This is a genomic window from Chengkuizengella sediminis, from assembly GCF_010078385.1.
GTDB lineage: Bacteria > Bacillota > Bacilli > Paenibacillales > KCTC-33759 > Chengkuizengella > Chengkuizengella sediminis.
This window is the reverse complement of the sequence record NZ_SIJC01000006.1, coordinates 230,685-288,355: the sequence shown is the minus strand read 5'-3', so window position 1 is coordinate 288,355 and position 57,671 is coordinate 230,685. Positions and strand designations below refer to the sequence as shown.

42 protein-coding genes (2 of these 42 cut by a window edge) are annotated in these 57,671 nt (G+C 34.6%); 11 read left to right on the top strand and 31 right to left on the bottom strand.

What is annotated here, in order from left to right:
- The 5 genes from sufB to sufC all read right to left on the bottom strand — a co-directional run.
- Nucleotides 1-138: the 5' portion of a Fe-S cluster assembly protein SufB gene (sufB, locus tag EPK97_RS14220; protein WP_162037275.1), read on the bottom strand. Its footprint begins 1,260 nt before the window's first position; 138 of the gene's 1,398 nt are visible here — the first part of the coding sequence; its start codon is at nt 136-138; its stop codon lies beyond the left edge, outside the window.
- A gap of 136 nt (nt 139-274) precedes the next feature.
- On the bottom strand, nt 275-697 hold the full coding sequence (gene sufU, locus EPK97_RS14215) for a Fe-S cluster assembly sulfur transfer protein SufU (RefSeq protein ID WP_162037274.1): 423 nt from the start codon (nt 695-697) through the stop codon (nt 275-277).
- A complete protein-coding gene (locus EPK97_RS14210) occupies nt 684-1,910 on the bottom strand; it encodes a cysteine desulfurase (RefSeq protein ID WP_162037273.1) in 1,227 nt (408 codons plus the stop codon). Before EPK97_RS14210 ends, sufU begins: the two co-directional genes overlap by 14 nt.
- Nucleotides 1,907-3,208, bottom strand: coding sequence for a Fe-S cluster assembly protein SufD (sufD, locus tag EPK97_RS14205; protein ID WP_162037272.1), 1,302 nt, complete (start codon nt 3,206-3,208; stop codon nt 1,907-1,909). Before sufD ends, EPK97_RS14210 begins: the two co-directional genes overlap by 4 nt.
- 16 nt (nt 3,209-3,224) lie before the next feature.
- The gene (gene sufC, locus EPK97_RS14200; RefSeq protein ID WP_162037271.1) at nt 3,225-4,058 is read right to left on the bottom strand and encodes a Fe-S cluster assembly ATPase SufC; all 834 of its coding nucleotides are present in this window, start codon (nt 4,056-4,058) and stop codon (nt 3,225-3,227) included.
- Between the two features lie 251 nt (nt 4,059-4,309).
- On the opposite strand from sufC, the gene EPK97_RS14195 reads away from it, so the two are divergent.
- A complete protein-coding gene (locus tag EPK97_RS14195; protein WP_162037270.1) occupies nt 4,310-4,879 on the top strand; it encodes a TetR/AcrR family transcriptional regulator in 570 nt (189 codons plus the stop codon).
- Nucleotides 4,880-5,026: 147 nt separating this feature from the next.
- Here the strand turns inward: EPK97_RS14195 and hcp are convergent, their stop codons facing one another.
- The 3 genes from hcp to EPK97_RS14180 form a co-directional block, all read right to left on the bottom strand.
- Nucleotides 5,027-6,343 (bottom strand): hydroxylamine reductase, encoded by a 1,317-nt coding sequence (gene hcp / locus EPK97_RS14190; RefSeq protein WP_162037269.1) that lies wholly within the window; start codon nt 6,341-6,343, stop codon nt 5,027-5,029.
- Between the two features lie 197 nt (nt 6,344-6,540).
- Entirely contained in the window at nt 6,541-6,843 is a 303-nt protein-coding gene (locus tag EPK97_RS14185; protein ID WP_160644968.1) for a YunC family protein, read from the bottom strand.
- Between the two features lie 156 nt (nt 6,844-6,999).
- The gene (locus EPK97_RS14180; RefSeq protein ID WP_162037268.1) at nt 7,000-8,529 is read right to left on the bottom strand and encodes a putative bifunctional diguanylate cyclase/phosphodiesterase; all 1,530 of its coding nucleotides are present in this window, start codon (nt 8,527-8,529) and stop codon (nt 7,000-7,002) included.
- A 319-nt stretch (nt 8,530-8,848) separates the two neighbouring features.
- Here EPK97_RS14180 and EPK97_RS14175 point away from each other — a divergent pair, with 319 nt between their 5' ends.
- The 3 genes from EPK97_RS14175 to EPK97_RS14165 all read left to right on the top strand — a co-directional run bounded on the left by EPK97_RS14175 (nt 8,849) and on the right by EPK97_RS14165 (nt 12,041).
- Complete coding sequence (locus EPK97_RS14175) at nt 8,849-9,295, top strand: hypothetical protein (protein ID WP_162037267.1); 447 nt, start codon at nt 8,849-8,851, stop codon at nt 9,293-9,295.
- Nucleotides 9,296-9,512: 217 nt separating this feature from the next.
- A complete protein-coding gene (gene yhbH, locus EPK97_RS14170) occupies nt 9,513-10,655 on the top strand; it encodes a sporulation protein YhbH (RefSeq protein ID WP_162037266.1) in 1,143 nt (380 codons plus the stop codon).
- A 6-nt stretch (nt 10,656-10,661) separates the two neighbouring features.
- On the top strand, nt 10,662-12,041 hold the full coding sequence (locus tag EPK97_RS14165) for a SpoVR family protein (RefSeq protein ID WP_162037265.1): 1,380 nt from the start codon (nt 10,662-10,664) through the stop codon (nt 12,039-12,041).
- 234 nt (nt 12,042-12,275) lie between these two features.
- Here EPK97_RS14165 and EPK97_RS14160 read toward each other — a convergent pair whose 3' ends face one another.
- Both EPK97_RS14160 and EPK97_RS14155 read right to left on the bottom strand, forming a co-directional pair.
- Nucleotides 12,276-12,728, bottom strand: coding sequence for an SRPBCC family protein (locus EPK97_RS14160; protein WP_162037264.1), 453 nt, complete (start codon nt 12,726-12,728; stop codon nt 12,276-12,278).
- Nucleotides 12,729-12,755: 27 nt separating this feature from the next.
- Nucleotides 12,756-14,660: a Xaa-Pro dipeptidyl-peptidase gene (locus EPK97_RS14155; RefSeq protein WP_162037263.1), complete on the bottom strand. Its 1,905-nt coding sequence runs from the start codon at nt 14,658-14,660 to the stop codon at nt 12,756-12,758.
- 344 nt (nt 14,661-15,004) lie between these two features.
- Here EPK97_RS14155 and EPK97_RS14150 point away from each other — a divergent pair, with 344 nt between their 5' ends.
- The 3 genes from EPK97_RS14150 (at nt 15,005) to EPK97_RS14140 (ending at nt 18,011) form a co-directional block, all read left to right on the top strand.
- Complete coding sequence (locus EPK97_RS14150) at nt 15,005-15,661, top strand: futalosine hydrolase (protein WP_162037262.1); 657 nt, start codon at nt 15,005-15,007, stop codon at nt 15,659-15,661.
- Nucleotides 15,658-16,509 carry a 1,4-dihydroxy-6-naphtoate synthase gene (locus EPK97_RS14145; protein WP_162037261.1) on the top strand — a complete coding sequence of 284 codons (852 nt, stop codon included), beginning with the start codon at nt 15,658-15,660 and terminating at the stop codon, nt 16,507-16,509. The genes EPK97_RS14150 and EPK97_RS14145 overlap by 4 nt, the downstream gene beginning before the upstream one ends.
- 185 nt (nt 16,510-16,694) lie before the next feature.
- Nucleotides 16,695-18,011 carry a cytochrome P450 gene (locus EPK97_RS14140; protein WP_162037260.1) on the top strand — a complete coding sequence of 439 codons (1,317 nt, stop codon included), beginning with the start codon at nt 16,695-16,697 and terminating at the stop codon, nt 18,009-18,011.
- A gap of 91 nt (nt 18,012-18,102) precedes the next feature.
- Here EPK97_RS14140 and EPK97_RS14135 read toward each other — a convergent pair whose 3' ends face one another.
- Nucleotides 18,103-18,984, bottom strand: coding sequence for a LysR family transcriptional regulator (locus EPK97_RS14135; protein ID WP_162037259.1), 882 nt, complete (start codon nt 18,982-18,984; stop codon nt 18,103-18,105).
- A gap of 210 nt (nt 18,985-19,194) precedes the next feature.
- On the opposite strand from EPK97_RS14135, the gene EPK97_RS14130 reads away from it, so the two are divergent.
- Nucleotides 19,195-20,226: a YeiH family protein gene (locus EPK97_RS14130; protein WP_162037258.1), complete on the top strand. Its 1,032-nt coding sequence runs from the start codon at nt 19,195-19,197 to the stop codon at nt 20,224-20,226.
- Between the two features lie 122 nt (nt 20,227-20,348).
- On the opposite strand, the gene EPK97_RS14125 is transcribed toward EPK97_RS14130, so the two are convergent.
- The 4 genes from EPK97_RS14125 to EPK97_RS14110 all read right to left on the bottom strand — a co-directional run bounded on the left by EPK97_RS14125 (nt 20,349) and on the right by EPK97_RS14110 (nt 22,128).
- Entirely contained in the window at nt 20,349-20,705 is a 357-nt protein-coding gene (locus tag EPK97_RS14125; protein WP_162037257.1) for a hypothetical protein, read from the bottom strand.
- Nucleotides 20,706-20,942: 237 nt separating this feature from the next.
- On the bottom strand, nt 20,943-21,395 hold the full coding sequence (locus EPK97_RS14120; protein WP_162037256.1) for a VOC family protein: 453 nt from the start codon (nt 21,393-21,395) through the stop codon (nt 20,943-20,945).
- A 67-nt stretch (nt 21,396-21,462) separates the two neighbouring features.
- Nucleotides 21,463-21,639, bottom strand: a complete 177-nt coding sequence (locus EPK97_RS14115) for a hypothetical protein (protein WP_162037255.1) — start codon at nt 21,637-21,639, stop codon at nt 21,463-21,465.
- Nucleotides 21,640-21,741: 102 nt separating this feature from the next.
- Nucleotides 21,742-22,128 (bottom strand): rhodanese-like domain-containing protein, encoded by a 387-nt coding sequence (locus EPK97_RS14110; protein ID WP_162037254.1) that lies wholly within the window; start codon nt 22,126-22,128, stop codon nt 21,742-21,744.
- Nucleotides 22,129-22,294: 166 nt separating this feature from the next.
- Between EPK97_RS14110 and EPK97_RS14105 the strand changes: the two genes are divergently transcribed.
- A complete protein-coding gene (locus tag EPK97_RS14105; protein WP_162037253.1) occupies nt 22,295-23,377 on the top strand; it encodes a M15 family metallopeptidase in 1,083 nt (360 codons plus the stop codon).
- A 246-nt stretch (nt 23,378-23,623) separates the two neighbouring features.
- On the opposite strand, the gene EPK97_RS14100 is transcribed toward EPK97_RS14105, so the two are convergent.
- The 9 genes from EPK97_RS14100 to EPK97_RS14060 form a co-directional block, all read right to left on the bottom strand.
- Nucleotides 23,624-25,219 carry a 2-hydroxyglutaryl-CoA dehydratase gene (locus EPK97_RS14100; protein WP_162037311.1) on the bottom strand — a complete coding sequence of 532 codons (1,596 nt, stop codon included), beginning with the start codon at nt 25,217-25,219 and terminating at the stop codon, nt 23,624-23,626.
- A gap of 22 nt (nt 25,220-25,241) precedes the next feature.
- Nucleotides 25,242-28,685: a BadF/BadG/BcrA/BcrD ATPase family protein gene (locus EPK97_RS14095; RefSeq protein WP_162037310.1), complete on the bottom strand. Its 3,444-nt coding sequence runs from the start codon at nt 28,683-28,685 to the stop codon at nt 25,242-25,244.
- A gap of 436 nt (nt 28,686-29,121) precedes the next feature.
- On the bottom strand, nt 29,122-30,864 hold the full coding sequence (locus EPK97_RS14090) for a methyl-accepting chemotaxis protein (protein WP_162037252.1): 1,743 nt from the start codon (nt 30,862-30,864) through the stop codon (nt 29,122-29,124).
- A gap of 234 nt (nt 30,865-31,098) precedes the next feature.
- Nucleotides 31,099-31,920 carry a carbohydrate ABC transporter permease gene (locus tag EPK97_RS14085; RefSeq protein WP_162037251.1) on the bottom strand — a complete coding sequence of 274 codons (822 nt, stop codon included), beginning with the start codon at nt 31,918-31,920 and terminating at the stop codon, nt 31,099-31,101.
- A gap of 17 nt (nt 31,921-31,937) precedes the next feature.
- Nucleotides 31,938-32,864 carry a carbohydrate ABC transporter permease gene (locus tag EPK97_RS14080; RefSeq protein WP_162037250.1) on the bottom strand — a complete coding sequence of 309 codons (927 nt, stop codon included), beginning with the start codon at nt 32,862-32,864 and terminating at the stop codon, nt 31,938-31,940.
- A 276-nt stretch (nt 32,865-33,140) separates the two neighbouring features.
- Nucleotides 33,141-34,472 (bottom strand): ABC transporter substrate-binding protein, encoded by a 1,332-nt coding sequence (locus EPK97_RS14075; protein WP_162037249.1) that lies wholly within the window; start codon nt 34,470-34,472, stop codon nt 33,141-33,143.
- 264 nt (nt 34,473-34,736) lie between these two features.
- Complete coding sequence (locus EPK97_RS14070) at nt 34,737-35,558, bottom strand: carbohydrate ABC transporter permease (RefSeq protein ID WP_162037248.1); 822 nt, start codon at nt 35,556-35,558, stop codon at nt 34,737-34,739.
- A gap of 15 nt (nt 35,559-35,573) precedes the next feature.
- Nucleotides 35,574-36,503 (bottom strand): carbohydrate ABC transporter permease, encoded by a 930-nt coding sequence (locus EPK97_RS14065; RefSeq protein ID WP_240903825.1) that lies wholly within the window; start codon nt 36,501-36,503, stop codon nt 35,574-35,576.
- Between the two features lie 111 nt (nt 36,504-36,614).
- Nucleotides 36,615-37,928, bottom strand: a complete 1,314-nt coding sequence (locus EPK97_RS14060; protein WP_162037247.1) for an ABC transporter substrate-binding protein — start codon at nt 37,926-37,928, stop codon at nt 36,615-36,617.
- 440 nt (nt 37,929-38,368) lie between these two features.
- On the opposite strand from EPK97_RS14060, the gene EPK97_RS14055 reads away from it, so the two are divergent.
- The gene (locus EPK97_RS14055; protein ID WP_162037246.1) at nt 38,369-41,113 is read left to right on the top strand and encodes a GH36-type glycosyl hydrolase domain-containing protein; all 2,745 of its coding nucleotides are present in this window, start codon (nt 38,369-38,371) and stop codon (nt 41,111-41,113) included.
- Between the two features lie 27 nt (nt 41,114-41,140).
- A complete protein-coding gene (locus EPK97_RS14050; RefSeq protein WP_162037245.1) occupies nt 41,141-42,037 on the top strand; it encodes a hypothetical protein in 897 nt (298 codons plus the stop codon).
- 153 nt (nt 42,038-42,190) lie between these two features.
- Here EPK97_RS14050 and EPK97_RS14045 read toward each other — a convergent pair whose 3' ends face one another.
- The 7 genes from EPK97_RS14045 to EPK97_RS14015 all read right to left on the bottom strand — a co-directional run.
- The gene (locus tag EPK97_RS14045; RefSeq protein WP_162037244.1) at nt 42,191-43,057 is read right to left on the bottom strand and encodes an NAD-dependent epimerase/dehydratase family protein; all 867 of its coding nucleotides are present in this window, start codon (nt 43,055-43,057) and stop codon (nt 42,191-42,193) included.
- Between the two features lie 249 nt (nt 43,058-43,306).
- Complete coding sequence (locus tag EPK97_RS14040) at nt 43,307-47,398, bottom strand: carbohydrate binding domain-containing protein (RefSeq protein ID WP_162037243.1); 4,092 nt, start codon at nt 47,396-47,398, stop codon at nt 43,307-43,309.
- 454 nt (nt 47,399-47,852) lie between these two features.
- Complete coding sequence (locus tag EPK97_RS14035; protein ID WP_162037242.1) at nt 47,853-50,429, bottom strand: carbohydrate binding domain-containing protein; 2,577 nt, start codon at nt 50,427-50,429, stop codon at nt 47,853-47,855.
- Between the two features lie 77 nt (nt 50,430-50,506).
- Nucleotides 50,507-53,728: a cellobiose phosphorylase gene (locus tag EPK97_RS14030; RefSeq protein WP_162037241.1), complete on the bottom strand. Its 3,222-nt coding sequence runs from the start codon at nt 53,726-53,728 to the stop codon at nt 50,507-50,509.
- 382 nt (nt 53,729-54,110) lie between these two features.
- On the bottom strand, nt 54,111-55,319 hold the full coding sequence (locus EPK97_RS14025) for a response regulator transcription factor (RefSeq protein WP_162037240.1): 1,209 nt from the start codon (nt 55,317-55,319) through the stop codon (nt 54,111-54,113).
- A 72-nt stretch (nt 55,320-55,391) separates the two neighbouring features.
- Entirely contained in the window at nt 55,392-56,720 is a 1,329-nt protein-coding gene (locus EPK97_RS14020; protein WP_162037239.1) for an ABC transporter substrate-binding protein, read from the bottom strand.
- Nucleotides 56,721-56,756: 36 nt separating this feature from the next.
- Nucleotides 56,757-57,671, bottom strand: the 3' portion of a protein-coding gene (locus EPK97_RS14015; RefSeq protein WP_162037238.1) for a sensor histidine kinase. Its footprint extends 864 nt past the window's final position; only the last 915 of its 1,779 coding nucleotides appear in the window; its start codon lies beyond the right edge, outside the window; it ends in the stop codon at nt 56,757-56,759.

The following is a 57,671-nucleotide window of genomic DNA, read 5'->3' as shown; positions in this document are numbered from 1 at the left end:
CCACTGAGGTTCATTTTTTTGGCGAGAAATTTCTGTAACAATTTCTGCTGTTAATCCTTTACCTGTTTGGAATATAGCTTTATGTTCATCTCTAAATCCATATTGATATTCTTCCATTTCCGGCATTTTTTTAGCCATAACATTTACCTCCTTAAAAATTTTTAAACTTAAATTCTAAACCTAACTTACATCTAGTATTTTTTTATATAATCCGGGCCCCGAAAAAGTAATAGGAATAAGCTTCTAATCTCTCCTTCACTTTTTGGGTATAATCTTATTTATTTCCTTCTTCAATGCCTTTTCTCATCGCATTCCAAGCAAGTGTAGCACACTTAATACGTGCAGGGAATTTATTCACCCCTGATAAAGCTTCAATGTCTTCATATTCAAATTCAGGTGTTTCACCTTTCATTAAATCAGAAAAATCATCTGCCATTTTTAAAGCTTCGTCTAACTTTTTCCCTTTAATCGCGGCTGTCATCATGGAAGCAGAGGCAAGGCTAATGGAGCAACCTTCTCCAGAAAATTTAGCGTCATTAACAATTCCATCTGCAATTTCCATTTGTAAAGATATACGATCTCCACAAGTTGGATTGTTTAAATGAACGGTTACCGCACCTTCTTCTAGTTCACCACGATTTCTCGGTGTCTTATAATGGTCCATGATCACTCTTCTATATAAATCATCCAATTTCATGACCAAAATACTCCTTTGTTTTTACTAAAGCATCAATCAGTCGATCCGCATCTTCTTCCGTATTATACAGATAAAAACTTGCTCTAGCTGTTGCAGAAACATTTAACCATCTCATGAGTGGCTGACAGCAATGATGTCCAGCTCTTACCGCAACTCCTTCAGAATCCAACACAGTTGCAACATCATGTGGATGAACATCTCCCAAGTTAAAAGTAATTAAACCTGCTCGATTCTCCAACGGTCCATAGATTCGAATATCTTCGATTTCCTTCATTTTTTCCAAAGCATATGCTGCAATTTTCTTTTCATGTGCTTCAATTTCATCTAAACCAATGTCTTGTAAGAAATCAATCGCAGCACCTAATCCTACTGCACCAGCTATGATTGGAGTACCCCCTTCAAATTTCCAAGGTAGTTCCTTCCAAGTTGATTCATACAAATCAACAAAATCAATCATTTCTCCACCAAATTCAATGGGGTCCATATTTTCCAATAATTCTTTTTTCCCATAGAGTGCCCCAATTCCGGTTGGTCCACACATCTTGTGAGCAGATAAAGCATAAAAGTCACAATCCAAGTCTTGGACATCTACTTTTTTATGTGGGGTGCTTTGGGCTCCATCAATGGCTATGACTGCACCTTTTCGATGAGCAATTTCTGCAATTTCTTTAATCGGATTTACCACACCTAGTACATTGGATACATAAGTCATAGCTACAACTTTTGTATTCTCAGTTATGACTTCCTCTGCATCCTCTAAACGAATGGAACCATCCAATTGCAGGGGAATATATTTTAAAGTAGCCCCGGTTACTTTCGCTGCTTGCTGCCAGGGAATTAAATTACTGTGATGTTCCATTGGCGTAATTACAATTTCATCCCCAGGTTTACAAACCTGTCTAGCATAACTTCCAGCCACAAGATTAATGGCTGTTGTTGTTCCTCTTGTGAAAATAATTTCTTGTGTAAACTTTGCATGAATGAATCGGGCAAGTTTTTCCCTCGCCCCTTCATAAGCATCTGTAGCTCTTGTACCCAGTGTATGAACACCACGATGTACATTAGAATTATCGAATTCATAATACTTCTTTAAAGTTTCTATCACAGAAATTGGTTTTTGAGAAGTTGCCGCACTATCCAAGTAGACTAATGGATGACCATTAACTTCCTGATTTAATATCGGAAACAATTTTTTGATCTCTAATGCGTTCATCGCTCAAGTTTTCCTTCGATTAATGTTTGCAATTGATCTGCAACTTGCTTAATTGGAATTTGTGAAACAACAGGTGCTAAGAATCCATAAATGATTAATCTTTCTGCTGTTTCTTTTGAAATTCCACGAGACATCAAATAATAAATCTGATTTTTATCTACTTGACCCACACTCGCTGCATGACCTGCAGTGACTTCATCCTCATCAATTAACAACATCGGATTTGCGTCCCCACGTGCTGTTGGGCTTAACATGAGCACTTTTTCTGTCTGCTCTCCGTTTGCATTTTTAGCACCATGTTCAATTTTAGTTACTCCATTAATAATCGCTGTTGCATTATCATGCATAACCGCTCTTGTAATCATGTCACTGTCTGAGTTTTTCCCAAAATGAGTAGCGTTTTTAGTGATGTTTAGTTTTTGATCATTGGTACCAATACATACAATTTTAGCATCGGACGTAGAGCCGTTCCCTTTTAAAATGGAACTTGTATCAGACATACAATTTCCATCATTCATTTCTCCAATAATCCACTCAATACTACCGTCATTTTCTACAACTGCTCTACGATAGCTTAGGTCTGTGATTTTATCATTTAAATTATGAAGTGTTGAAAACTGAACTTTTGCTCCTGGTTTTACATATACCTCAACAACACTATTATGAACTAATTCGTTAGCAACTCCTTCAGAAGTTACATGATCCACATACGAAACCGAACTATTACTTTCAGCAACAATTAATACATGTGGTGAGAAGATAGATGAATCATCTTCATTTAAAAATAATACTTGTAAAGGAATCTCAACCTGTACATTTTTAGGGACATATAAAAATACCCCGCCAGACCATAGTGAAGCATGAATTGCTGTTAATTGATTTTCATCCTTCTTCACAGCTTGCATAAAATATTGCTGTACTAATTCTGGATGTTCTTTAGCGGCTGTTTCTAAGTCTGTAAAAATAACCCCTTGGTTAGCAAGCTCATCAGATAAGGTTTGAAATACAACATTTGAATTGCGTTGTACTAACAAATTGTCTTTTTGATCTTGTAAAGAAGTTTGAAATTTTTCAGGTAAATCAGCTAAAGATTTGATTGATTCTGTTGATTTATATTTTCCGTAAGAATCAATGTTCCAACGGTTTAAATTTGTTTTTTCTAATTTTGGGTAGTCCAATTGGCCAGCTAATGTTAAAGCTTCTAAACGAAGACTGGATAACCACTCAGGTTCATTTTTGCTTTGTGATAAAGCTCGAACTTCATTTTGGTCAATTGGAAGAATGATTTGAGTTGTCATACAAAATTCCTCCTACTTATTTGAACTCAGGTGCCGTTGTATTCATTGGCATTTTAAATTCTTCTTCTTCTTGACCTACAGTTTCGTCTTCAATGCCTAATTCTTCTTTAATCCAGTCATACCCTTCACTTTCTAAACGTTCTGCTAGTTCTGGACCACCTGATTTAACGATTCGACCTTGCATCATTACATGTACAAAATCTGGTGTAATGTAGTCAAGCAATCGTTGATAGTGAGTGATAATCAAAAAACCTCTTTCCTCACTACGCATGTTGTTTACGCCTTCAGCAACAATTTTCAGAGCATCGATATCTAGACCAGAATCAACCTCATCTAAAATCACAATACTAGGATCTAACATTGCCATTTGTAAAATTTCATTTCTCTTTTTCTCTCCACCAGAGAAACCTTCATTTAAATAACGGTGCATAAATTCAGGGTTCATTTCAAGTTCACCCATTTTACCTTCCATTTTACGAATGAACTTGATCAGTGAAATCTCATCGCCTTCTTCACGTTTTGCGTTCATTGCACTACGTAAGAAATCCGCATTTGTTACTCCTGTGATTTCACTTGGATATTGCATCGCTAAAAATACACCCGCACGTGCTCTTTCGTCTACTTCCATTTCAAGTAAATCTTCATCGTTTAGTGTTGCTGTTCCTTCTGTTACTTCATACTTTGGGTGCCCCATGATTGCGGAAGCCAATGTACTTTTACCAGTACCGTTTGGTCCCATAATAGCATGGACTTCGCCACCGTTAATCTCAAGATTGATACCTTTTAAAATCTCTTTGTTTTCGATAGTCGCTTTTAATCCATCGATGACAAACTTTGGTGAATTACTCATTGCTTATGTTCCCTCCAACATCCTTTATTTTAAAATGATAACTATATTATAATAGTTCTCAAATGATTCTCAATGATTCTCAATGTTTAATTTTATTATAACTTAACCCCTCTTTGCAATAAAGTCTTTTTTTATATTTTTTATACATTTTTGTTTAGAAAGTGCTTGTACGTTTTTATTTTAGTGTAGTAATAATAAATTTGATGCTATATAATAAGAAAATAATCCCATTTAGTAAGGAGTAAAAGATTTTGGATAAATTATCTACTAAAGAAAAAATAATCAATGCAAGTCTTGAATTATTTTCAGAGAAGGGATATAAAGCAACATCTATAAAAGAAATTGCTGAAAAAGTAGGGGTGAAAGAACTCACCGTTTATCGGCAATTTGGTAAGAAAATAAAAATTCTTGAACATATTAATAATATGATTACTACCCCTCTTCCACTAATCGTAAATTATTTAGAGAATGAAGCTGTGTATGACTTAGAAGAAGATTTATCTAGAATTTTGACGATAGTTGAAAGAGAGCTTAACAAAAATAAGCAAATTATTAAATTCATTCTTCGAGAAAAATTTAACCTTCCGGATAAATATATGAATGGAAAAATTTTAGTGAAATATTTTGATATCATGAAACAAAAAGGTAAGATTAAATCTTTTGAATCTGATTCAATCAGTTTACTATTTTTTTCGAGTATTTTAACATCTTTTATTTTAAAAGAACGATTTAAAGATGAACAAATTGCATCTTTAATTACGAGTGATACATATAAAAAAACGATAGTAAGACTTTTTACAGAAGCATTAATAATCAAATAAAAAAATTATTTAATAAAAAAAGAACTACAAGTTGAACTTTTAACTTGTAGTTCTTTTTGAAACTAAATGAATACATACAATGAAGTGATTCAACAGGATCGCTCATGTCGCCTGTTAATAATGTAATTCCGATAAAAACGATTTTCATTAATGATCAGCAATAGTTTGGACGGTTTTGTTCACTAACATATCTTTCATGTCCTCTTGAACATTACCTGTGAGTTTCAAATTAAATTTATCTTGCAGCACATTTAATACTCCTTCTGAAATAAATTCAGGTGGTTTTGGTCCTATTCTAACATCTTGAATCCCTAAACTAAATAAACCTAATAATATGGCAACTGCTTTTTGCTCGAACCAAGATAGGACGATGCTTACTGGTAGATCATTTACATCACATTCAAAGGCATCTGCTAGAGCCAAGGCTATTTTCACAGTAGAAACTGAATTATTACATTGCCCTAGATCTAAATATCTCGGTATGTCTGTACCAGGGACTGTTCCATAATCTACATCATTAAATCTAAATTTCCCACAAGATGTTGTTAAAATAACCGTATCATTAGGTAAAGACAAAGCTAACTCGCGATAATATTCTCCGCCTGTACCTGGTGCATCACAACCTGCAATCACAAAGAAACGTCTGATTTTACCATCCTTTACAGCTTGAATCACTTCTGGAGCTAGACCTATTACGGTTTCATGGTGAAAACCAGTAGAGAGTGTTTCATTTGAGTTAATGTTTGCTTCAGGTAACTCCATCGCCCTTTCTATCAGTGGTTCAAAATCATTTTCTTCTATTTTACGAACACCCTCTAAACCTGCTACATCATAAGAAAAGAATCGGTCAGCATAAGTACCTTTAATTGGCATGACGCAATTCGTAGTAGCTAAAATGGCCCCTGGGAATTTCTCAAACAAACGTCTTTGATCAAACCAAGCCTTTCCGATGTTTCCTTTTAAGTGAGAATATTTTTTTAATTGAGGATATCCATGAGCAGGCAGCATTTCTGAATGAGTATAAATATTTATACCTCTACCCTCTGTTTGTTTTAACAATTCTTCTAATGCCAACAAGTTGTGTCCCGTAACTACAATACATTTACCTTCAATTTTATTTTGAGTAACCTTCGCAGGTTCTGGTATTCCAAGTCGATCTGTATGGGCTTTGTCTAACAATTCCATGACTTTAATGGCAGCTTTACCAACTTTCATAGCCATATCAATATGTTCTTGTGTATTAAAATTGGAATTGGTTAATGTCATATATAATGCTTCATGTGTAGTTTCATCTACAAAAGAATCTATATATCCCAGTTGATTAGCATGTGTTCTATAAGCTGCAATTCCTTTTAAAGCAAATATGATGGTATCTTGTAAACTTGCTATTGTTTCATTTTTACCACATACACCAATCACGTTACAACCACCTGATGGTGTTTGCTCGCATTGATAACAAAACATATTACATCTCTCCCTATCCATTAGTCTGTATTCAACTTACTTTATAATAAGATCCATGTATGTGACATATATCACAATCATAAAATAAAAAATGGAAATATTGTGAATTTTTATCAAATCAAATAAAGAACCTTCAATACCACTAGATAGTGATTTTAAAGGTTCTTTGGAGACCTGCGTCTTGATATCTCTTCACCTTACATCATTTTACGAATAGCCTCACGACCTGATGTACCTGCATAAATTCCAAGCTTTTCTGCCCCATAAGTGACCGATTCCATAGGAGCATCTAATAGTTCTTCTAAAGTACGGACACCTGTCGCTCTACCTGCTATAATATTTCTGTCCTTAAGCTTTTCATTTAATAATGCGACATCCAATGCACCGCACATAATATAACCTTTATTTGTAGTAACAACTAACAATGTAGTTTTAGGCAGCTTGACTTCTATGCCTGTTGCAACCAGATCATCAATTATAATGGGTTCAACTCGAAACATTGGCATGCAACTCCTTACACTTTCTTGATGCTAATATATGATTAGATTCATAAGACAGTGCGAGGATAAACACCTATTATGCACCCCATAACAAAACATCCGATCATTTTACAGGGCAAAAAAAAGAACCCAAATCGTGCAGGGATCTTTGGATAACTAACTACCAAAGTCATTTTTCAACAACTTTACATGTAATTGTTGTGCTGTAACAGGTGGACTGAAAAAGTAACCCTGTACAATTTTACAACGTTTATTATTTAAATAAGATAGCTGTTCTGCAGATTCAACGCCCTCTGCAATCACTTCAAGGTTTAAATGATGTGCCATAGAAATAATAGTGGAAACAATAGCAGCATCGTTTGTATCTTTTTTAATATCTCTAACAAATGATCGATCTATTTTCAATTTATGTATTGGAAAGTTCTTAAGGTAATTAAGAGAGCTATACCCTGTACCAAAATCATCTATACTGATTTGTACCCCTAATTTCTTTAACTTTTGCAAAGTAGTAATAGCTCTATCAACATCTACTGTCATACTCTCTGTAATTTCAATATCTAAAAATTGAGGGTCTAATCCCGTTTCTTCTAACACTTGAGTGACCATTTCTACAATATTTGGCTGAAGAAAATGTCTGGTTGAGAGATTAACAGAGATCGGAATTTTGGGAAGCCCTTCATTTTGCCAAGCTTTATTTTGTTCACACGCTGTTTTAATCACCCAATTTTCAATATCTATGATCATTCCACTCTCTTCAGCAATCGGAATAAACTGATTAGGGGATACAAGACCTTTTATTGGATCATTCCAGCGTATGAGTGCTTCAACTCCGACGACTTCATTTGTATCAGTATTTATTTGTGGTTGATAATACAAAACAAATTCTTCTTTTTCAATCGCACGCCTAATATCATTTTCCAAATTAAATCTTTCCAAAGAAGTATTATTCATTGAAGTAGTATAGATTTGTACATTACTTTTTCCTTTTTCCTTCACATTATATAATGCAATATCCGCTTGTTTAATCAATAAATCAGCATTCGCATTGTGGTCATATACTGAGATGCCAGCACATGCAGAAATATGAATTTTATGATTTTGAATCGTATATACTTCTTCCATAACTTGAATTAAATGAAATGCTTTTGATTCAAGTTCTTCTGATTTATTTAAACCAATCAAATAAATCGAAAATTTATCGCCTTCAATTCGTGCAACAAAATCATTTTCTGTAATACATCGGCTTAGTCTTTCAGCAATTTGCATTAATAAAATGTTACCGAAATCATGACCTAAAGAATCATTGACTAGTTTAAATCTATCAATATCTATTGTCACTACAGCTAAATTTGTTTTCTTCGCTTTAATATGCTGAATGACTTCATCTAAATGTTTTTGAAAGAGTCTTCGATTTGGGAGTCCAGTTAAATCATCATAGTAAATGAGCTGTTTAATATTGTCTTCCGTTTTTTTTCGTTCCGACTTGATAACTAGATCTAATATGTGTTTAGTATTTTTGGTATCCCTAATATAAAAAGATACTAGAATGAATATTGTAACAATTGAAAATGAAAACAATAACCAAAACCCACCGCCCATGATTGTCCATACATTGGCGAGAATAATGTATATCAGAATAGTAAGAAATCTCTGTGTTTTTATGCCTGCTTCTAATTCTTTTTTCATTATTACACCGACTCCTCTACTATTTATATTTTAATTTATAAATATATTAATGAGAAAAGCGAGTTTTCTTTATTATTCAAAAAAATTATCAATGTTTTAATTTTTCATTTTCTTTGTCAATCTGTGTAGCTTACTAAAATACTATTCTCCACAAATCTACATATTCCTGCTATATCCCTTACATAATTTCCCTTGAAAACGACATCATAGTTGCAATCATATCGAATCAACACGGATTTTTCAGTTATTTAATATTGATTTTTTTATCAATAGATGTTAATTATTATACATGTAATAAATATTTTTAAAGAGGTGAACTATGAATTCTGAACATGATCAACATGAGAATATATCTTTTGACAATCAAGAAACAAAGATAAAACATTCGGGTCTTGGAATTGCTTCTTTTATTATTGGAACCATAAGTATTGTATTGGCAATTGTCATGTTTATTTTATTATCCATGTCAGTGAGTAATATAATCATTTCAGCTGAACCCACAGAAGAGGAAATACTAGAATTAGTTTCTAGTCAACCCTTATTCATTACTTCAATATTAGTTTTACTGATCGTTTTATTCATTCAAATCATTGGAGCTATAATTGGAGTTATCTCTCTATTTATCAAAAATAGAAAAAAACTATTCCCTATCCTTGGCACCATATTGAATTTACTTCCTATTTTAGCTATTGTTGTACTTCTCTTACTTTCTCTAATCATAGGTACTTATACTACTAGTACTATTTCTTCATATGGAGTGGCATAGCTTTACCTTTTTTAATATAGTTAATACTTCCCAAGTGATGTTGTACTAAACTCTTTCCCATTATGGAAAGAGTTTTTTGGGATTTTCAAATTCATAAGGTGTAACTTTGAGACCACTCAGCCAAAAGACCATCTTTCCATGTTTTTTTATATTCTTGTTCACATAACACCATGTATGTTGAATATATTGATATAAACAGGAAGGAGGGGTCGAGACGTTGAGTTCATCGTTTATCGTTTCCAGAGAAGATTGGTCATTACACCGTAAAGGGTATCAAGATCAAACCAGACACCAGGAAAAAGTAAAAGAAGCTATAAAACAAAACCTGCCTGATCTCATTACAGATGAAAGCATCATTTTATCTAATGGAAAAAAAATCATTAAAGTGCCTATCAAAAGTTTAGATGAGTATAAATTTCGTTTTAATTACAATAAAAATAAACATGTTGGTCAAGGGGATGGAGAAAGTAAAGTAGGAGATGTCTTAGGTCAGGAACCATCTCCATCCGGTGCTGGTAAAGGAGAGGGCGCTGGCAATCAGCCAGGGGAGGATTATTTCGAGGTTGAGATTGATATGGAAGAACTTGAAACGATGCTCTTTAGTCAACTTGAACTACCTTATTTGAAACAAAAAGAAAAAGACTTATTAAAAGTCACAGATATTGAATTTAATGATATACGTAAAAAAGGCATTATGTCGAATATAGATAAAAAAAGAACCATTTTACAAAATTTAAAACGAAATGCGTCTACAGGTCATCCGGGTATTCACGGTATTTCTCCTGATGATCTACGTTTTAAAACATGGGATGAAATCACAAAACCACAGTCCAATGCTTTAATCATGGCGATCATGGATACATCTGGATCAATGGGGAGTTTTGAAAAATATATTGCACGCAGCTTTTTCTTCTGGATGACTCGCTTTTTAAGGAAAAAATATGAAAATGTTGAAATTATCTTTATAGCACATCACACAGAAGCTAAGGAAGTTACAGAAGAGGAATTTTTTACAAAAGGTGAAAGTGGAGGTACGATCTGTTCTTCAGCTTATAAAAAAGCACTAGAAATCATTGAGTCTAGGTATTCACCTCAAAATTACAATATATACCCTATTCATTTTTCCGATGGAGACAATTTAACTTCAGATAATGAAAGATGTACAAAATTAATAAGCCAATTGCTAGAAAAAAGCAACATGTTTGGTTATGGTGAAGTAAATCAATACAATCGAAGCAGCACATTGATGTCAGCATATCGGAATATAAAACATCCTACTTTCCGCCATTGTATTATTCGTGAAAAAGGAGAAGTTTTTAAAGCACTAAAAAACTTTTTTTCTAAACCTGAAGTGGGGTGAAAAAAATTGAATGTTGAAGAAATGAAACAACTTGAAAATGCAATTGAGGAAATAGTTGAAATAGCCAAAGAGTTTCAGCTTGATTTTTACCCAATGCGATATGAAATTTGCCCTGCTGACATTATTTACACCTTCGGGGCTTATGGGATGCCAACTCGATTCTCGCATTGGAGTTTTGGAAAAACCTTCCATAAAATGAAGATGCAATATGATTTAGGGTTAAGTAAAATCTATGAGCTTGTCATTAATTCTGACCCTTGTTACGCTTTTTTGTTAGATGGCAATTCTTTAATTCAAAATAAATTAATAGTTGCACATGTCCTTGCACATTGTGACTTTTTCAAAAATAACGCACACTTTTCAAATACCAATCGAGATATGATCAATAGCATGTCTTCTACAGCAGAAAGAATACATCAATATGAATACGAACATGGTACTAAAAATGTAGAAAAATTTATTGATGCTGTTCTTGCCATACAGGAACATGTTGACCCTAGTCTTTATAGAAAATATAATCTGGATCAAAGTAAGAAAGAAAATCAAAAAGAGAAAAATATAGAAGGAAAAACGGGGTTTGAAGATTTATGGGATTTAGAGAAAAATCAAAAAGAGAAAACTGAGAAAAAGAATGAATCTGAAAAAACAGCTTTAAAATTCCCAAGCAAATCCGAAAAGGATATCATGTGGTTTATTGAAGAACACTCTCCTATTTTAGAGGATTGGCAGCGTGACGTTTTATCTATGTTGCGTGAAGAGATGTTATACTTTTGGCCACAAATTCAGACTAAAATCATGAATGAGGGCTGGGCATCATACTGGCACGTACGCATTCTAAGAGAAATGGATCTAACCTCTGAGGAAACAGTGGAGTTCGCAAAATTAAATTCCTCTGTGGTTCAGCCATCGCAGCAAACCTTAAATCCTTATTATCTAGGATTGAAGATTTTCGAAGACATTGAAAAACGGTTTGATCGAGATAAAATATTTGAGGTTCGTGAGATCGATTCAGATACTTCTTTTATTAGAAATTATTTAACTAAAGAGCTTGTTGAGGATCTAGACCTTTATATTTTCGAAAAACAAGGTCGCGAATGGAAAATCACAGATAAAACGTGGGAAAACATTAGAGATCAGCTCGTTTCATCTAGAACCAATGGCGGTTTCCCATATCTTGTCGTAGAAAATGGCAATTTCAAAAATAACGGAGAATTATACCTCAAACATGAGTATGAAGGACTTGAATTAGACTTAAAATATACGGAACGAACCCTTCCTTATTTAGAGCAATTATGGGGGAAAAATGTTCATTTGGAAACAAAAATCGAAAAGAAATCCGTTGTGTTTTCATATAAGGATGGGAAGATGCAACGAAGATTTTTATAATGAGATGCTCCTTCAGGGGCATCTTTTTCTTATACTACTCAATTGAATATCCCAAAATTCCACCTTAGATATGATTTTCTTTGTCCTCCCTTCAAAAACCTCAATATTATAAACCTGGTTCACAGCATCAAAGGTTTAGACAACTGAAAATAGCACACCCAAAAGTGTGCTACATCAGATTATTTAATGATTGTTTCTACTTCACTAATCGTTCTTAATTAACATTTGCTCTTTTTATACTTCCTCCGCCATCATTTTCAAAGTCTCATTTCGTGTTGTTAAGAATTTGTACATATATTTCTTTAGAAAAAGAATATCTGCTAGTTTTCCAATTAAACCAAAAGGAGCAGTATAATCAAAAGTATCAATCATATGTGTTCCACCCTGATAAGATATAAACTCATGAGTATGTTTAAATCGTTTAAAAGCACCGCTTACTTGCTCATCCACAAATAAATTTGGAGAATCAAACTCAGTAATTCTTGCTGTTAATCTTTGACGTATACCTAAATGAACGGCTTCCCAGGTAACTGACTCATGTAGTTCTATCAATCCACTTGTTTTACCTGCTATTGCCTTCTCCTTAGTTTTTGATGCAGACATCATATGCACCTCAATATTTCGAGCTAAATCAAAGCATATTTTGGGTGAAGCATCGATAATAAAAGAAGTTTTAATTATAGGCAAATTCATCCCGCTCCCAAGTACATTCTCTCACCATTTTAGTGCATCACTACCCCCAACAATAGGTAATATAACTTTGCTCTTTTCTGGAAATAACGTTAATTTCTTGCCTGCTGGTGGACGTAATGTGTATTCAAAATCACTTGCAATAAAAACAATTCCAATACGATGACCTTTTTCAAATACATAATCATCAGGTTGCATATCCCATGTAAAAGTATAATTCTGATTTGGATCTAAAGGTTTAGATTTATTCACATCATTTATATTTTGCGGATCCATCCATCCACGTGTAACTATCTTAGACGAAGTTTTGCTATAGTCAACTAATATCGCTGTAAGATTTGATACAGGCTGATCTAAACTTGCACGTATGCTTACTTCTGGTGTACCACTAATTCTAACAGAATCAACGAGTTCATTTGTCATGAATACTATTCGATTAGGGTTACTTTCCTCAGGGTTAGCCACCAATACTTCAGCTTGTACCATCGGATCATCAATTAATGTAATTGAATTTTTTTGATTGTTAGAAGAAGACTGAAGGCTCACCATTCCAGTTTGAATGTTCGGATCGTGATTTAAATAAAGCGTTGTAGAAACAGCACCTTCTGCTGGCCAATTGTCCTCAATCTTCCATGTAGAATCTTCACGCTGGATGTCCACCATCGGTTCATCCATTATTCCGTTATCTATCTCATAAAGCCAGTAGTCAAACCACTTATGTAATGTTTCATACCATTCATTTTCCCGTATTCTTTTTGGATTCTTATGTCCGTCTTGATGTAGCCAAAGTTTACGTGGAACATCATTTTTACCCAAAGCATCCCACCATTGAGAAAATTGTTTTGTTTTGACATTCCAATCATTTAGACCATGAACAACAAAAACGCTAGCATTTATATTTTTTACTTCATTCAAATAATTTCGATCATCCCAAAATTCGTTATAATCTCCAGTTACTCTATCTTGAGTATGTTCCAATTCATTAACAACTTCATTACATACTTCAGGGTTTTCCCTCGTAAGTATTGCATCAGCTAAAATATCTGTGTCTTCTCCTTGGTAACCTCCTGGCGCTACAACAGCACCGTTAGCACGATAATAATCGTACCAGCTGCTAATTGCGGCAATCGGCACAATTGTTTTTAAACCTTCTATGCCCGTTACAGCAACTCCATTATCTAAGGTTCCATTGTAAGACATTCCGATCATCCCAACATTGCCTGTTGCCCAATCAGCAGATACAAGCTGTCCATCTTCAGAAAAAGCTTTGGCACGACCATTCAGCCAATCGATCACCGAACTGGCAGCGAGAACTTCATTCTCATCACCAATTGTCGGACAACCTTCTGATAGGGCAGTTCCAATACCTTCAGCAATGACTACAGCATATCCATGTGGTACGAAATAATCATCGTAAGTCCCTGGAAAATCTAACTCCTCCGGTCCACTAAAAGGTCTTCCCTTAGCTTTCCCATTCTCATCAACAGCATTTAACTCAACGTTGACTTCGTGAAAAGTTAGTGGATTTAATCCATACATATACGGTGTAATTTCATATATTACTGGAACCTTAAGACCATCCTCTGTCTCCTTTGGTCTAATAATATTGGCATGAATCCGATCAAAATTACCATCATTATCACTATCCACAGTTGTTTCTACAAACACAGATTCAATAATGGCATCACTATAAGAGTAAGCTGGCTGAGTTTTATTTTCGCTGACTTGAATTTCCACATTATCCATGTTCGTAGTTTGTTCACTTTCTTTTTCAGTTTGAATATTCAGGTCTGTTATTTTCTCTTCTTTTAATTTATCTTCTTGTGTCTGCTCATTTCCGTTAATATTTAAGCTTTGAATAGATAATAACATAATGAATACTAACACTACTATGGTACTGAATATCATGACAAGATTTTTTTTACTCATTAAAATGACACCTCTTTCTATATATTAAATTAATTTTAGGAAGCTAACATATGAAAAAGGTTCATAACTACCTCCTTGAAATATTTAAACATAAATATCCAATTTATGTTAATCATACCATATTTTCTCCATTCAAACCACACAAAATATATAAAACTATGAATTATGATTAAAAATAAAAACAATAAACAATTGTACTATACTAGTATTTAGCTTTTTCTTATCATACTGATTCCTCAAAGGTAGATTTTCAAACCAATAATAAGTATGCTTATGATTAGAAGGTATTCAAAAGCATTTTCTGAACATACCTGATAAGTAATTAAACATAAGGATGATATTCAATGATTGAGGATAATAAACAAATTCTTATTGTGACTGCTGTTGAAGCAGAAAAAGAAGCGATATTAAAAGGACTTCATAATACAGACAATATTCATGTAATTGCAGCTGGTGTTGGTCTAGCAGCTGCGGCTGCCAATACAACCAAAGCCTTATGCACATCTAAATATGATGTAGTGATTAGCATGGGAATTGGTGGAGGATTTGCAGATCGTGCTGAGGTTGGTTCAATCGTAATTGCAAATGAAATCATTGCTGCTGATTTAGGTGCTGAAACAGCTGAAGGTTTTTGCAGTTTAGATGAACTTGGTTTTGGTTCTGCTCGTGTGGATGTGGATGTTACCCTCTTGAATAAGGTATATGAACCACTTGGAAAAACGAAAATGATGGTTCATATTGGTCCTATACTAACACTATCAACCGTTACAGGCACTTCTGAAACCGCAGTAGAACTAGCTAGTCGAATAAAAGGAGCAGCGGTTGAAGCAATGGAAGGTTTTGGAGTTGCAACTGCGGCACATGAATTTGGGATACCCGTTTTAGAAATACGTTCAATTTCTAACCCAGTTGGACCACGGGATAGAGAAGCCTGGCGTATGAAAGAGGCATTTGAAGGGCTAACTAAAACAAGTACAGTACTACAGGAGGTGTTCTGTTGAACATATATTTCTCACCTTGTCCAAATGATACATTTATTTTTCATGCATGGGCACACGGCCTTATTCCGGATGCACCTGAACTGGATGTCACCTATGCAGACATTGACATTACCAACAAAATTGTTTTTTCAAAAAATAATAAACCTGATATTTTAAAAATATCCTATGCAGCTCTACCATGGGCTCTTTCAGAGTATGCACTTTTGCCATGTGGAGGTGCACTAGGAAGAGGGTGTGGACCACTTTTACTTACTAACAATGAGGCAAGTGCAGAAGATCCCGCTTCGTTATCTGGTAAACGTGTAGCTGTTCCTAGTGAAAAATCAACAGCATATTTATTATTTAGACTGTGGGCTGCCGGGCACGTACAAGGTGGAGTAGGTGAAATTATCGTCATGCCATTTCATGAAATTATGCCCGCGGTTCGTGATGGAAAAATAGATGCTGGCTTAGTGATTCATGAAGCACGTTTTACTTATCCTTCCTATGGTTTAACCATGATGGTCGATTTAGGAAACTGGTGGGAATCAGACACTGATCTACCTATTCCACTCGGAGCTATCATTGCCCATAAATCTCTGAATCTTGAAGCTATAAGTTCTTGGATTCGTGCCTCAGTTCAATATGCATGGAAACATCCAGAGGCTTCAAAAGATTACGTCATGAAACACGCACAGGAGATGTCTCCAGAAGTTGCTAAAGCACATATAAATTTATATGTAAATGAATTCAGTGCCAATCTAGGGGATAAAGGGTATGAAGCAATCCACACTTTACTTAACAGAGCAGCGGAACAAGGGTTAGTCCCAAAAATAAGTTTAAGCCAGTTAAGAATGAAAATCCCATAAAGTAAAGTATATTCAAGAACATTCCCCCTCGACTTAATGGATGATATTTGTAATTTTTTGTATAAAAATATCATTTCCACTCTTTTCATAACATTAATATGGTAAAATCAGGATTATAGTTATACTAGATTTTACTTTTTGAAAAGTAAGATCGCAATCTTCTTTTATGTTGAGGAGGAATATAAATGAAAGTAAGAACAGGAATACCCATTGCTAGCTCTGAAGAAACAAAGCTGTTTCAAAATGATTTAAAAGGCGTTCTAACACTTCAGCAAAAATATATGAAAGATCGTGTTGTGTATATTCCAGAACCAAACAAAGGGCTTTATATTTTATTTAATGCAGAGGATATTCAAGAAGTACTTGTTACAAAACAAAAATACTTTGAAAAAGGTTCAACGACAAATCTATTAAAAAGCTTACTAGGAGATGGGCTGGTCACTAGTGAATATCATAAACATCGGAAAGATCGTAAATTAATGCAACCTATGTTTCAATTTCAATCCATTGAAAACTTTGCCCCTCATATGGTAAAACAAACCCTTTCTTTATTAAAAAATTGGGAGGATGGACAACAGAGGGATATCTCACGAGAAATGAACGAAGTAACCCTAAACATCATTACTGACACGATGTTTGGAACCAAAGTGGATAAAAATCTATTAGGTGATTTACGCTCATCTTTAAAAAATTTTGCAAGATTCATTATGAAAAATACAAGGAATAAACCAGTTGATGAAAAAGAAATTATGAACTTCCGTCAAAACATACAGTTATTAAATCAAGTTGTATTCTCTATTATAGAAAAACGGAAAAGTGAAAATATAGATGACTATCATGATTTATTATCTCTTTTATTAAAAGCTAGAGATGAAAATAATAACCAACTAACAAATGAAGAAATTAAAGATCAAGTGATGACCATTTTTGTTGCAGGACATGGTACAACCGCAAATATGTTATCTTGGATATGGTTTTTAGTCTCTCAACATCCAGAAGTTGAACAAAAATTTTATGAAGAAATCGATATGGTTCTTGCTGGTCGCCCCCCAACGATTCACGATCTCAAAAATCTGCAATATACAGATCTAATCATACAAGAATCTCTTAGATTTTACCCAGTAGTATACCAATTGCGAAGAAAAGTCATAGAAGAGGTAACAATCGGGGATCATACCTTCCAAAAGGGAGATGAAATCTTATTAAGTCAATATGCATTACATAGAAGTCCACTTTATTACGATAGAGAAGATGAATTTATTCCAGAAAGATTTTTAGATGATATTATTAAAAACAACCCAAAATTTTCATATTTTCCTTTTGGAGGTGGATCAAGAGTATGCATTGGAAATCACTTTGCTCTGCAGGAAGCTGCTCTAATATTATCCACCATTGCCCAACAATATAAATTTCACCTTCATAACCCTACAAAGGTTGAAATCGAACCGTTAATCACATTAAGTCCAAAAAATGGAATAGAGATGACTTTGAAAAAACGTTAATAGATTTAACTTTGAAAAAACAATAAAACTTTCTAAGATATGTCTTTTTTAAAATTTGGCAATGCTGTATATCATATCCCTTTTAAGACATTTAATTATATTGTTCACGTACGATTTTCAAAAATAATTCCATCGCTTTTGTTTGAAAAGGAACGGTTCTTGTCACAATAGAAAACTTTCTTCGAACAGGTAAACCTTCAAATTCTACTACATGTAATGTACCCGAAGATAACTCTCTTTGGATTGCCCATTTTGAAAGCAAAGAAATACCAATTCCTGATTCTACTGATTCCTTTATAATTTGTGTGCTTCCAAACTCCATTTTATTTCGAGGGTTTAATTGTAAGGTTCTAAACATTTTATCTGTTGCTTCTCTCGTACCAGAACCCTCCTCTCTTATAATCCATGTTTCTGATTCTAGTTCTTCTTTCGTTATGCTTTTCTGACTTGAAAATGGATGATTTGCCGACACCGTTACATACATTAAGTCTTCTGCAAAGGGTTCTATATTTAAATTTTGGTGGTTAAATTCGCCTTCTACGATCCCAACTTCTAATTCATTTTTGATAAGTAAATTTACAATTCTTTTTGAATTTCTTATCGTAATCGAAGGTTTGATAAGTGGATACTCCTCTAGCATATTTGAAATCATTTGAGGTAATACATATTCACCAAAAGAATAACTTGCACCAATGAATAAATCTCCACTTGCCTTATTCATTAAATCATCTACTAAATATTGCATCCTTGTATAATGTCCCAATATTTCCTTCGCATGATGATATACTATTTCTCCAGCCATATTTAATCGAACAAACTTATTGCTACGTTCTAACAACCTTGTCCCAATCTGCTGCTCAAGTGCTTGAATGTATTGACTAACAGCAGGTTGAGTCATATGCAGTTCTTCGGCTGCACGAGAAAAATTCTTTTTCTCTACTACTGTAGTAAAAACAAGTAACTGATGATCCATGAATAGCCACTACCTCTCTTTTTATTAATTCCATTTTATCATAAGTAAAACATTATTATAAATATAATTATGATTTATTTTTCTTATTCAAAGGAATGATTTATGCTGAATTTAACAAATATTTATCAACGATTTCTTATAGATGAGTCAAAGTTTTATACTTTCTTATCTGCTGCTTTGTAAAGTTCATTTTAAAGAGAGGTTTTTTTCATGATTGAAAACGTTTTGAAAAAGTCAGTCTCTATTAATGTTAAACCGTTTTTTTACTGGACTGGTGGAGTCATGTTTACTTTCATCATTGCACTTTTGAGTTTTCAAGTAGCTAAAATTCCGGGTTTTAATTACATTGGACCCTTAGCAACTGCCATTATCATTTCCATCTTTTATCGACAAATTTTTGGTTATCCTGAAAAAATTAAATCAGGGGTTGTTTTTTCAGCAAAAATACTATTACGTCTTGCCATTATTCTATATGGATTAAAGTTAAATATAGACATTATATTCAAACAAGGATTAGGATTAGTTGGTTTCGGAATCATTTCAATCGCTTTTTCAATTGTATTAACCCTTTTCATCGCAAAATGGTTAAAGACTGATATAAACTTATCGTTGTTAGTTGGTGTCGGAACCGGGGTTTGCGGTGCTGCGGCCATTGCTGCAGTCTCTCCTATTCTTAATTCTAAAGAGGAAGATACCGCAATAAGTATAGGGATCATTGCTTTAGTCGGTACGATATTTTCCATCATTTATGCATTGTTACTTCCAGTCTTACCACTCACACCAGATCAATTTGGGATTTGGGCAGGAATTAGTTTACATGAGTTAGCAAATGTGGCTACTGCTGCTGCACCTGCTGGTGAGGATGTGTTAGCCATTGCATTACTGGCTAAACTTGGTCGTGTATTTTTACTTGTTCCTTTATGTTTTATTCTTATTTACTGGAAAAAGAAAAAACAATCTGTCGAAGAATCAGAAGATACGAAAATTCATTTTCCATGGTTCCTAGTTGGCTTTATCGCAATGAGTTTAGTTGGAAGTTATGTGATTGGTCATATCATTTTAATTCCTAATGAAGTCTTAAGTAATATATCAATCTTTACAACCTTTTTATTAACGATGGCTATGGCAGGTTTAGGTTTAAATGTAAACCTAAAAGCACTTCGTTCAAAAGCCATGCGTCCTTTTATAGCAATGGTCATCACATCCGTTCTGTTATCTATTTTGACATTCTTCATCGTTTAAAATAACTAATTTTAAGAAAACATATATAGAGAGGCTGACATAGAAGATATTTACCTCATGTCAGCCCCTCTTTTTATATAATAACAATAAGTCATTAAGTCCTTATTATTATTAGTTTATGATTAAGACTTAAAGACTTTGACAACTGCAACTTCAACATCCAAAAGTTCGTTAGTATCTTGCTCTAGTAAAGCCACATTAAATATATATTCACCTGGTTTTTTAAAAGTACCCATAATGTTAGCACATGTATTTAGAATAACATCATTAAAAATATGGACTCCCACTTCATTAAATTCTATTGAAGTTCCTTCACTAAATACAAAATCTATATCATCCACTTGGTTACGATCTCCCAAAGCTACTAAAACATAAGTTTCCTTATCTGTTGGGGTAGTTGTAAAAGCACATACTTGAATGAATTCTTGTATATTAACTTCTGCATTTACAGGTTCCTTAATACGAACGCAAAACGCCAATTTTCATACACCTCCTATCTATAATTGAACGAATTCTATCTTTTATTTGTCGTTCATCATATCATATGAACAATTTATTAAAATTGATTGTATGAATATCCGTAGACTCTCGTGCAAATTTATAAGATAACTTAAGACTTTGACCACATGTCAAAATTAAGCTTTATTTTACAAAAAAAGCCATTCTCAATTTAGAGAATGGACCGAAAGGAGCATGTTAATGATCATTGTTATGTATTAATCAATTTCCAATAATTCAAGAATTACCTTTAAATCATTGTTAGTATCCATATAAGCATATCTACCACCATCAAATTCCCCTTTTTGAACAAGCGGCATATTTTTACTTTCCATGATTTTTATTTTCTCAGTTAATCCTTTAACCTCAAACGCAATATGATGTACACCCTCACCTTTTTCATCCAGAAACTCACGCCATGTACTCGGATTTTCATCAGGTTGTATCAGTTCTAACTGTAGGGATCCCATATTAAAAAAAGCTAACCGTGCTCTTGCTTTTGTAGAACTTCCTTTATATTCAGTTCTTGCTTTATCCAATTCATCCGTCCAAAAAGCCTCTGGTGTTTCTACTCCAAAAAAATTTGCAAATACCTGCGAGGTTTTCTCAATATCTTTTACCATAATCCCAATTTGCGTAATCACATTGGTGTTTAAAATATTCTTTTCCATCGTAAACTCCTCTCAATGAAAACAATTTCAATTCCATTTTATCACATAAAGTAGAGTGTTAATAACCTTAAATGTTCTTCTGAATAGCGATCATCGTAGTGTTTTCTATTACAGGGACTTTTTCTGGTTCATCCATTTCAATTTCTTGTTTTTCATTGGGATTAGGTGAATTACACGAGGTTAGTGCCAATATCGTTAATATTAGCAGCGATATTTTTGTGATTTTTTTCTTATCATACGACATGTTAGACCCCTCCGTTTTTTGATATAAAGAAGGTTAATATACTTATATAACGATAATTCACTGGAAAAGGTTTCATGTTCTTAATAAAAAAAACACCCTAGGTTACCTAGGATGTTTAATCTCACCGTGCCAAGACATCATCCCGCCACGCAAATGAATCATATTCATTTTTTTCTTCTTTAATATTCTAGCCGCTTTTTTACTTCGAAATCCACTTCTACAATATAACATAACGGTTTTATCCTCTGGAATTTCGTCTAGTCTTTTTCGAATTTGTGAGAGTGGAATGTTCACTGCATCCTTGATGTGTCCTGTTTTCAATTCATGTGGCTCACGAACGTCAATGAGAATTATTGATTTGTTGCCATTTAGTGCCTCCGAAAAATCAGTTGTATTTAACGTTTTTAACCCTTTCACTGGTAACTGCTGATATATAAACCAAAATAACAATCCAAGAACGATTCCTGAAAAAATAATTGAACTATCCATTTTATTTCCTTTCTATGAATGTGCCTTTTGGGGTAAATTTTAAGATACGATTCAGTTTCTGTCAATCTTTTTTCATGGTATAATAAAGTTCACCTTACATCTAGTAGGGGGCTTTTTTTTGTCTTTATCACTTCTATTTCAATCCAGACATCGGAGGAACATGTTTATGTTAAAATCTCGCTTTTTTACATATAGTGCAGGTGCTATTATTAGTAGCTCTTTATTACTAACAGGGTGTGCAAATACCTCAATCCCTTCTAATGCAAACTCACCAGAAGGGGTAGTACAAGAAGAAGTTGAACAATCAAATCAAACAACAAGTAATGTAATAAAATCTGATGAAATTCAAAACATCTTTTTTAGTGAAGAACATATCACCATATCACCTGAATCCAACTATTTACTTGTTCTCTATTCTTTATTAACTGATCAAACTGAAATTCAAGTTTTCCCTGAAGATATTATTTATGAAATCCAACCTTCAAACCTAGCCGTCATCGAAGATAACGGATTACTTACCCTTTCTAATGATGCAGTAACAGGGAATACATTTGATGTTGTTGCAACATATGAAGGTTTTTCAACCCAATTGACGATTACAGTAAAATATAACTTGGAAGATACAATTATAATTGGGGGAAGTGAAATTCCACAAATTACGAACCAAGAAAGTATCGCTGTACTAGTAAATAAACAAAGAAGTTTAAAAGATGAATATGTACCTACTGACCTTGTCCAACCAAATATTCCTTTTTCCTTTGCAGGAGAAAGTGAAAAAAAATGGTTGCGCGAAGAAGCTGCAAGAGCACTGGAACAATTATTTGAAAAAGCAGATCAAGAGAATATTCAGTTAAATGGAGTTTCAGGATACCGTTCTTACCTTACCCAAAAATCAATATTTAATTGGAATGTACAGGAACAAGGAGAAGAACAAGCACGAAGATATAGTGCATTCCCTGGAACAAGTGAACATCAAACTGGACTTGCCATTGATGTTTCTAGTCCAAGTGTGAATAACGTTTTACACGAAAGCTTAGGATCTACTAAAGAAGGACAGTGGTTAGCTAAGCATGCTGCTGAATTCGGTTTTATTATTCGTTATCCCCAAGATAAAGAACACATTACTGGATATGCTTATGAACCGTGGCATATAAGATACGTAGGAAAAGAAATAGCTGCAGAAATAATGGGTCAAAACAGTACGTTAGAAGAGTATTTTAATGAGAGTACACCAGTAAGTACAAGATAATACTCCAACGTTACTATAAAAAACTCACTTTGAAGTGTACCCTTTTCATGAAAATCATAAAAAAAAATTCAGGATAAAACCTTTTCTATCATTAAATTTTTTTCCGTATCAAAAAAGTTATTTAAAAAACGGTATAACACTGGTTTGTGCATCCGATTTTAAACAACTTTTTTAAATGACCTTATTATCTTTTAAAACAACATTATTATCACGTAATAATTAAGTCTTCGTTTGTCTCAATTCCCCTTAAAGATGATAAACAATATTTGCTGATGTACATGCAACAGAATGTTTACTTACCTTCAAGGGTTCCGATATAGGCGAACGATTGTAAATATTTTTCTGAAGATGCTCTACGGAAAAGCCCTTTTTGACTAAAGCTTCATCGAATTCTTTCTGAGCAGCCTGTTTAGCCTTAAACAACATCATTTGTATTCTGCTATAAACATTAATTGCCCCATCTCCCGTCGTTTCAATAGGAAGAAAAATCGCTTCAGGGTGAATCTCAGTAATGAGTGACTGAACTCCATCAGAAACACCTGATGAAGGCATGCATCCGAATGGCTTAACAGAAATAGTCATATTTACTTTCCGTTTCTTCACATTAAGAATAAGTTTGCCGACTTCCATATGTCCTTCACCACCCCTTAGGTGGTTATTATAATGCGAATCGGCCACCTTAGCTATTTCATCCATATTAGGTAAGTGATATCCGCGAAGCCCGATTGCTCTGGCATAGGTATAGAACATCCCGCGTACAGTACGATCAGCTAACCCTAAAATGAGTAAACGTTTTAAAGGATTCTTTCCTTTTAAACCTTTACTTTCGGAATCCGCTTCACGTAAATGCATCCGTTTGCGAGTATCATACTGTCCTTCCCAAATTAAAAATAAGATCCATGCAGTGACAGACTGCACTTCTACCTCGGCACCCTCACTTTCCAAAAAACTTTGCAGTTGATAATTGCCTTCTCCTTCAGTCGTCATCGCCCAGAACTCTCCAATAATGCTTACTTTTGGTTTTACCCGAGTTCTGTCGACTTTTACAGCTTGAAGCTCTTTTCGACATCGGTATAAAGCCGGCATAAGTTGTTTACGTTCGCTGAAAGCTTTATATAAATGCTCTTTGCAGCGTTCAAGGGCAGCATTAGTAGACCCCTCTTCCACTTCATATGGGCGGATGCGATACCCTAATGCATTCAAAATATCTCCGATCAATACAGCCTTTAAAAAAGTAAGGAAAAATGAACTATCTAATTTGAGAGCAGACTCTTGACCTGTAACCTGTTTTAAGCCACTCTGCTGCTGAAAGAGCAAAACTCGAAACCCATCAAATCCAGCATCCCTTAGTGCCTTCCGATATTCTGTTACGTAGGTACCAAAACGGCAAGGACCACAAGAACCGCTTGTAATGAATAGATACTGACTTACAATTTGTTCCTTTGATTTTCCTTCAACATCTCGAAGATAAGTAAGATATTTGATCAGATTCCCAACAGTAAAGTACGTTGGATTACATTGCCCGCGATTCCCATATTCCTTACCAAAACGGAGAGATTCTGTATCTGGACAATCCATGTGTTTGACATGATATCCCAATCCTTTAAGCGCTCCTTCCATTAAGTAGTCATGGATCATGGTAAGACCACCAAAAAGAATGGTTGTGGAATCTTTGTCCTTTGCAAAAAATTGGCGGGGAACCGGGTCAAACCATTGTGCTTTTGGTTGACCCAGACCTAATTCTGCTTCTTGTTCAGCCTGATACCGGTTTAATTCTTTTTGAAAATAATAATCCGGCTGGTAACTATCCTTAACAACTTCTCGTTTTTTTGATTTACGCATTTTCAAATCAACTCCTTCTTATTTATTCAGATATAGCTTTTTTCTCTTGGTTCGATTGCTGCAGTAATTCGAAACGCTTTTGTTCAATCAGTTCCTGTAATTGAATCTTCTTTTGCGCTAAATCTTGCATCTTCTCCTCATGCAGTCCTAAACTATGTGCATAGGTTTTAACACGGATTTTAATGGAGCCACTTGGTTTATTCGCATCGATATCATGAAGTGCGGAATAAGGAGTGTTAGCAGTTGAAATAATGGAATCAATCATCCCATAAGTAGGGGCATCATGTCCGCATTTAAAATTGGAAAGATCCAATACCGCTACATTAGGATGTCTAGCCGAGAACTTAGCAGCCCACACCTTCTGAACACTATTTGAACTGAAATTTTCAGGCCACACATCAGTTACTTCCAAAGCATGATTCACTCTTCCACTTTCTAAATCATCTTTGAAAAATGGGCGCAGCCAAGTTTCATCTTTCGGAATGGAGCGCATCGATAGAATCGGATAGCCTAACACCTGAAATTCATCCAATATGCTGTGGTTAAGTCCTGGATCAGAATGGTAAGGACGTCCGATCATAAGAATGGCAATGCGATTTTCCTCTTCGACTTGCTCAAGGATCATTCTTCCTTTTTCCTGCATCTCATGATCAAAAAGCTCCATAGCCTTCCATGCTTCATCTGCTGCGAAATTACTTTCGTCTTCTGTTATTTGTAAGAAATCAGTAAACGCCTCATATAACTGTTTTTTCAGCATATTCTGTTCTGTAAACGTCACCGCTGGATCAAAATAAGTGATTCCCCTTTCCTTGAAAAAGTCTGTTTCTTTCGTAAAAGCAGCCTTAATTACATTTGGAGCCCCAGCGACAATCGGACAGCTGGCGGAATCCATCACATTCTGCAGATGAGTTGGAATATGGGTAATGCACGGGAATACGATCGCGTGTAAAGCTTTGCGCTCTGTATGATGTTTGAACAACAAATTATGAATATGCGCTTGTGCTACTTTTGACGGGTAACAAGGATCAATGGAGCCGTACTTTCCACCTTTCTGCCACATTTCCTCACTCGTATTGTCACTGAATACGATATTCTTCTGTTCAATGCCCAGCGTCTCAAAATAAGTTCGCCAAAATGGGGCTGTAGACCAAATATTCAACACTTTTGGGATGCCGATACGCAACTGTTTTCGTTTTTCCATCGCCTCTATAGAAGAGCGTTGGAACTGACGAATGAATTTTCTTTGTCTCTTTCCAAGGCTTAATATACTAGTATTGATTTTAACATCCTCAACAGTTTTGTCTGACGAGGGCATGGGAGCTGGATCATAGAAATGTCTGAACATTTGTCTTGCTTCATAATCCACCAGATTAGGATATTGTTTCTTCTGCTGATTGCGCTCTTGAGTCAGCTGAATCAGCGATTCCTTATTTTCTACCGTCCCCTTCTCACAGCTAAAACCTGAAATATAACGAGCTGTTTGTCCATCAGGTGTAGTAGAATCGATAAATGTTCGGCTGCAGTTATTCGGACAAAAATTACAGCGGGTTGATTCATCATTAAGGGATGTATAACTTAACCCTATTGCTGCATCAAGCCCTAGAAAAGTTGAATACCCCCGCCGCTTTACTACACGAAGGGTTTCCATGGCAGCTCCAATTGCTCCAGCTTCACCAGTATGTGGATGAACATATACCTCAGCATCCGGAACCCGCTCTTTAATATAATCTACTTGAGCTTTTACTGCTGCCAGATTATGCTGTGTCCCTCCTTGCAAGACAAATTTGCGTCCTAATTCCGACATACGTGGAATTTGTACTACATACTGCCATACATTTTTGGGTAGTACTAAGGCCAGTCCAGCCAACAACTCCTCCTTTGCGTAACCTTCCTTTTGGAAATTTACCCGATCAGAATCAAGAAATACTGCGCATCCATAAGAGAATTTCGGACTCAGTTCAGCTTTAAATGCGGTTTCAGCATATTCTTGAACAGGTATCCCAAACTGGTCAGCCATCGCCTGAAGCAACATTCCATTTCCAGCTGAACACTGGTTTGACAAACGGAAGTTGCGGATATCTCCATTTTTTAGAAAAAGGACCTTTATGTCTTGTCCGCCAATGTCGCAAATAACGTCAATATCTCCAAAAAAATGAACGGCACTCATCATATGAGCAACGGTTTCTACAATATTAACATCCGCTTTTAATGTCTTTTCCAAGACATCTGCAGCATAACCAGTTGCCCCAAAGCCGATAATTTCCAGTTTGGAACCAGATGCATGTACTTTATCATAAATACGCCCTAGAAGCTCCTTCGTATCTTGAATCGGATTCCCTTTAGAAAGCTGGTATTCCTTAAGGAGAATCGTTCCGCTTTCATCGACCACCACGGCCTTTGATGAAGTAGAACCCCCGTCAAGACCAATTACTGCCTTAATTGTTTTTCCCGGTTCAAAGGAAAACGACTTAAATTTAGGAATACTGTACAGACGGCGAAATTCTTCCAATTCCGCTACGCTTTTTACTAGAGGAGCACCGGCTTTTTCACCCAGCTTTGCCTTTCGTCCATGAGTAATAAATTTCTTCAATTCTTCTAGACCCTTGTAACGACCTACTTCACTCGATTCATGAAGTCCATAAATGACAGCACCATATGCAGCATAATACTGAGAATTTTCTGGAACAAAAATTAATTCATCGATCGGTATATCTTTCGGATAATTGTATCCTCGCTGATCCCACGATTCAGGAATTCTCTTACGCCAACATTGCTGAAGAAAAGGCAAATATGTGTTCGGCCCACCTAACAAGAGGACCTTATGTCGCAATGTATTCCCACGGGTCAGTACAGAGAGATTCTGCATAACAATTGCATCCGCCAAAGAACACATGATTTCCGAAGAAGGAATGCTGCTTTTCACGAGGTTCACGATATCCGTTTCTGCAAAAACACCGCATTTCGCTGCAACATGATGTAACTTTGTATCATCAAAAGCGAGCTTTGAAACTTCTGATTCTGGCATTCCTACCTTAATGATACATTTGTCAATCGTAGCACCAGTACCAGAGGCACATTTGTCATTCATAGAATTAATGGCTTGCTTGTCACCAGTCTCCTCGTTTTCTTTAAAAATAATGATCTTTGCATCTTGTCCTCCGAGTTCAACTACACTCCCTACATCAGGATGTAGCTCTTCAACTGACATCGTAACGGCATTCACTTCCTGAACAAACTTGGCACCGATATGCTCAGCAATCGGACCACCACCAGATCCCGTAATAAACACTCGAATCTTTTCTTTCTCTACTTCTGAAAATTCATTCCCGATACGAACCAAGAATTCTAATACGTTTTCAGCCTGTTTCGAATTATGACGCTGATAATCAGACCATAGAATCTCTTTCGTATTCGGATCCACTACAGTTGCTTTTACAGTGGTAGATCCAACATCAATCCCAATCATAATATTTTCCACTTTAGCTCACCTCACATACATGTGGTTTGAAGTTTAAATTGCATATTGAATATTTATTCTATGATTTTCCAAAACTCTCGAAATTATTACAAAAATGTGAAAAGTTTGTGCCCATTATTACGAAACACTTAGTATGTTGATTCTCCGGCGTCAATATAAGGTACCACCTGATGCTATGCATACCATCAATAAATTAATGATTCATGATAACTTTAATTAATATGAGATTTAATAGGTTCATGTTATCATCATAAGATAACTATAGTAAGTACTATCTTTTTATAGTACCTTGCTGTAGTAGGCGAGACTTTAAGTCAAGACAACTTTATTTATTAAAAATATTTATTCATTATTAGAGTGAAACAAAAAAACCACCTTAAAGGTGATTTTTTTGTTAAGTATATTTTTTACTATTGTTTAATTTTCATTTTTCATCTTCTAATTTAAAACGTTTAATATTTTGATTCATTTTGTTAGCTAGTTCACTTTGTTCATCTATCGTATCCACGATGTCTTTATATTGAGCTACCTGTTGATTTGTAGAAGAAGCGATTTCCTGAATGCCTGCTGAAGTTTCTTCTGAGATGGCTGTAATGTCTGACATATTATTGTTTACTTCTTCACTTTGTTTTTTAATATCATTTACCCTTTGTAACACTTCATTCATTTGATAACTCATTTGTTTAAACATTTCGTTTATTTCCATAAAATTATCATACGTTGCTTTGAATGTAGTTCTCCCATCTGAAGTTCTTTTATTTGACTTCTGCAGAGACTCCTGAAATTGTTTTGTTTTTTCTTCATTTTTTGCAACAACCTCCATTACCCCATTTGCAACTTTCGTTGTTTCAGAAGATAATTCTCGAATTTCGTCTGCAATAACAGCAAACCCTTTTCCGAACTCTCCTGCTCTTGAGGCTTCAATAGAAGCATTCAAAGATAAAATATTTGTATTCCGAGAAATTTTGACAATCTGTTCCGAAAACTTACGTATTTGCACAAGCTCTTGATTTAAATTTTCGAAGGACGAGATTAAATCTATATTAGAGTCTTCAACCAATTTTATTTGTCCCATCGTTTCATTTAAATCCACTGTACCTGTATCAATTTTCCCATATGTATGTTCTAACGATATTTTAAACTTTTCTATAATATCGACAATATCTGTTACAGACTGATCTAAGTCAGATATATTAACTAATGAACCTTCTGAATAACTAGCTTGTTCTGAAATTCCTTTTGAAATTTCGTCTACATTTTTTGCAATAATTTCTGTTGAACTATAATTTTCAGAAATGGTTAGATTTACATTTTTCACATTATTATTCATTAAATGAATCGAGTCACCTACATCTGAAATCATCATTTTTAAATTATCTACAATCTGATTCGTACTTTTGGCCAACAATCCAAGTTCATCTTTTGAGATATTCAATTTCGATGCTGTTAAATCCCCTTTAGATAATTGATAATTGTAAGAAACTAAACGATGAAGGCGTTTTACAACACTGCTATATATCCACCAGCCTAATAACAGGGAAATAATAATAGCTGTAACGATAACAATCATATTGTTTTTAAGTGCGAGATTTTGTGAGTTTTCTATTGATTGTTGTGAATTTAAAACTTCACTGTACTTCAAATCATACAATGTTGCAGAATTGTTAACGATGCCATTTAAGCTTCGTAAAGAAGATTGATATGCTTTATTGAACTTTGCAGGATCACCTTCTAATATTGCGTTAAGAATATTATCCTTATAATTTAAAAAGCTGTTCCAATCCTTAACTAACAATTCGGCTATAACTATTTGTTTATCTCCACTTGCAAGTTCTTTTTGCTGATTTACAATGATTTCGATTTCATTCATTTTATCAGTTATTCTCTTTTCATAACTTTTTGCTAAAGTTGGACTATTTGATGCTGTCATAATAAATTGATTAAATTCTAAAATTTTAGTTGTTAAGTTTTGCAACTCATTCATGGATCCGATCTTATTTTCATATGAATCTTTAACCGTTTCTTTAATACTATTAAGGGAAGTATTTAAAATTAATGCTAGAGTTAACAATGTAATAAACATAAATAGGAATAAAATAATTAGTTTAAATCTTAGATTAATTACATTTGATAAGGCGCTGACTTTGCTCACGATCTTATTAAACATAACGATCCCCCTTCCTTGTAAAAACTAACATTATTATATCATCTATAAGAAAAATATGTCCATGGAGAGACAGTTTGCTTTGAATAGTATAAAAGTACTAATCTGCATGAATCTATAACAAAAGCTCCTATCGGAGAGGTAGTTATAAGAAAAAACCTTAACTGCAAATCGCAGTTAAGATCCAAGGGATATTTACCTCAATAAATATAAAATGTTCACAAACCTATACTTGCTCTAGCCTTTAACGGAACCCTCTGTTAATCCTGAAATAAACTGTCTGCTAAATGGAATGAAAATTGCAAGAAGTGGAAGAGTCGTAATAAATGCGCCTGTTACGATTAATGCTGTATCACGGTTATATGCATTCTGTAATCCACGAACCGCTAGCTGTAATGTTTGAACAGATTGATCTTTAAGTACAATAGATGGCCATACAAAATCATTCCAAATCGCCATAAATGTAATGATAGCTAGTGTAGCCAAACCTGGTTTAAGAATAGGTAAAACAATTCGGTAATACGTTTGGAAGTTTCTAGCTCCATCCATTTTAGCTGATTCAATTAGCTCTGGATGTATAGCGGTTTCAATAAACTGCTTCATTAAAAATACACCAAAGGCTCCAACTAAAAATGGGATGACAACAGCATATAAACTATTGATCCAATCAAATTTACTTACGATGATGTAGAGTGGAATCGGACTAGCAGGTGGTAATAATAAAGTACTTACAATTAACATAAAAACAAAATTTCTCCCTTTAAATTGCAATCTGGCAAGAGCAAAAGCCGCAAGCGAACAGAAAAATAATTGGGATATAGTAATTGTCCCTGCAACAATTAAAGTGTTAAAAAGAGCAGTAATAAAATCTGCGTTTTCCCAAGCATTTTGAAGGTTTGCAAAAAATTGATCACCAGGAATAATTTTAGGTGGGAACTTATTGGCTGCCGCAGTCGTATTTGTGCTAATGACAAACATCCAATAAAACGGAAATACTGATATTATTGATGATATAATTAGAAACAAATATGATATAAAACGTCCTGCTCTGTTTTTCATGATCCCTCACATCCCTTCTAATCCTTAATGACTTTCGTAGTAATGAACCAATTTAACAATGCAAACATAACGATAATGACAAACATCACCCAAGATATGGCTGCAGAATATCCAACATTGTATTTGGTTCCAAATGCAGTTTCATATAAGTATAAAAACATTGTTAAACCTTGATTTGCAGAACCACCTCTTATGTCTAAGAAAACCAATGGTTCGATAAATAATGACATGCCACCTATAGAAGACATGATGATCGTAAAGAGAATAATAGGACGAAGCTGTGGAATTGTGATATAGAAAAACTGCTGGACTTTATTTGCCCCATCTATTGTTGCTGCTTCATATAAATCCTTACCGATTGTTTGTAATCCTGCCATATAAATGATCGTATTATAACCGATCCATCTCCAGTTCACCATTGTAGCTATAGCAAAATGAGCTAAAAATCTATTATTTTTCCAATCTAATCCTTCGGTACCTAATATAAAGTTAATTAAACCAAAATCTCTTGAAAATAAAGAATTAAAAATAATCGTTACAGCTAAAATTGATGTGATAAATGGCATAAAGATAGCCATTCGAAACAAATCCTTCATCTTCACAAAAGCTTGGTTTAATACATAAGCGAGTACTAATGCGATAAATAACTGAGGTATAGTAGAGATAATCCAAATGGAAAAAGTATTTACAACTGATTTTATAAATGTTGGATCATCCGTTAATAACCAGATATAGTTTTGTAAACCGATAAACTCAGGCTCAGCACCAAATAATTTCCAACTAAATAAAGAGATATATAAGTTATAAAAAATCGGGAATATTCCAAACGATAAAAATAAAATAAAAAAAGGAGCTACATATAAATAACCTGATAGTGCATCCTTTTTTGCTTGCGAACCGTATTTAAATTTGGGTTTTTTACTTTGTTTTGTATGCGCTTCCATTGGAAATCCTCCTTCCATATAGTTAAGTAATCTTATCCTATTAATATTGTGTGCTCCAGTCTGTATGTACAATCAGCTTGTGAATAGGCTATTCCATAATTTTATATACCGGTGACTTCTCATATTTTTGTATATCTTACTATATAATCTGAATATTCAGTAATTTCACTAGATAGGAAGTGCCTAAATGGGAATTATCTCCTCTTGATTATAAGCGCTGATCATAAAATTGATCAGCGCGTCTAAATTTATTAATTATGTTATTTTATACTCATATTATCTTAGTTCTCGACTCACACGTTCAATAGCCGCATCCCACTCTGCTTGTGGATCTGCATCATTGTTTTCAACGTTGTTAATTGCATCTTTAATTGCAGTATTCACTGTCTGATGATCAGGACCAAAGTAAACAGGAACAACTTTTAAAGCAGCTTCCGCATAAATTTTTCCTACTGAAGCACCTTGGAAATATTCATCTGTCCAATCTTGTATTTCCGGTTTGTCATAAATTGAAGGTGTAGAAGGGAAGTTACCCGTTGCTTTAAAGATTTCATATTGATGGTCAACACTTAACAACCACTCGATAAAGGCATATGCTTCTTCTGGATGTTCAGATGCCGCTGGGATCGTTAAGAAAGATCCACCCCAGTTACCTGACGCAACTGGCATTTGAGCAATGTTCCAGTTACCTGAACCGTCTGGTGCAGTACTCTTCATGAAGTTCATCATCCAAGCTGGCGCCATCAATGTAGCAAATCCACCATCATTAATTCCAGCGTTCCATTCTGGAGACCATTGTCCCACTTTCGCAGTAATTCCTGCTGCTACCATTGCTGTAGCTCTGTCGTATGCTTCTTTAACACCCACATTAGATTCTAATAATAATTCGTTATTCTCATCAAAATAAACTTCCGTTAATTGACCTACCATTGTGTCATAAATTGTACCGCCTGAGTCCGTCATTGGTTTTCCAGTTTTTTCAACAACTGTTTTACCAACTTCAACAAATTCATCCCAGTTTGTAATTAAAGCAGAAACTTCATCTGGTTCTGTAGGAAGACCTGCTGCTTCAAAGATATCTGTACGGTAAGCCATTGCCATTGGACCAATATCTGTTGGTAATCCAAATAGGAAAGAACCGTCAGCATTTTCTGATTGTTTGATTTTCCAATCCAAGTAATCACCAGTAACATCTTTCGCACCTAAATCATATAGGTTTGTAAAGTTACCTTGGTCACCTTTAAAAGTTTCTAAGAAACCGATTTCCACAAAAGCAATGTCTGGAATACCAGATCCTGCTGCTAATGCAGTTACCAATCCGTTATGATGATCATTAAACTCAACTTCTTGATAGTTGATTGTAACATTAGGGTTTTCTGATTCATATTGCTTAACTAATACATCCAAACCAGTGTTAGGAATGTTTTGGAATGTAAGTTCTACTACTTCATCAGAAGGTGTCTCAGTTGCTGGAGTTTCATCACCTGCTGGTTTTTCATCAGCTGGTTTGTCACTTGTAGATTCTCCATCTTCATCAGTTGAACAAGCTGCTAATGCAAATGAAAATAAAAGCATCAGACTCATTAAAATTAGACCAAATTTTTTCATTTGAAATTCCCCCTTTTTTTTGAACAATATATACGCCCTATTAAAATTATAATGGAAGCGATTTCACATTGGTATGCGGTAATTCTCATATTTTTTGTATATATCTCATATGTTTGAATATTCAGTTTATTAATAGGTTGAAATTGTGTTCATTATAGAAATTATAGGTTTCAAAAACAAAAAAACCTTGATTACAATAATCAAGGTCCAAATCAAAGTTTAGGTAAATACCTCTAAGTATTAAATATGTTCACAAACAATGTATTACCCCTTTACAGATCCTTCAGCTAAACCAGCAATAAATTGTCGACTAAATGGAATAAAGATTGCAAGTAATGGTAATGTAGTAATAAATGCACCTGTTACGATTAATGCTGTATCACGGTTATATGCATTCTGTAATCCCCGAACAGCCAACTGTAATGTTTGAACAGATTGCTCTTTAAGTACAATAGACGGCCATACGAAGTCATTCCAAACCCCCATAAATGTAATGATAGCTAGTGTTGCTAATCCAGGTTTGAGAATTGGTAACACAATTTGGTAATACGTTTGAAAGTTTCTAGCACCGTCCATTTTTGCTGATTCAATTAACTCCGGATGTATAGAGGATTCTATGAACTGCTTCATTAAAAATACTCCGAAGGCTCCAACTAAAAATGGGATAATAACAGCATATAAACTATTGATCCAATCAAATTTACTTACAATCATGTAAAGTGGGATCGGACTTGCTGGAGGTAATAACATCGTACTTACAATTAATAAGAATATTAACTTTCGTCCTTTAAACTCCAACCTAGCTAACGCAAAAGCTGCAAGTGAACAGAAAAATAACTGGGATACAGTGATTGTCCCTGCAACAATTAAAGTGTTAAAAAGAGCAGTAACAAAATCTGCGTTTTGCCAAGCATTTTGAATATTCTCAAAAAATTGATTACCTGGAATGATCTTTGGTGGAAACTTATTGGCTGCCGCAGTCGAATTTGTGCTTATAACAAACATCCAATAAAACGGAAATACTGAAACTAAAGATGAGATAATTAAAAATATATAAGATATAAAACGTCCTGTTCTGTTTTTCATGACCTCTCATCCCTTCTAATCCTTAATAACTTTCGTAGTAACAAACCAATTTAACAATGCAAACAATACGACAATGACAAACATCACCCAAGATATGGCTGCGGAATATCCAACATTATATTTAGTTCCAAATGCAGTTTCATATAAGTATAGGAACATCGTCAAACCTTGATTTGCAGAACCACCTCTTATGTCTAAGAACACCAATGGTTCGATAAATAATGACATGCCACCTATAGAAGACATGATGATCGTAAACAGAATAATTGGACGAAGTTGTGGGATCGTAATATAGAAAAACTGTTGAATTTTATTTGCCCCATCTATTGTTGCTGCTTCATATAAATCCTTACCGATTGTTTGTAATCCTGCCATGTAAATGATCGTATTATAACCAATCCATCTCCAATTCACCATCGTAGCAATCGCTACATGAGTTAAGAATCGATTATTATTTTCCCAATCTAATCCTTCGGTACCTAATATAAAGTTAATTAAACCAAAATCTCTTGAAAATAAAGAATTAAAAATAATCGTTACAGCTAAAATTGATGTGATAAATGGCATAAAAATGGCCATTCGAAACATATCCTTCATTTTCACAAAACCTTGGTTTAATACATAAGCAAGCACTAATGCGATGAATAATTGAGGTATAGTAGAAATAATCCAAATGGAAAAAGTATTCACTACTGATTTTATAAATGTTGGATCATCCGTTAATAACCAGATATAGTTTTGTAAACCGATAAACTCAGGCTCAGCACCAAATAATTTCCAACTAAATAAGGAGATATATAAGTTATAAAAAATTGGAAATATACCGAACGTTAAAAATAAAATAAAAAAAGGAGCTACATATAAATAACCTGATAATGCATCTTTACTTGCTTGTGAACCATATTTAAAACGAGGTTTTTTATCTGATTTTGCACTCATTGCCATACGACCTCCTCCTACCAAAAAATATGGAAATAAATCCTATCCAGATTATACGCGCGCTGATCATAACTGATCAGCGCGCATATTTTATTTATAAGATTTTATAAATATTTATTATCTTAATTCACGACTTACTCTTTCAATAGCCGCATCCCACTCTGCTTGTGCATCCGCATCATTGTTTTCAACGTTGTTAATTGCATCTTTTACTGCAGTGTTCACTGTTGTATGATTAGGACCAAAGTAAACAGGAACAACTTTTAAAGCAGCTTCAGCATAAATTTTTCCTACTGGAGCACCTTGGAAGTATTCATCTGTCCAATCTTGCATTTCTGGTTTGTCATAAATTCCAGGTGTAGATGGGAAGTTACCCGTTTCTTTAAAGATTTCATATTGATTATCTACACTTAACAACCACTCGATAAAGGCATATGCTTCTTCTGGATGTTCAGATGCCGCTGGGATCGTTAAGAAAGATCCACCCCAGTTACCTGACGCAACTGGCATTTGAGCGATGTTCCAGTTACCTGAACCGTCTGGTGCAGTACTCTTCATATAGTTCATCATCCAAGCTGGTGCCATTAATGTAGCAAATCCACCATCATTAATTCCAGCGTTCCATTCTGGAGACCATTGTCCCACTTTCGCAGTAATTCCTGCTTCTACCATTGCTGTAGCTCTGTCGTATGCTTCTTTAACACCCGCGTTAGATTCTAATAATAATTCGTTGTTCTCATCAAAATAAACTTCCGTTAATTGACCTACCATTGTGTCATAAATTGTACCGCCTGAATCCGTCATTGGTTTTCCAGTTTTTTCGGCAACTGTTTTACCAACTTCAAGAAATTCATCCCAGTTTGTAATTAAAGCAGAAACTTCATCTGGTTCTGTAGGAAGACCTGCTGCTTCAAAGATATCTGTACGGTAAGCCATTGCCATTGGACCAATATCTGTTGGTAATCCAAATAGGAAAGAGCCGTCAGCATTTTCTGATTGTTTGATTTTCCAATCCAAGTAATCACCAGTAACATCTTTCGCACCTAAATCATATAGGTTTGTAAAGTTACCTTCGTCACCTTTAAAAGTTTCTAAGAAACCGATTTCCACAAAAGCAATGTCTGGAATACCAGATCCTGCTGCTAATGCAGTTACCAATCCGTTATGATGATCGTTAAACTCAACTTCTTGATAGTTGATTGTAACATTAGGGTTTTCTGATTCATATTGCTTAACTAATACATCCAAACCAGTGTTAGGAATGTTTTGGAAAGTAAGTTCTACTACTTCATCTGAAGGAGCTTCAGTACCTGGAGTTTCTTCAGATGGCTCGTCTGATGGCTCTGTAGTATCGCCTTCAGTAGAACAAGCTGCTAATGCAAACGAAAATAAAAGCATTAGACTCATTAAAATTAGACTAAATTTTTTCATTTCAATATCCCCCTATTTTTAATCTTGAACGTGAAATACGTCCTACTAAAAGTATAGTGGATTCGATTTCACAATACTATGTGGTCATTCTTATATTTCTTGTATATTTTTCACCTCTATGTGAAAAATGTTCACAAAGATATAACTTGTCTTCGATTCATAGTATTGTATAAGTAAAGAAAATTATTCATGATCGACTAGTATAAATTTGTATAAATTTACAATGAATAGTTTTATCCATTAAACTTGTGAATTTGCACTAACTTTTCAGCATGAATTTCATTTAGTAGAGAATGACATATGGTGATTCTCATATTTTTGTTATATATTTCACATCTTATGAAAACTCTATGATTTAAAGCCATCTCAAATAGACTTTCTAAACTTAGTGTAGTAAATTGAATGTTAGTGAGATCAATTTGAAGAAAGGAATGACAACGATGAAAAATGAAAACAAATCATCAGGTTGGAAATTTATTAATGATGATAGTACTTTTTCAATAAGTAATCCACAAAAATCAAGCTATTTATATTTCCCTTTAGTAAACGAAGCCGGGATGATGTCGGCTATTACACCTACGTTACATGGTGATATAAAAACGAGCCAGAACACGTTTCTAATGGCACCCGTTTCATCAGAGGATTTGCATAATTCTCGTGCAGCGAGGAATTTTTGGGTTCATATAGAGGGCGAAGATATTTGGTCAGCTACAGGTAATTCCGCAAAGCAAATAAGCCTTAATTTTAAAGAAAAAGAGGAAGAAGAAGTTCATTTAGAGGCTGGATTGTTATGGCATAAAGTAACTCGTGAAAATAAAAAACTTGGTATCAAAGCAGAATGCACTAGTTTTGTACCTGCGAATAAAGATCAAGTTGAGCTTTTAAAAGTTAATTTATCAAATACAAGTGATCAAGATTTGACGGTAACACCAACAGCAGCTATTCCTCTTTATGCAAGGTCAGCTGATGATATTCGTGATCATCGCCATGTTACCTCTTTACTTCATCGAATTTACACTTCTAAATACGGAATAGAAGTGCAGCCTACACTTTCTTTTGATGAAAGAGGACATAAGATAAATCACGTGACTTATAGTGTTTTAGGTTCTGACGGTAATGGAGAAGCACCAACAGGTTTCTTCCCAGTTGTTGAAGACTTTATAGGTGAAGGTGGAAACCTAGACTGGCCTAAAGTCATTGTGAAAAATGAAGCACCACATACAAATGCAGGTGAAACAATTGAAGGATATGAAGCAATAGGAGCGTTAAAGTTTAATACAACAACATTAAAACCTGGAGAGTCCAAGTCCTACATTGTTGTACTCATGATTACGGACAATCGACCAAAGGATATAAGCGAAATTTCCAAAAAGTATTGTTCAGAAGAACAATTTGATCTTCTATTAGAACAAAATAAAATAGACTGGAAAGATAAACTTAACAATTTAAATTTTGAAACTAGTGATATCGATTTCAATCAATGGATGAAGTGGGTCACTTTACAACCTATTTTAAGAAGAATTTATGGATGTTCTTTCCTTCCACATCATGATTACGGAAAAGGTGGACGTGGATGGAGAGATTTATGGCAAGATTGTCTGGCACTTTTAATTATGGATGATCCTAAAAAAGTAAAAGAATTGTTGTTAAACAACTTTGCAGGGGTACGGATTGATGGAAGCAACGCTACCATTATTGGTTCAGAACCAGGTGAATTTGTAGCAGATCGAAACAATATATCTCGTGTCTGGATGGATCATGGAGCCTGGCCGTTTTTAACCACTATGTTATACATTCATCAGAGTGGAGATATTGAATTTTTGTTAGAAAATCAAACTTATTTTAAAGATACACAAATTAAACGTTCAAAGGATTTAGACTTACAATGGGACCCTGAGCAAGGAAACCAGCTCAAATCTGAAAATAGCGATATCTATGAAGGCACAATCTTTGAACATATGTTATTGCAGAATATTGTGCAATTTTACAATGTAGGACAACATAATAACATCAAACTTGAAGGTGCGGATTGGAATGATGCTTTTGACTTGGCACCTGATTTGGGTGAAAGTGTTGCATTCACAGCTCTTTATGCCAGTAATTTAAAAGAGATGAGCCAATTACTGTTATCTCTTCAAAAGAAAACAGGTACTGAGGAGTTACAGCTCACAAAGGAAATCATCATTTTATTGGATACGATCTCCAACCCTATCAACTATGATAATGTAGAAGAAAAACTAGAACGCTTAAATCAATACTTTGAAACTTGTAGTCATAAAATCAGCGGTGAAAAAACGTCTATCTGCATTAAAGATTTAGCAGCTGACTTAAACAGTAAAGCGGATTGGATGATCAACCACTTAAGACAGAATGAGTGGATTAAAAATGAAGAAGGTTTTGAATGGTTTAATGGCTATTACAATAACGATGCAGAACGAGTTGAAGGCGACCATACTAACGGAGTTCGCATGACACTAACTGGTCAAGTTTTCCCTGTAATGGGGGGCGTGGCTACTGATGATCAAGTAAAAAAAATATCTGAATCCGTTACGAATTACCTTAAAGATGAAAAAATCGGATATCGATTAAATTCACAATTTGGAGAGATTCAACAAAACATTGGACGAGGATTTGGTTTTGCTTTTGGTCATAAAGAAAATGGTGCCATGTTCAGTCATATGGCTGTAATGTACAGTAACGCAATGTACCAACGACAGTTTGGACATGAAGGTTATGATGTGATCAACTCCATTTATGAGTTAAGTAAAAACTTTGAACTTAGTCGTATTTACCCAGGTGTACCTGAATATATTAGTGAAAAAGGCAGAGGCATGTACCACTACTTAACAGGTTCTGCTAGCTGGTTATTATTAACTGTACTGACTGAGATGTTCGGAGTAAAAGGGAATCTAGGAGATTTATCTCTAGAGCCTAAACTACTAATAAATCAGTTTAATGATCAGAACGTAGCCTCTGTATTTTCCTATTTTGCAAACCGTCACTTAAACATTGTATACAAAAACGAGAACGGTTTAGACCATGGGGCTTATCAAATTCAATCCATTACATTAAATGGTGAAGAGATTACATTTGAAACGAAACAAAAAGCAGTGATTATTAGTCGTGAGTTCATAAACCAACTTCCAGAAAATGAAAACCACACCCTAGAAGTTGTTTTAGGTTGATATTTATTAATGAAAAGGAGCATTCATATGAGTCTGTCTAAACATGAATTCCTTAATCCTCCTTCATTCATTTTGCAAAATAATAAGTTAAAAGTGAATATTGCAAAACCGGGAGCCTTTCAAAAAGGCTCTCGATTTGATTGGACGGGTTATATAACACAAGTTACACTAAACAATAAACATACTTTTTGCGTACCAGAAACCTACATACCTGAAAGAGGAACAGAAGGACAAGGAATGTGTAACGAATTTGGGATATTTACACCTATAGGCTATGATGAATCCGCTGTAGGTGAACAGTTTCCAAAGTTAGGAATCGGAAACCTTACACGTACTGAAGAGGGTGAATATCAATTCCAGTCACCCTACCCAATATCTCCCTTTGACATTCAAGTCATTGAAGAAGAAAGTAAAATAATCTTTAAAGTATCGCCTATAAATAGTCAGGGGTATGCAGCAGCCATAGAAAAAACAATCGTATTAAACGACCAAAGTTTAACCATACATTACAACCTAAAAAACGTCGGAGAAAAATCGATTAAAACAGAAGAATATGTACATAATTTTATTGGAATCAATGAGCAGCCAATTGGTACCGGTTATAAATTGAGGCTACCTTATACACCACAAATAGAAGAGTTACCTGATATTATGACAATAAGTGATCACGAATTAAGTTGGAAAAACAAACCCAATGAACCTTTTTATTGGCGTCCAACAGGGTATAATGATACAGGCCATAAATGGGAGTTATTTCATGAGCCAAGCGGTGTAGGTATGAGAGAAATTAATGAATTCCCACCCGCAATGTTTGCGATTTGGGGTACTACTCATGTCGTTTCACCAGAAATATTCATTCATATTGATGTAAAACCAGGAGAAACCCAAACTTGGTTTCGTACTTTTGAATTTTTTGAAGCGTAAAGTGAGATACAAGGAAATAGGAATTCATAAACATCATGTATAAGGAAGAGGAAAATCATAGACTTTTTTAAGACTACGATTTTCCTCAATTTATATATTAATAGACTATTGGATTCATTACCAATTTTCACTAATGAAAAACTTCCCATCATACTACTCTTTCCAACTGTACTTTTGTTCCCATCCTAATACTTGTTTCAACTTTTTATTGGATAATAAGCTTTCACGGTCGTTAAATTCTGCTCGAATATCCTTTACATTAGGTAAAAATTTCTCAATCAGTTCTTTTGATGATATGTCAGAAGATGTATCATCTGCTGCAATAATTAATTCTTGAACTCCCAAATCATCCTTTTCAATGGATAATCGACATGCTGTCGCAACATCACGTGCATCGATATATGACCAAAGGATCAAAAGACGTTCTTCTGGTTTGTCAAACCTTTCTCTAAGCCAAATATAATCAGATGGCTCCAATATATTTCCTAAACGAAGAGAGATAACCTGCATACCTGTTCGTCTGTTAAAAGCTTGTGCAGTCAATTCATTCACGACCTTAGATAACCCATAGCTGTCTTCTGGGAGCTGCGGATGATTTTCATCTATTGGTAAATACTTCGGTTCAAAAAATTCACTTGCAAATACGATTCCATATGAAGATTCACTTGAAGCAAGCACTACCTTATCAATGCCTAAGTTAGCAGCCGCTTCCAATACATTATATGTATTCATTACATTATTTCTAAAAGTCACATCATTAGGATAAATAAAAGCTTGAGGAATAGCTGCAAAATGAACGATTCCTTTCACAGAAATGTGTTCTCTTGTATTATACTGAGCCAGTGCATTTTGAACTTCACCTAAGTTATTTAAATCGACAATAATCGTTTGACAAAGTTCATCCTCAGGTCTTTTCCAATCTAAATTCACAACATCATACCCATGTTCAACAAGGTCTTTTATAACCCACTTCCCTGCCTTGCCACTCCCACCTGTCACAATTATACGCTCTTTTGACACTGTAAAAACCTCCTGTATAGATCTAAATAAGACTTTCACTTTCTGATCTTTTGAAATAATTTCATTTTCATTTTATCCAAATTATATTGAAATTGCTAATGCTGCACATGATTTGCAACTAGATGAAAACCCTAACCTTTACACAAATAATCTGCAATTGATTAGGGTTATTCATCATTTGTTTATGTCTTACAATTATCACTTAGTGAAGGATCTTCAGCATTAACTGCTGATTCTTCATCTATATTTTCATTCACCTACAACAATACTGATATTATCCAAATATACGTCTCCTGTCACAGCTTCACCATCTATTGAACCTAATTCAAATACAATTTTCCCATTATCATAGGATTCTTCACTCATCGTGAATGTAAAAGAATAATTCTGATACTCCGTCCCTACTTCTACCTGTTGCATATCCACATATGGAACAAACCATGGGGCAGTCGTTAACTCTTTTCCAACATTAACATTTACCTTTTTCGCTGCATCTGCCTTGGCATCAAAACTAACTATATACGTTGAACCATTTACTAAGGTTAAACCATCTTGAAAAAGTTGTGGACTATAGGAAGCTGCTCCAACAGCATTTATTGAAATCACTAATTGCTCATCTGTTACATTCACATCTCCTTCAGCAAAACCAGCCCATTGATCTCCCCACCAGCTAAACCATGGCTCAACAAGGGTTTCAAAAGTACCATTTTGAATTAATTCGTCACCTGGGTTTTGATCATCTCCAATTGGATCGTCTGGGTCTTGGTCGCCTCCACCTGAAGAGTCTCCCCCGCCATTGAGTATACCTTGGACAATACTAACATTGTCTAAGCTGATCGTAGCAGGAATAGCTTCACCAGCTATATTACCTAATTCAAACACGATCTTCCCATTATTGTATGTGTCTTCATTCATTGTAAAAGTAAAACGATAATTCTCTTGATCAGTACTTAAATCAATGATCTGTGTATCAGCATATGGAATAAACCAAGGTGCTTCTGTTAGTTCTCTTCCAACATTCACATTCATTTGCCTTGCTTCACTTGAGCTTGCATCAAAGGAAACTGTATAGGTGTTCCCATTTTCTAAATACAAACCATTTTGAAAAACTTGTGGACTATAGGATTGATCACCCGTCTGCTCAATATCGATCACCATCTGTCCATCGGTTGCATTTATTTCTCCAACTGCATAACCAGCCCATTGATCTCCCCACCAAGCTTGCCATGGATCAATTGAAGAACTGAAGTGTCCATTTTGAATAATATCTCTTTTAATACTTACATTATCAAAATATACATCACCTGTAACTGCTTCACCATCAACTGGACCTAATTCAAATACGATCTTTCCATTATCATATGAAGCTTCGTTCATAGTAAATGTAAACTGATAAGTTTGTAATTCATCGTTTAATTGTACCTGTTGTGTATCAACATATGGAATAAACCAAGGTGCAGCATCCAAACCTCTACCCACATTTACGTTTATTTTTTTAGGTGAAGTAGATTTCGCATCAAAACTTACTGTATAGGTTTGCCCACTAATAAATTGTAATCCTTCTTGAACAACTTGTGGAATGAAAGCCTGTGCTCCTAAACTTTCAAGATGAACTTTAAGTAAACCATCCTCAATTGAGGTTTCACCTTCAGCATACCCATTCCATTGATCTCCCCACCAAGCAAAAGTTGGTTCTACAATGGAATCAAACGTACCATTTATAATAAGATCTTCACCTTGGCTCTGGCTTTCGGTTGATATCGTAAACCAATCCAAATTCACACCCGGTGAAGCAATTTGAAGCGTCTGTACACCTTCTTCTAAGTTAACCGTTTGACTTACTATACTCCAGTTATTCCATCCACCAGTGTTAGCAATATCCATGTTATATAGACCATCAGCTTCAGATTCTGTTATTTCATCATTAAATTCCAATTCACCGGTATATGCACTTCCCGTTTTTGTTAATAAAGTCAAACTTCCTGTGTCCACGTTTGAAGCAACAGAGTATGAAATCACATATTCCCCAGCTTCTTGGACGTCTATAGCGTATTGCAACCAATCTCCTTCATCAATAAAACCAATCGTTTGACCATCGTTTTCAGCGATCACGCCAAACATGCTTACATAGTCTTCCGCTTCAATTTGTGTATCTCCTGCAATGTCTTTTGGTGGAGAAATGGCTTTCATTGTTACATTATCTACAAAAACACCTGCATCATGATTTCCAAATAAAAACTGTAATAATGCATGTTCATCTGTAGGATTGTTCATTCTAAATACTTTCGAATACTCTTGTGTAGCTGTTGATAAATCTATGGATTCATTCATATAAATTTCAGTTTGATCCGCATCTGTTAATTGAATTTCAATTGACCTTTCTTCTACTGCTCGAGCGTCAAAAGAAACAATGTAACTTTGATTCTCTTCAATATTTAAATGGTTTTGACTTACAGCAATGGAATCAGGAGATGTACCTGCTTCATCAATAGATACATATAGTTCACGATAATAGATTTCACTATTTACTGAAGCCGAAGCTGTTGCAGAATCATCAGTTGTTAATTCCCAGAAACCTAATCGATTCGTACCTTGATCAAAAGTTCCATTATAAATATAGTTTCCATCTGATAGTACTTCTTTAGAAGCATTTGGATCCTTTTCAACTTTTTCCAAACGTACATTATCTATAAAAACGGGTAGTGTTGACGCTTGCCCCATGTTAAACTCAGCACGAGCATTTATATCTGTTGGTTGTACCATGTCAAAAATAAACTCAAAGTGCTGTGGTGTATCCGTTAACCCGATCGTAGCATCCTGCAAATAACGAGCAAAGTTATTATCTGGTCCAGATACGTTTACCATCATAGAACGATCTCCTAAAGACCAAGCATCAAAGGAATATTTATATCTTTCACCGTTTTCAATGGGTAGATTCGGTTGAACAAATTGTAAAGCCCAAAGTGCATCTCCTGCATTTGTAATCGTCGTATTTAATACACCATCAACAACTGAAACCTCACCTTCACCCCCAAATAAATCATCTGGATCAAAAGGTTGGAAATCCCAAAAAGCTAACTCTTCAGCAAAATTTCCGTTATAAATATAATTTCCATCCTCTAATGGTTCTCTTCCTTCTGAGTCATTATTAATATAAGGATTAGGTTCAGGTTTTTCACCCGCTTCTCTATATTCCCCATCTAATTCATATACACGAACATAATCAATTAAAAGTTGCTGAGGGAATACAGTCGTTTCATCTGGACTACCTGGCCAGTTTCCACCAACAGCTAAGTTCATTTGAATATAAAAATCTCTGTCATACGGTGCTGGATAAGTGAAACTGTCTGCTCCTTGTGGATCTTTAGAAAACCAATCATTTTGAGTAGAGAATAAAATCCCGTCGACATACCATCTCATTTCACCCGGTTCCCATTCTAATGTAAATGTATGATAATCATCTACAAAACTTTCCCCGCTTGGCAGTTGAAAATCCTGACCAGTATGAGTCCATGGCACCCCATAGTGAAGTGTTCCATAAACCGTATAAGGATCATGTCCTAAAAATTCCATAATATCGATTTCACCTGAGGAAGGCCAAATATCATAGATACCATAATCAGTAGGCATCATCCAAATCGCAGGCCATATCCCTTGTCCCTCTGGCATTTTCGCTCTAAACTCATACTTACCGTAAGTCCAATCACCTTTACCTTCAGTAGTTAACTTAGCAGAAGTATAATCATTTCCTCCAAAGTTTTCTTCATGTGCTTCAAGAATTAATAAACCATTTTCTACACGTGCATTCTCTTCACGGTTTGTGTAATTTTGAAGTTCATTATTTCCGTAACCTCCACCACCTTGGATGAAGTTCCATTTCGTTTCGTCTATTATTTGTCCATCAAAGTTATCTTCCCAAACAAGGTTCCATTTTTCTTTTTGAACTTTACCTTTTGTAAGTTCAAGTAATTTGAAATCTACGACTTTATTATTGTCATCAGCTAAATAAACACCAAGGTATTTATTAATTTCTGCATCCACACCTGAAATATCATCTAGTGCAGTATATGGGTTTTTGATAGAAAAGTCAGTAGGTACTTCATCCCCAGCATTGGGTGTTTCAATTGGTAAACTGGAAACTTGTACTGCCAAATGATGTACGCTTTCATCAATTTTCACATCTACTTCAGTTGAGCCATGTAACTGACCTTTAGAAGCTCTAGGATTAAAATTATTAGTTGCAGGTGCATCATTCCCATTTCCTTTCTTTTCAGCAAATACAATTTGGAAACTACTCAACACCATCATTAAAACTAGTAAAAGGGATAATAATTTCTTCAAATGAACTCTCTCCTTTAATATTAGAATAAGTGCATACTCATAGATTAAAATAACCTGTTTTACTACCTACTAAATTGGGAGACAACTATGAAATCTAAATAAATTCCCCTAGATAAGTATCACCCCTTTCAAAAAACTAAACTTATAAAAAATAAAAGTGATTTTGAATTTTATGAAATCGTTTTCATTTTACTTAGTTTGTTATTTAATAATGAAACTGAAGAATCTTTTATTAAAAATTTTATTAACTGAAAACGTTAACAAGAGAAGATAAAAAGTAAATAAGATGATTACATTACTCTTTAGTTTAGAAATACTTAATCGAGGAAGGAAGCTTATTCTCCCTCCCTCAATAATAAATCTGTTAACAAAAGGTTGTCAATAACTATTCCTTTATATGAAAAAATCCTGCAAATCTATTTACCTATTTTGACATTTAAGATTCATTCATTTTTCACTTTTCTTCCGCTATACTAAACCAGTGTAAATTGACGTTAGGAGCATAAATCTGAATCGTCTGAACTCCTGCATTTAAAGTAATCGTATCATTCATTGAACGGTAGGACTGCCATCCTCCTGTTTTTTCTACTTGAATGGATGTTTCGTGATCAGCTTCACTTTCCAACAATTCACCCGCATTCAAATTTTGAGTAAAAACACTACCTGACTTGGATAACATGGTTATTTGTCCATCATCTCGATCTGATGCAGCATAATAAGAAATTTTATAATTCCCTGTTTTTTTTACATCTATGATATACTGCATCCAGTCCCCTTCTTCAATAAAACCAACAGTTTCACCTTCAATGACAACTCCCACCATGTCATCATACTCTTTGGCTCTGATAACAATATGTTCTTCCAATAATGTTGGTGGTAATAGTTCTTTTAACAAAATATTATCTAAAAATACTGCACTTTTTTGACTTCCCAATAAAAACTGAAGCTGTGCGTGTGCATCTGTTTCATTTTCCATCTTAAATACAAAACTATTTGACTGAGTATCACTTAATATATCGAATGTTTTTGTAGCATGAATGTTTTTTTGTGTTTCATCCGTCATTTTAACACCAATCATTCCTTCTTCTTCTGCACGAGCGTCAAAGGAAAGATAATATGTTTTTCCTTTTTCCATGTTTAAATCAGTTTGAGTTAAACGTATGGATTCAAGTGAGTCTCCTGTCTCATTCACAGTAACTTCCAATTCTCTTTCTTCAAGTTCAATCCCTACACTCGCAGTTGCGTTTACTCCATTGTCACTTGTTAATTCCCAAAATGATAAACGGTGATCACCTTGATCAAATGTTCCATTATAAACATAGTTTCCTGTTGGAAGAATAGATTTCGTTTCATTAGGGTCCTTTTCCTTTTTAACAAGTTTGACATTATCTATCCATACAGGCAAAGTAGAGACCTGCCCCATATTAAATTCAACACGTGCATTCATATCGGAATCTTGAACCATATCAAACGTAAATTCAAAATGCTGCATATTTCCATCTAAAGAAACGTTCGTATCCTGAAAATAACGAGAGAAATTTCGATCAGGGCCAGAGACGTTCACCATCATTTGACGATTTCCAGATGATCTAGCATCAAACGAAAGGGTGTAACGTTCATTTTTTTCCATTGATATTTGAGTTTGGACTATTTGTATTGCCCAAGGTGCTTCTCCTTGTTTTTGAATCACTGTATTCAATTCACTTGCAACAACCGTCACTTCACCCTCACCACCAAATTGAGTTTTGGGTTCGTAAGGTTGGAATTCCCAATTTGATAAATCATCATCAAAAGAACCGTTATATACATAATTTCCGTCTTCTAATGGTCCTCTAACATCTCCTGTTGTTTGAGATTCATAAGGAGAAGGTTCAGGTCGAATACCTGCTTCTCTATATTCTCCGTCTAATTCATACACCCTTACATAATCAATTACAAATTGCTGCGGGAATACCGTCGTATGATCTGGATATCCAGGCCAGTCTCCACCAACAGCTAGGTTTAATTGTAAATAAAACTCTCTGTCGTATGGTGCTGGGTAAGTATAGTTTTCTGGATTGTTTGGATCTTTAGAGAACCAATCATTTTGCTTTGAAAAAAGAACCTCGTCTACATACCATCTGATTTCTCCTGGTTCCCACTCCATTGTGTAAGTATGGAAATCATCACTAAACTTCTTCTCACCAGGTAATTGATAAGATTCACCTGTATAAGTATGAGGAACACCGTAATGTAATGTACCATGAACAGTATAAGGATCATGTCCTACCAGTTCAAAAATATCAATTTCACCAGATGAAGGCCACACATTGTACACTTGATAATCCGTAGGCATCATCCAAATCGCAGGCCAAATCCCTTGCCCTTCAGGTGATTTCGCTCTAATTTCAAAACGACCGTACTTCCAGTCACCTTTTCCCTCTGTTGTTAACTTAGCAGAAGTATATTCTTCAGAACCGAAACTCTCCTCACGTGCTTCAATCATTAATTTACCATCTTCAATACGTGCGTTTTCTTGACGGTTTGTATAATGCTGTAATTCATGATTCCCATAACCTCCACCACCTTGGATGAAGTTCCACTTGCTATCATTAATTTCATCTTCCTCAAACTCATCTTCCCAAACTAAATTCCATTTTTCCGTCTGAACTTTTCCTTTTGATAACTTAATTTCCTTATAATCTATAATTTTGTTGTTTTCATCTGCTAGATAAACACCTAAATACTTATTGGTTTTCGCATCTACACCTGAAATATCAGCTCCTGGAAGGTATGGATTAGAAACAGTGCGATGAGTAGGCACTCCTTCCCCTAAATTAGGTTCAGAAAATGATTCGTTTGAAACCTTAACTGCTAAATGATGTATTGTTTCATCAAAGTCTACAGTTACAGCCGTCGTACCATGAATATTTCCTTTTGAAGCTTTTGGCTGAAATCCACTGTTATCATTTTTTTGATTAAAGTAGAAAACGATTCCAATAACAATGATGATAACGAATAAAGAAGTGATAACGATCCCTCGTTTTTTCAATGTGATCCTCTACTTTCTGCTTTAATAATACCCCAAAATACATAAATTCCTTTATGGAGTATTTAATTTTTATAAATCTAATCTAAATAAGCATCAATTTTAGAAATCTGACCTTCACGAACCATAGAAGCATACGGATCAGGAATAAAACCATCTTTGAAAATGATTTGTTCACCATCTTGTTTTGTAAGTACTAGTTTTTTAACTTCTACCCCATTTGCTCCATACGTATTTTTACCTGATTTATTAATATAAATCACATCACATTTTGATAAAAATTTAAATTCGACAGTACCATTTCCATCAAATAACCACCCTGGTAAAATTGGATTTAATTTCAAACAAAGCTTATCTTCTTCCATTTGGAAAGGTTGTTTGTTTGCCATCATCACATGCCACATAGATAGAAACTCTGCTGTAGATCCACTTAACCTTGCCACGAATCCTGCCCCATGTTGAGTAACATCAGGATTTGCACTACTAGCAATAAATGAACTATTCTCAATAATACTTCTTCCATAAACTTCTGGGTCTAAAAATGGAACCATCACATTTTTCATATCTTCGAAAAACTCATCATATAAACCTGCTTTTAATACCTCTAAAATATACTTATATTCCATATGCATAAAGACAGATTCATTTTCTAACCAACCTGCAGTAAATGCTCTAACTCTCCCTAGCTCAAAAGGCTGTCCTTCCAAAGATGCATTAACCTTATACATTTTCAACTTCTCATCGTATACTCCACTGCTTTTAATTTGCTCGTATAACTTTTGTTTTTCTTCAAAGGAGTCCAATACCTTTAGTGCTCTCGTTGGACCCTCCAAAAATTGTGGAAGGTTATGCAATTTAAATTTTGTCACTTTGACATTCTGTAAATGGTTTTTATTTACTTTTTGTTTTCCATCTTTATCAACGAGCTCTTCAAAACTTTCCGCTTCAAAATAGAAATAGGTTGGATACTTTCCATCATTCAGCTCTAAAGCACGTTTCATTCCTTCATTCATTTTAAACACAAACTTTTTAAAAATATGCTTAATCTCAGATACCTTTAGCTCTATTTCTGCCCCGTCTAACCCATATTTAGTTTGATCACGATATTGTTCTCTAGCCGTTGAAACCTGATCCCAATATTGATAATTTTTGTCTGATTGTTCCGACTGATTATAAACATCAAGTGAACGATCCACAGTTGTTAACAATTCCGCCATTTCCACAGGCAGTTTGATTGTTCGATCAATGCCTTCACTAGAGCTAATGACAAATTGAAGCAATCTTTTCAATTCGCTTGCTTCACTAAAACCAGAGGCAAATAAACCTGGCAATCCATTCATAGAATCGTTCCAACCTGGTTTGTTCGCTTCCATCTCTACACCTAATCCATATGGATCTAACGTTGCAAATTTATTTAAAGCTAATGAAACTGTTTTGCTGTAGAGATTAGTATAATATATATCACCTTTACCATGTTTTGTTCTTACCCAATTCGGTAATTCTGATCTTGAATGAAGTATAGCCTCTTTTTGTGCATCTTCTTCAATAGCATCATATTGACGAACCTTTCCATCTACCAAAACATATTTATCTTCTCTTGGTAACACAATAGCTGGACTATCAAAGTAAGTATACGTTTCTTGTTCAAATAGCAGTTGTTGTATACGATCAGGATAAATGGCAAGGTAGCTATCCACTAAATCCATATTATATGTCCAATGATCGACCCAATACCCTTCTCCAAACTCCGCCTCTACATGTTGTTCACTAATTTGAAGTACTTCTAACATGAATTGTTCTGAAGTTTTACTTAACTGTATATTTTCGCTTTCTATTTTGCTTAGGAGTTCACCTGGAGTAAATGGATTTAATAAGAATGTTCTCATTTTATTTGTGTCCATTTTATCGATAAATTTCAAAATTTCATCTATTTTGTTTTGTTTAACTGTAAAGCTACAACCTTTTACTACAAGAGGATTATATCCATCTGTCTGAATTAAGTTGAAAAACATATTGACATTAAAATCTTGAATCTCAGGATGGAATAACACATCACTTCTTCTATTCTGATTTGCATCTCTAAAATTTCCGTTACCTTGTGAATAATACCCTGCTTCTAAAGAGAAAAAGTTATAATCCCTCTCTAAATCACCATGTTTTCTTGAGTAAATGTGATAAACAAGTGGTTTTTCACCTGCTTCAAATGTAACAGGATAACCACCACGCAGTAAATTGTCCAAGTAATTTTGTTTACAGTAAGCATCAAACAAACTAGAGGAAGTTTTTGTAGTGATGTCATTTGTTATTTCATCAACTAACTGTCCTGCTTCATCTCTTTTTGCATCGATATATAGTTTTTTACATAGTTCATCCTTACGCCCATTGATTTGTTCAATATCTTGAACAAAACCAATGAATGTATTAATTTCAACAGATTGCCCAGGTTGTAATTCTTTTTCTACTCCAGAAAAACCTGTAGGCACTTTATTAGTGGTCACTTGTTGCTGATTTAATAACTCACTTAAAGAATGCTTCAAAAAGGCATCAGGTTTATTAAATGAGGTATTCATCCCAAATACAAGATTTGCATCTACAATCGGAGAAATGAGGTTTTCATTTTCAAAACTTAAATAAAAATAGCCTCCTTTGATTTCACCAACAGCAGCGGAATCAGCAGTATCTCCTCGAAGTTTATAAAAAGGAATATGTTGATCAAGATTATATACATCCATCCAGCTTTTTAAAGTATGACCTAATCTTTTATATGGTTCTTCCGTAATACCGTATGGAAGAATAGAAGGCATTCCGTCCAATACTTCACATTTCACACTCTCTTTAGAAATGTTTTTAATGGTTACAGTACGGACTAAAGAAGCAAATGATTCATTAGGCAGTGTATAATAACTAACTTTGACCTGTAAACCTGCTTTTTTATTGATGGAATCGATTTCAAGAAGGTTAGATGAAATATACATATTTTCTTCTAACTTCAATCCACCTGTTTGATATGCAAAAGGTTCATAATATCCATTGTAGTCATTTTTATAATATTTTATAAACGTTCTAAAACCAGTTGTAGGAATTTGCTGATAAGATTTATTCGCTGGGAAAAACTCCATAATGGAACTATCTTTATTTTGTATTCCAAAACTAGCGATCCCCTGCCCTCTGTTTACATAAAAAGCCCAAAGAGGAATTCCCATGGTTCCTGCAATGCCAGGAAAAAAGCTGGAAAATGGCTTCTGATTATTATAATCTTTTATAACAAATCGTTTTTTTTCATCAAAAAAGTATGGTTTCATCATAACCTCCACGTATTTTTTATAAAAGTACCTGTTCAAAAAATTCAGTTTTCAGCACCAAGAAGGTGACTTGAACCTGCGATAGTGTTCCTCGGGGTCCCCGAAAAGTAATAGGAATACTCTTCAAAGCCGTCCTTCACTTTTTGGGGTATAGCAAGTGTAGGGTTTTTCTACATGAGCACCGGACTTCAAAGGTGAAAGTCAGATTCGATGTCGAATATCACTTCTAGAGAACCTTCGTGATCCCTACTTAGAATCAGTCACTTCCTTGTGACTAATGTAGGATCAGCACGTCCTGTGCTGACAAAGTGGGGGACTTTTTGAACAACCTATAGAATCTATCCCTTTAATATATCAAAATTATCGATAAATTTGTAGTATTTTAAACTTGACGATGTTGAGAATGGTTTTGCTGAGGTTTATTATGTTCTCTATAGTCATAAGGGCTCGTATTTTCAAAAGCTTTAAATACCTTACTGAAATGGGCTTGATCTGTATAACCAACCATTTTACAAACTTGATATATTTTATGATTGGTCTCACGCAATAACTCCTTAGCTTTGTTGATTCGAGTTTTCGTTACAAAATGACTAAAGGTGACCCCCATTTCATTTTTAAATAAACTACTCAAGTAATTGGGATTTACAAATAATTGCTCAGCCAACGAAGTCAAAGTAATTTCTTTCGAATAATCTTTTTCCACATACTCTATAACAGAACGAATTAATCGATGTATAGAATCGTTTGATTTTCCATTTTTAACTGAAACCTCTTCTTTATATAAGCCTAATTCCATTAAACTTTTTTTGTATAATTCGCTGACTTCTTGCAGCTGGTCACTTACACCTCCTATTCCAATCTCGCAACTTCTTTTTAAAATTTGTTCAATGGCAGAAGAAATATTCTTCAATACTTCTCCAATATGATTTGACTGATCATTGTAGGAGAATAAAACAGTGGATAAATGGCTCTCCTCCACTACTACAATGGAGGTTCCCAGCTCATTCATTACATCAGATATAATATTTTTAATGGAAAATCGTATCGTTTTTTTTCTTAATTCTTCTGGTTTCATCGTGATGGAAAATAGATAAATAGATTGAAATTCAGGAAATAGCGATTCATCGTAATAGGGTACTGGCATCTCATAAAAAAGATCCTGAACTCTTTTTTCCAATAAATTCTTTTCCCTTAAGCGACCAATTTCAGATTTCGATCTCCGGCTATTAATCATCATTTCTATTTTATTAATGATATCTTTAACACTTTCCATTGAGGTAGGTTTTAATAAATATTCAACCACCTTATATTGAAGAGCGGTGCGAGCATATTCGAAATCAGCGTGCCCTGTTAACATCACGATATAGGTTTTAGGGTGAGTTTCGTAAATATACTTTGCAAGTTTTAATCCATCAACTCCAGGCATCCTAATATCTGTAATCACAATGTCAAACCTTTTTTTCTTTAGTTTAGCAATAGCATCTTCTCCATCTTCAGCTGTTAACACATCATAATAATCCGCCATAGATTGAATCATATTGGCCATTGCATTTCTCACTATCGGTTCATCATCTACCATTAATATATTCATGATAGCCTCCTTTTAAATAGAGTTTGTTAAATGTATAGCAGAACTAATGATATAGACTTTTGGCATATAATTTCATTCATTATTTAACTGGGTTTTGATTAACCTCATTGACTCATTCCATATTTCCTCTGGAGGCGTATTTGTCGTATCAACCTGTATTAGAGCGTTGTCAATAATTCCAGTTACAATATGTTGATTTGGGCCCTCGTATACAGGCTCTAGGTTTTTAGCTGAATCAACAAAAATTTCACCTACAGGAGCATTATTAAAATAATGCAATTTTGTCTCTAGAATGATGGGATGATCATAAAGCAATGGAGATGATGGAAAATTTTTGTCCTTAGTAAAAACTCTAAGTTGGCTGTCTGGTGAGGTCAAGTGCTCTATTAATTTATAGGATTCTCTAGGGTGTTTTCCTTCTGCTGGCATCGTTAAAAATGAACCTCCCCAGTTTCCTCCTCCCTCAGGTAAATAAGTTACATCCCATTCACCCACATTACTAACATTAATGTCAGAGGATGAATTAAACGATTTTTCAATCGATGACAACATCCATGAAGTTGCAAAAGTAATTGCAAATTCATTTGCTCTTAATCTTTCACCCCATTCAGGATCCCAATATTGCGGGGTCCCTCTAGAAAATTCCATTTCTTTTGCATTAACTGCATATTCCCAAGCTTTTTTAACAGTAGGGTTTGTATCTACAATGAGTTTATTAGTCCCTTTTTCAAAATATTGTTGTTGTCCCTGACCTAAAATCATGCGGTATAATATATAAATGTTATCGACCATATAAATATGATGTTCTTTTAATTTTTCCCCAACCTCAAATAAATCATCCCATGTCCTTATTAGATTAGCAACTAATTTGCGGTCTGTCGGTAATCCAGCTTCTTGAAATAAAGTTCGGTTATACAACATAGCAACAGGACCAATATCCGTAGGTAAACCAAACAAGAAACCATCTAAATTAGAAGCTTGCTGCCACTTCCAATCCAAATATTGTTCCTTTAAAGTCTGCCCCCCAAATATAGTTAAATCATAAAATGCTTTATCGAATTCTTTAAAACGTTCAAAATAACTTACCTCAACAAGACTAATATCAGGTGCTCCATACCCTGCTGCAAATGCATGTTGTAAATTGTTATGAACATCTGTATAAGGTAATATAATCATCGAAATATTAACATCAGTATTCTGTAGGTCATATTCTCGTATCATGTCCTCAAGTCCACTTCCCGGCCAAAGCCAAACCGTTAGTTCAACAACTGGATTTTCATTCGTTCGATTGGAAGCGATATTCCCAAAATCATTATATTTCACTAAATCACAAGCAGAAATGTGAAGTAGTAAAAAAATAGATAGTACAATTAGAATGGACTTTCTGAATATATCAATCATAGAAATTCCTCCAATCACGAAATAAATTCAATATTTCTAACTTTTATCTCTTTTTAGTGGAAGTTTAATTTCGACTTTTAAACCACCTAAATTACTATTTGAGAGTTGTAACCCATAATCTTTTCCATAAATTAATTGAATTCTATATTTAAGGTTAGTCAATCCAATTCCAGAATGCATAATCGTTTGACCATTGATCTCTGCATGGCTTTGAACACGCTCAAATTTCTTCATGTCTATGTCTGACATTCCTATCCCATTGTCTTCTACAATAAAATAGATATGGTTGTCAATTCGATAAATATCAATATTGATCATCCACTCAGGTATTCTTTTTGGTTCCAAACCATGTGAAATGGCATTTTCAACTAAAGGTTGCAATAAAAGCTTCATAATATAAGTTGATAATATGGATTCAGGATTTATCCCTATGTTTACCTTAAGCTTTTCTCTATATCTGGCTTTTAAAATATCAAGGAAATGATTCAAATGTTTTAAGTCCTCATCAATCGTTACTAACTCAGACCCGGGCTGAATACTGTAACGCAGCAAATCACTTAAGCTTAGTACCATATTTGCTGTATTATACTGACCTTCATTAATTAATTCCCAATAAATCGTATTTAAAGTATTATATAAAAAATGAGGTTTAAACTGAGCTTTTAAAGCAACCAACTGTGCATGTTTCTCACTAATTTGTTTATCTGATAAATCCTTAACGGTTTGATTTAAATTTTGTAACATTTGATTGTAACTTTGATACAACATGTATACTTCCCTGTTTCCCATGATTCCTTTATAAGGCTCTATCGCTCCTTGTTCAATCCGCTTAAATCTGGATGCCAGCTTCCTAATCGGTATGGACAATGACCATGAAAAAAACAATGTAAAAACTAGTGCTGTAATCACACCTGTCAATCCAATGATCAACAAATTATTTTCGATACTTTT

Excerpts from the sequence above, each read along its gene's own strand:
- sufU (WP_162037274.1), bottom strand. The coding sequence starts at position 697 with ATGAAATTGGATGATTTATATAGAAGAGTGATCATGGACCATTATAAG.
- EPK97_RS14210 (WP_162037273.1), bottom strand. The coding sequence starts at position 1,910 with ATGAACGCATTAGAGATCAAAAAATTGTTTCCGATATTAAATCAGGAA.
- sufD (WP_162037272.1), bottom strand. The coding sequence starts at position 3,208 with ATGACAACTCAAATCATTCTTCCAATTGACCAAAATGAAGTTCGAGCT.
- sufC (WP_162037271.1), bottom strand. The coding sequence starts at position 4,058 with ATGAGTAATTCACCAAAGTTTGTCATCGATGGATTAAAAGCGACTATC.
- hcp (WP_162037269.1), bottom strand. The coding sequence starts at position 6,343 with ATGTTTTGTTATCAATGCGAGCAAACACCATCAGGTGGTTGTAACGTG.
- EPK97_RS14185 (WP_160644968.1), bottom strand. The coding sequence starts at position 6,843 with ATGTTTCGAGTTGAACCCATTATAATTGATGATCTGGTTGCAACAGGC.
- EPK97_RS14180 (WP_162037268.1), bottom strand. The coding sequence starts at position 8,529 with ATGAAAAAAGAATTAGAAGCAGGCATAAAAACACAGAGATTTCTTACT.
- EPK97_RS14175 (WP_162037267.1), top strand. The coding sequence starts at position 8,849 with ATGAATTCTGAACATGATCAACATGAGAATATATCTTTTGACAATCAA.
- EPK97_RS14155 (WP_162037263.1), bottom strand. The coding sequence starts at position 14,660 with ATGAGTAAAAAAAATCTTGTCATGATATTCAGTACCATAGTAGTGTTA.
- EPK97_RS14150 (WP_162037262.1), top strand. The coding sequence starts at position 15,005 with ATGATTGAGGATAATAAACAAATTCTTATTGTGACTGCTGTTGAAGCA.
- EPK97_RS14140 (WP_162037260.1), top strand. The coding sequence starts at position 16,695 with ATGAAAGTAAGAACAGGAATACCCATTGCTAGCTCTGAAGAAACAAAG.
- EPK97_RS14135 (WP_162037259.1), bottom strand. The coding sequence starts at position 18,984 with ATGGATCATCAGTTACTTGTTTTTACTACAGTAGTAGAGAAAAAGAAT.
- EPK97_RS14130 (WP_162037258.1), top strand. The coding sequence starts at position 19,195 with ATGATTGAAAACGTTTTGAAAAAGTCAGTCTCTATTAATGTTAAACCG.
- EPK97_RS14120 (WP_162037256.1), bottom strand. The coding sequence starts at position 21,395 with ATGGAAAAGAATATTTTAAACACCAATGTGATTACGCAAATTGGGATT.
- EPK97_RS14115 (WP_162037255.1), bottom strand. The coding sequence starts at position 21,639 with ATGTCGTATGATAAGAAAAAAATCACAAAAATATCGCTGCTAATATTA.
- EPK97_RS14110 (WP_162037254.1), bottom strand. The coding sequence starts at position 22,128 with ATGGATAGTTCAATTATTTTTTCAGGAATCGTTCTTGGATTGTTATTT.
- EPK97_RS14105 (WP_162037253.1), top strand. The coding sequence starts at position 22,295 with ATGTTAAAATCTCGCTTTTTTACATATAGTGCAGGTGCTATTATTAGT.
- EPK97_RS14100 (WP_162037311.1), bottom strand. The coding sequence starts at position 25,219 with ATGCGTAAATCAAAAAAACGAGAAGTTGTTAAGGATAGTTACCAGCCG.
- EPK97_RS14095 (WP_162037310.1), bottom strand. The coding sequence starts at position 28,685 with ATGATTGGGATTGATGTTGGATCTACCACTGTAAAAGCAACTGTAGTG.
- EPK97_RS14090 (WP_162037252.1), bottom strand. The coding sequence starts at position 30,864 with ATGTTTAATAAGATCGTGAGCAAAGTCAGCGCCTTATCAAATGTAATT.
- EPK97_RS14085 (WP_162037251.1), bottom strand. The coding sequence starts at position 31,920 with ATGAAAAACAGAGCAGGACGTTTTATATCATATTTGTTTCTAATTATA.
- EPK97_RS14080 (WP_162037250.1), bottom strand. The coding sequence starts at position 32,864 with ATGGAAGCGCATACAAAACAAAGTAAAAAACCCAAATTTAAATACGGT.
- EPK97_RS14075 (WP_162037249.1), bottom strand. The coding sequence starts at position 34,472 with ATGAAAAAATTTGGTCTAATTTTAATGAGTCTGATGCTTTTATTTTCA.
- EPK97_RS14070 (WP_162037248.1), bottom strand. The coding sequence starts at position 35,558 with ATGAAAAACAGAACAGGACGTTTTATATCTTATATATTTTTAATTATC.
- EPK97_RS14065 (WP_240903825.1), bottom strand. The coding sequence starts at position 36,503 with ATGGCAATGAGTGCAAAATCAGATAAAAAACCTCGTTTTAAATATGGT.
- EPK97_RS14060 (WP_162037247.1), bottom strand. The coding sequence starts at position 37,928 with ATGAAAAAATTTAGTCTAATTTTAATGAGTCTAATGCTTTTATTTTCG.
- EPK97_RS14055 (WP_162037246.1), top strand. The coding sequence starts at position 38,369 with ATGAAAAATGAAAACAAATCATCAGGTTGGAAATTTATTAATGATGAT.
- EPK97_RS14050 (WP_162037245.1), top strand. The coding sequence starts at position 41,141 with ATGAGTCTGTCTAAACATGAATTCCTTAATCCTCCTTCATTCATTTTG.
- EPK97_RS14030 (WP_162037241.1), bottom strand. The coding sequence starts at position 53,728 with ATGAAACCATACTTTTTTGATGAAAAAAAACGATTTGTTATAAAAGAT.
- EPK97_RS14025 (WP_162037240.1), bottom strand. The coding sequence starts at position 55,319 with ATGAATATATTAATGGTAGATGATGAACCGATAGTGAGAAATGCAATG.
- EPK97_RS14020 (WP_162037239.1), bottom strand. The coding sequence starts at position 56,720 with ATGATTGATATATTCAGAAAGTCCATTCTAATTGTACTATCTATTTTT.